At 64.1% G+C, this 57092-nt stretch carries 49 protein-coding genes and 3 pseudogenes (2 of these 52 running past the window's edge); 26 read left to right on the plus strand and 26 right to left on the minus strand.

What is annotated here, in order from left to right:
- Positions 1-567, minus strand: partial view of a fumarylacetoacetate hydrolase family protein gene (locus tag FJ414_RS09610; RefSeq protein WP_140643872.1) — the 5' portion only. 312 nt of this gene lie to the left of the window's left edge; only the first 567 of its 879 coding nucleotides appear in the window; the start codon lies at positions 565-567; its stop codon lies off the left edge, out of view.
- Positions 568-791: 224 nt separating this feature from the next.
- Here FJ414_RS09610 and FJ414_RS09615 point away from each other — a divergent pair, with 224 nt between their 5' ends.
- Positions 792-1463, plus strand: coding sequence for an FCD domain-containing protein (locus tag FJ414_RS09615; protein WP_140643873.1), 672 nt, complete (start codon positions 792-794; stop codon positions 1461-1463).
- Between the two features lie 362 nt (positions 1464-1825).
- Positions 1826-2077, plus strand: a complete 252-nt coding sequence (locus FJ414_RS09620) for a DUF768 domain-containing protein (protein WP_140643874.1) — start codon at positions 1826-1828, stop codon at positions 2075-2077.
- Positions 2078-2188: 111 nt separating this feature from the next.
- Here FJ414_RS09620 and FJ414_RS09625 read toward each other — a convergent pair.
- Both FJ414_RS09625 and xseA read right to left on the minus strand, forming a co-directional pair.
- Positions 2189-2383: pseudogene (locus FJ414_RS09625) on the minus strand (P1 family peptidase); the annotation flags it as partial.
- A 90-nt stretch (positions 2384-2473) separates the two neighbouring features.
- The gene (gene xseA / locus FJ414_RS09630; protein ID WP_140643875.1) at positions 2474-4039 is read right to left on the minus strand and encodes an exodeoxyribonuclease VII large subunit; all 1566 of its coding nucleotides are present in this window, start codon (positions 4037-4039) and stop codon (positions 2474-2476) included.
- Between the two features lie 119 nt (positions 4040-4158).
- Between xseA and FJ414_RS09635 the strand changes: the two genes are divergently transcribed.
- Positions 4159-6369 (plus strand): EAL domain-containing protein, encoded by a 2211-nt coding sequence (locus FJ414_RS09635; protein ID WP_140643876.1) that lies wholly within the window; start codon positions 4159-4161, stop codon positions 6367-6369.
- A gap of 2 nt (positions 6370-6371) precedes the next feature.
- Here FJ414_RS09635 and FJ414_RS09640 read toward each other — a convergent pair whose 3' ends face one another.
- Positions 6372-7328 carry a LysR substrate-binding domain-containing protein gene (locus FJ414_RS09640; RefSeq protein WP_140643877.1) on the minus strand — a complete coding sequence of 319 codons (957 nt, stop codon included), beginning with the start codon at positions 7326-7328 and terminating at the stop codon, positions 6372-6374.
- A 238-nt stretch (positions 7329-7566) separates the two neighbouring features.
- Here FJ414_RS09640 and FJ414_RS09645 point away from each other — a divergent pair, with 238 nt between their 5' ends.
- Positions 7567-7857, plus strand: a complete 291-nt coding sequence (locus FJ414_RS09645) for a DUF1127 domain-containing protein (RefSeq protein WP_140643878.1) — start codon at positions 7567-7569, stop codon at positions 7855-7857.
- 156 nt (positions 7858-8013) lie between these two features.
- On the opposite strand, the gene FJ414_RS09650 is transcribed toward FJ414_RS09645, so the two are convergent.
- The 4 genes from FJ414_RS09650 to FJ414_RS09665 all read right to left on the minus strand — a co-directional run bounded on the left by FJ414_RS09650 (position 8014) and on the right by FJ414_RS09665 (position 11676).
- The gene (locus FJ414_RS09650) at positions 8014-8292 is read right to left on the minus strand and encodes a hypothetical protein (RefSeq protein ID WP_140643880.1); all 279 of its coding nucleotides are present in this window, start codon (positions 8290-8292) and stop codon (positions 8014-8016) included.
- Between the two features lie 25 nt (positions 8293-8317).
- Entirely contained in the window at positions 8318-9259 is a 942-nt protein-coding gene (locus tag FJ414_RS09655) for a DUF937 domain-containing protein (protein WP_140643882.1), read from the minus strand.
- A 102-nt stretch (positions 9260-9361) separates the two neighbouring features.
- Positions 9362-10735, minus strand: coding sequence for a glutamate--cysteine ligase (locus tag FJ414_RS09660; protein ID WP_140643885.1), 1374 nt, complete (start codon positions 10733-10735; stop codon positions 9362-9364).
- Between the two features lie 206 nt (positions 10736-10941).
- On the minus strand, positions 10942-11676 hold the full coding sequence (locus FJ414_RS09665) for a 16S rRNA (uracil(1498)-N(3))-methyltransferase (RefSeq protein WP_140643888.1): 735 nt from the start codon (positions 11674-11676) through the stop codon (positions 10942-10944).
- A gap of 138 nt (positions 11677-11814) precedes the next feature.
- Between FJ414_RS09665 and FJ414_RS09670 the strand changes: the two genes are divergently transcribed.
- Positions 11815-12210, plus strand: a complete 396-nt coding sequence (locus FJ414_RS09670; protein ID WP_140643890.1) for a GFA family protein — start codon at positions 11815-11817, stop codon at positions 12208-12210.
- Positions 12211-12216: 6 nt separating this feature from the next.
- Here FJ414_RS09670 and FJ414_RS09675 read toward each other — a convergent pair whose 3' ends face one another.
- On the minus strand, positions 12217-12852 hold the full coding sequence (locus FJ414_RS09675) for a hypothetical protein (RefSeq protein WP_140643892.1): 636 nt from the start codon (positions 12850-12852) through the stop codon (positions 12217-12219).
- Positions 12853-12937: 85 nt separating this feature from the next.
- Between FJ414_RS09675 and FJ414_RS09680 the strand changes: the two genes are divergently transcribed.
- On the plus strand, positions 12938-13636 hold the full coding sequence (locus FJ414_RS09680) for a type 1 glutamine amidotransferase (RefSeq protein ID WP_140643894.1): 699 nt from the start codon (positions 12938-12940) through the stop codon (positions 13634-13636).
- A 292-nt stretch (positions 13637-13928) separates the two neighbouring features.
- A complete protein-coding gene (locus FJ414_RS31985; RefSeq protein ID WP_263481599.1) occupies positions 13929-14060 on the plus strand; it encodes a hypothetical protein in 132 nt (43 codons plus the stop codon).
- Positions 14061-14103: 43 nt separating this feature from the next.
- Here FJ414_RS31985 and FJ414_RS09690 read toward each other — a convergent pair whose 3' ends face one another.
- From FJ414_RS09690 to FJ414_RS09700, 3 genes are all read right to left on the minus strand, one after another.
- Positions 14104-14871, minus strand: coding sequence for a metallophosphoesterase (locus FJ414_RS09690; RefSeq protein WP_140643896.1), 768 nt, complete (start codon positions 14869-14871; stop codon positions 14104-14106).
- A gap of 113 nt (positions 14872-14984) precedes the next feature.
- A complete protein-coding gene (locus tag FJ414_RS09695) occupies positions 14985-16121 on the minus strand; it encodes an alpha-hydroxy acid oxidase (RefSeq protein WP_140643898.1) in 1137 nt (378 codons plus the stop codon).
- Positions 16122-16143: 22 nt separating this feature from the next.
- Entirely contained in the window at positions 16144-16947 is an 804-nt protein-coding gene (locus tag FJ414_RS09700; RefSeq protein ID WP_140643900.1) for an FCD domain-containing protein, read from the minus strand.
- A gap of 207 nt (positions 16948-17154) precedes the next feature.
- On the opposite strand from FJ414_RS09700, the gene FJ414_RS09705 reads away from it, so the two are divergent.
- The 4 genes from FJ414_RS09705 to glcF all read left to right on the plus strand — a co-directional run bounded on the left by FJ414_RS09705 (position 17155) and on the right by glcF (position 22910).
- Positions 17155-18477: a DUF3422 family protein gene (locus tag FJ414_RS09705; protein ID WP_140643902.1), complete on the plus strand. Its 1323-nt coding sequence runs from the start codon at positions 17155-17157 to the stop codon at positions 18475-18477.
- Positions 18478-18639: 162 nt separating this feature from the next.
- Positions 18640-20136 carry an FAD-linked oxidase C-terminal domain-containing protein gene (locus FJ414_RS09710; RefSeq protein ID WP_140643904.1) on the plus strand — a complete coding sequence of 499 codons (1497 nt, stop codon included), beginning with the start codon at positions 18640-18642 and terminating at the stop codon, positions 20134-20136.
- Positions 20137-20357: 221 nt separating this feature from the next.
- Positions 20358-21575, plus strand: a complete 1218-nt coding sequence (locus FJ414_RS09720; RefSeq protein ID WP_140643908.1) for an FAD-binding protein — start codon at positions 20358-20360, stop codon at positions 21573-21575.
- Between the two features lie 9 nt (positions 21576-21584).
- Entirely contained in the window at positions 21585-22910 is a 1326-nt protein-coding gene (glcF, locus tag FJ414_RS09725) for a glycolate oxidase subunit GlcF (RefSeq protein ID WP_140643911.1), read from the plus strand.
- Here glcF and FJ414_RS09730 read toward each other — a convergent pair whose 3' ends face one another.
- Positions 22911-23831 (minus strand): bifunctional 5,10-methylenetetrahydrofolate dehydrogenase/5,10-methenyltetrahydrofolate cyclohydrolase, encoded by a 921-nt coding sequence (locus tag FJ414_RS09730; protein ID WP_140643913.1) that lies wholly within the window; start codon positions 23829-23831, stop codon positions 22911-22913.
- 373 nt (positions 23832-24204) lie between these two features.
- Complete coding sequence (locus tag FJ414_RS09735) at positions 24205-24945, minus strand: L,D-transpeptidase (RefSeq protein ID WP_140643916.1); 741 nt, start codon at positions 24943-24945, stop codon at positions 24205-24207.
- A gap of 210 nt (positions 24946-25155) precedes the next feature.
- Between FJ414_RS09735 and FJ414_RS09740 the strand changes: the two genes are divergently transcribed.
- Positions 25156-25794 (plus strand): DNA-3-methyladenine glycosylase I, encoded by a 639-nt coding sequence (locus FJ414_RS09740; protein ID WP_140643918.1) that lies wholly within the window; start codon positions 25156-25158, stop codon positions 25792-25794.
- A 40-nt stretch (positions 25795-25834) separates the two neighbouring features.
- Here the strand turns inward: FJ414_RS09740 and FJ414_RS09745 are convergent, their stop codons facing one another.
- Together FJ414_RS09745 and FJ414_RS09750 are read right to left on the minus strand one after the other, a co-directional pair.
- On the minus strand, positions 25835-26218 hold the full coding sequence (locus FJ414_RS09745) for a hypothetical protein (RefSeq protein WP_140643920.1): 384 nt from the start codon (positions 26216-26218) through the stop codon (positions 25835-25837).
- Positions 26219-26245: 27 nt separating this feature from the next.
- Positions 26246-26473 carry a hypothetical protein gene (locus FJ414_RS09750; protein WP_140643922.1) on the minus strand — a complete coding sequence of 76 codons (228 nt, stop codon included), beginning with the start codon at positions 26471-26473 and terminating at the stop codon, positions 26246-26248.
- Between the two features lie 215 nt (positions 26474-26688).
- On the opposite strand from FJ414_RS09750, the gene hisS reads away from it, so the two are divergent.
- From hisS to FJ414_RS09785, 6 genes are all read left to right on the plus strand, one after another.
- Positions 26689-28203 carry a histidine--tRNA ligase gene (gene hisS, locus FJ414_RS09755; protein WP_140643924.1) on the plus strand — a complete coding sequence of 505 codons (1515 nt, stop codon included), beginning with the start codon at positions 26689-26691 and terminating at the stop codon, positions 28201-28203.
- Positions 28204-28381: 178 nt separating this feature from the next.
- Complete coding sequence (locus FJ414_RS09765) at positions 28382-29500, plus strand: ATP phosphoribosyltransferase regulatory subunit (protein ID WP_140643926.1); 1119 nt, start codon at positions 28382-28384, stop codon at positions 29498-29500.
- Positions 29497-30195 carry an ATP phosphoribosyltransferase gene (gene hisG / locus FJ414_RS09770; RefSeq protein ID WP_140643928.1) on the plus strand — a complete coding sequence of 233 codons (699 nt, stop codon included), beginning with the start codon at positions 29497-29499 and terminating at the stop codon, positions 30193-30195. The genes FJ414_RS09765 and hisG overlap by 4 nt, the downstream gene beginning before the upstream one ends.
- Positions 30196-30328: 133 nt before the next feature.
- The gene (locus tag FJ414_RS09775) at positions 30329-32095 is read left to right on the plus strand and encodes an AMP-binding protein (protein ID WP_140643930.1); all 1767 of its coding nucleotides are present in this window, start codon (positions 30329-30331) and stop codon (positions 32093-32095) included.
- A gap of 10 nt (positions 32096-32105) precedes the next feature.
- Positions 32106-32729, plus strand: a complete 624-nt coding sequence (locus tag FJ414_RS09780) for a poly-gamma-glutamate hydrolase family protein (RefSeq protein ID WP_140643932.1) — start codon at positions 32106-32108, stop codon at positions 32727-32729.
- Between the two features lie 131 nt (positions 32730-32860).
- Complete coding sequence (locus FJ414_RS09785; protein ID WP_246672355.1) at positions 32861-33928, plus strand: calcium:proton antiporter; 1068 nt, start codon at positions 32861-32863, stop codon at positions 33926-33928.
- 54 nt (positions 33929-33982) lie between these two features.
- On the opposite strand, the gene FJ414_RS09790 is transcribed toward FJ414_RS09785, so the two are convergent.
- Positions 33983-34891, minus strand: coding sequence for a hydrogen peroxide-inducible genes activator (locus FJ414_RS09790; RefSeq protein WP_140643936.1), 909 nt, complete (start codon positions 34889-34891; stop codon positions 33983-33985).
- A 174-nt stretch (positions 34892-35065) separates the two neighbouring features.
- Here FJ414_RS09790 and katG point away from each other — a divergent pair, with 174 nt between their 5' ends.
- A complete protein-coding gene (gene katG, locus FJ414_RS09795; RefSeq protein ID WP_140643938.1) occupies positions 35066-37279 on the plus strand; it encodes a catalase/peroxidase HPI in 2214 nt (737 codons plus the stop codon).
- A gap of 67 nt (positions 37280-37346) precedes the next feature.
- Here katG and FJ414_RS09800 read toward each other — a convergent pair whose 3' ends face one another.
- Complete coding sequence (locus tag FJ414_RS09800; protein ID WP_140643940.1) at positions 37347-38024, minus strand: MIP family channel protein; 678 nt, start codon at positions 38022-38024, stop codon at positions 37347-37349.
- A 331-nt stretch (positions 38025-38355) separates the two neighbouring features.
- Here FJ414_RS09800 and FJ414_RS09805 point away from each other — a divergent pair, with 331 nt between their 5' ends.
- From FJ414_RS09805 to guaA, 4 genes are all read left to right on the plus strand, one after another.
- The gene (locus tag FJ414_RS09805) at positions 38356-39645 is read left to right on the plus strand and encodes an RsmB/NOP family class I SAM-dependent RNA methyltransferase (RefSeq protein WP_140643942.1); all 1290 of its coding nucleotides are present in this window, start codon (positions 38356-38358) and stop codon (positions 39643-39645) included.
- A gap of 93 nt (positions 39646-39738) precedes the next feature.
- Positions 39739-40200 carry a PaaI family thioesterase gene (locus tag FJ414_RS09810; RefSeq protein ID WP_140643944.1) on the plus strand — a complete coding sequence of 154 codons (462 nt, stop codon included), beginning with the start codon at positions 39739-39741 and terminating at the stop codon, positions 40198-40200.
- Between the two features lie 3 nt (positions 40201-40203).
- The gene (locus FJ414_RS09815; protein WP_140643946.1) at positions 40204-40842 is read left to right on the plus strand and encodes a 5'-methylthioadenosine/S-adenosylhomocysteine nucleosidase; all 639 of its coding nucleotides are present in this window, start codon (positions 40204-40206) and stop codon (positions 40840-40842) included.
- Positions 40843-40912: 70 nt separating this feature from the next.
- Entirely contained in the window at positions 40913-42478 is a 1566-nt protein-coding gene (gene guaA / locus FJ414_RS09820) for a glutamine-hydrolyzing GMP synthase (protein ID WP_140643949.1), read from the plus strand.
- A gap of 284 nt (positions 42479-42762) precedes the next feature.
- Here guaA and FJ414_RS09825 read toward each other — a convergent pair.
- Positions 42763-43140 (minus strand): annotated as a pseudogene (locus FJ414_RS09825) (amino acid synthesis family protein); the annotation flags it as partial.
- Positions 43141-43156: 16 nt separating this feature from the next.
- On the opposite strand from FJ414_RS09825, the pseudogene glnQ reads away from it, so the two are divergent.
- Positions 43157-43384, plus strand: a pseudogene (glnQ, locus tag FJ414_RS09830) (glutamine ABC transporter ATP-binding protein GlnQ); the annotation flags it as partial.
- 169 nt (positions 43385-43553) lie between these two features.
- On the opposite strand, the gene FJ414_RS09835 reads toward glnQ, so the two are convergent.
- The 6 genes from FJ414_RS09835 to FJ414_RS09860 form a co-directional block, all read right to left on the minus strand.
- Positions 43554-45074, minus strand: a complete 1521-nt coding sequence (locus tag FJ414_RS09835) for an ABC transporter permease subunit (RefSeq protein WP_210239661.1) — start codon at positions 45072-45074, stop codon at positions 43554-43556.
- Complete coding sequence (locus FJ414_RS09840; RefSeq protein ID WP_246672356.1) at positions 45071-46171, minus strand: betaine/proline/choline family ABC transporter ATP-binding protein; 1101 nt, start codon at positions 46169-46171, stop codon at positions 45071-45073. The genes FJ414_RS09835 and FJ414_RS09840 overlap by 4 nt, the downstream gene beginning before the upstream one ends.
- Positions 46172-46211: 40 nt before the next feature.
- On the minus strand, positions 46212-47177 hold the full coding sequence (locus tag FJ414_RS09845) for a glycine betaine ABC transporter substrate-binding protein (RefSeq protein ID WP_181181580.1): 966 nt from the start codon (positions 47175-47177) through the stop codon (positions 46212-46214).
- A gap of 155 nt (positions 47178-47332) precedes the next feature.
- Positions 47333-48895 carry a trimethylamine methyltransferase family protein gene (locus tag FJ414_RS09850; protein WP_140643953.1) on the minus strand — a complete coding sequence of 521 codons (1563 nt, stop codon included), beginning with the start codon at positions 48893-48895 and terminating at the stop codon, positions 47333-47335.
- A gap of 14 nt (positions 48896-48909) precedes the next feature.
- The gene (locus FJ414_RS09855; protein WP_140643955.1) at positions 48910-51375 is read right to left on the minus strand and encodes an FAD-dependent oxidoreductase; all 2466 of its coding nucleotides are present in this window, start codon (positions 51373-51375) and stop codon (positions 48910-48912) included.
- A complete protein-coding gene (locus tag FJ414_RS09860) occupies positions 51372-53819 on the minus strand; it encodes an FAD-dependent oxidoreductase (protein WP_140643957.1) in 2448 nt (815 codons plus the stop codon). Before FJ414_RS09860 ends, FJ414_RS09855 begins: the two co-directional genes overlap by 4 nt.
- 116 nt (positions 53820-53935) lie before the next feature.
- Between FJ414_RS09860 and FJ414_RS09865 the strand changes: the two genes are divergently transcribed.
- Together FJ414_RS09865 and FJ414_RS09870 are read left to right on the plus strand one after the other, a co-directional pair.
- On the plus strand, positions 53936-54913 hold the full coding sequence (locus FJ414_RS09865) for a LysR family transcriptional regulator (protein ID WP_181167160.1): 978 nt from the start codon (positions 53936-53938) through the stop codon (positions 54911-54913).
- Positions 54914-55011: 98 nt separating this feature from the next.
- The gene (locus FJ414_RS09870; protein WP_140643961.1) at positions 55012-56343 is read left to right on the plus strand and encodes an aspartate aminotransferase family protein; all 1332 of its coding nucleotides are present in this window, start codon (positions 55012-55014) and stop codon (positions 56341-56343) included.
- Positions 56344-56517: 174 nt separating this feature from the next.
- Here the strand turns inward: FJ414_RS09870 and FJ414_RS09875 are convergent, their stop codons facing one another.
- On the minus strand, positions 56518-57092 hold the 3' portion of the coding sequence (locus tag FJ414_RS09875) for an ABC transporter permease (protein ID WP_140643963.1). Its footprint extends 346 nt past the window's final position; only the last 575 of its 921 coding nucleotides appear in the window; its start codon lies beyond the right edge, outside the window — the gene reads right to left on this strand; its stop codon occupies positions 56518-56520.

Consider the following 57092-nt stretch of genomic DNA (forward strand, 5'->3'; position numbering starts at 1 on the left):
GAACGTGTCCTGCGATTTGCCGATCAGCCACTGGCTGTATTTGCCTTGCAGGTCGCGCGCCGTGACGTCGTTGATGATCGTGTAGCCCCAGATGTGGTCGAGGGCTTCCTCTTTCGAGATGCCGCGCCCGCCCTTGCCGATGATGACGGCGAGCTCCGCCTCATAGTCGATCGCTGTCGACACGGAGGAGTCGATCAACACGCTGGCGTGGTTGGGGACGACCGATTCCGGCACTTTGGAGAAGATGATCGGGTGTTTTGGCACCGCGCCGGCGCCGGCGCTGGAATCGAAGCCGCTGCGGGCGAATTCGTGCGCATGCTCGTAATAGTTCTTGCCGACGCAGAAGATGTTGCGGCGTGGCTGTGGAATCGGAGCTTCGATCTCTACGCCCGCCAGCGGAACCGGGGAGAGGGTGCGCGGCAGGCCGGCTCCGTTGCGTTCGATCAGCGCCAGCAATCCGGTCTCGGCGCGCTCGACGGGGAAATCGAAGGGGGCGACAGTCTGGGCGGCAAGATCGACGAGGCCGACCCGCCTTTCGCCGGCGAGCGAGAAAGTCGCGACCCGCATGAATTTCCTCCCGTGAACCAATTTTGAGCCAATTTTCTGCTCTTTTGAAACACGCTAGCGCCAATTGGCTTAGGCCGCAAGCCGGATTCGGATTGGCTGCTTGAAATAATTCCAACGCTCGCGGCCGTACAAATGTGGGCCTGTTTGCAGGCCTGCATGATGGACGGGCGCACGAAAAGCTGCTATGAATGGTTCATCATTGGATCAGATAAACGCTGCCAAATATGCCCAAGCTGGTTGCCAACGACATCGCCATCGCCTTGAAGAAACGGATTTCGCTGGGCGAATGGATGGAAAACGGCCGTATGCCGCCCGAGCGTGACCTGGCGAGCGAGTTCGGTGTGGCGCGCAACACCGTGCGCCGCGCCGTCGGCCTGCTCGAGGATGACGGCACGGTCGTACGGCATGTTGGTCGCGGAACTTTTTTGACGGCAGCCAATCCCGATTCCATGGCCGCGACCGTCGCGCGGATGGAAGGGACCAGCCCGGCCGACATGATGGAGATCAGGCAGTTGCTGGAGCCGGCGGCGGCATCCTTCGCCGCGACCAACGCAAGCGCCGGCGAATTGAACGCAGTGCGCGAGGCGCACAAGATCGCCTGCGCATCCCAGGATATGCCGACGTTCGAGCACTGGGACGCGGAATTTCATCACCGCATATTCGCGTGCTCGCGCAACGACTTCCTCAAGGAGATCCACAATCTCATGCGCGTCCTGCGCAATCAGCGGCCGTGGTTCGAGATGAAGAAGCGTTCCTTCTCGGAGGAACGCCGCGCCACCTATTGCAGCGAGCACCAGCTCGTCCTGGATGCCTTGCTGACGCGCGACTCCGAAGGCGCCAGCAACGCGATGCTGACGCATCTGAGGACCGTCGAGCGCAATCTTCTGGGGAGGTAGTCGCCCCGATGAAGGACCCCGAGTCGACATCGCATGAGGATGCCACTATATAGCGCCTGCTCCAGCTAAAGCCGGGGCAACGTTGACCGGAAAGCTGTGACACAGTCTGTGCTACCCATCGTGATACAAATGCGCTGTCGAACATAGAAAAAAGCCAGCAAAAACAACAACGGCGGCCTTCTGTCGATCCCGGCCAACAATGCCATCATTCTCAACGATCTGAACGTGCACCTTCAACCCTTCCATTCCTTCGGTTTCGCGAACCACGGGCAAGATGTCTTGCCGGTCGAGGCCGACTCGGCTCGAATGGGGGGCGGACGTTCATGGCTACCAACCGGCTTAGCCGCTAGGGAAGAAGCAGTATGAGTGAACATGCGATCGAGTTCTTGCGCGGATGGATTGGCGAGAAAGTCCAATGCCAGCATTCGCCGATCAAGATCGAGCAGGCCGAGACCCTTGCCAAGGAGTGCTGCGCCAAGGCCGCCGAGGCAGGCATTCTCCTGGAGGACATCCAGGAAGAGGTCGGCGACATCCAGGAACTGATCGCGTCGCGCCTCGAGGAGGCCGCCGAAGAGGGCACCAGCGAAGCGAAGCCCGACAAGCCGGCGGAATAAACAGCCGCCTGCCACACGCCGGCTCTTAGAGCAATTCCAAGAAAAGTGTGTAACGGTTTTCCGTCCGGAATTGCGTAAAAACAAAAAGATAGAGCGTTTCCGTGAAACGCTCTATCCGAATTTTTCCTTCAGCCACGTCTTCGGCTGCGCCGGCACGAAATTGCCGTCGCGCCCCGTCATATCCTCATTGGCGACCAATGCGTTGAGGATCGCTTCCTCGACACCTTGCACGACCGCGTCGAAGAACGGGTCGATGTCGACGTCCGGGATGAACTCCGCGCGGGCGATGCGGCCGGAAGCCGCCTGGGTGGCCTCCGGAGCGCGATACTGAAGGAGCGCAGGCGCGGCTTGCCCGATGGCGTGCGAAGATGCGGGTCGTGGTTGCTCATGGAAACCTCAGAACAACGAGCCCTGATTGCCCGGCTCCCTGGCTTTCGCGGGCGATTTCGCGGCCAGCTTCGGCCGTGCGCCGCCGCTGGTGGCGATGGCTTCGGCATTGCCGTCGGCGAATTCCAGCTGCAGCGCCACGCCGGGCGCCACCTCCGCGACCCGCTTGATCACGGCGCCGTCAGCGTCCTTGACCAGCGCGAAGCCGCGCGCCAGCACGGCTTTGTGCGACAATGTCGAAAGCAGCCGGTCCGCCTGGGTGAGAGCCGCGCGCAGCCGGTCGAGCCGCCGCGCCGTCGCCTGGTCCTGCCTGCGCGACAGTCCGGCCAATGCGTCGACCTGCAGCTTCTGCCGTCGGACAATCGGCGCCGGCGACAGCCGCGTAGAATTGCGCTGAAAGCGCGCGCGGCGCTCGCGCACGATGGCGAAGAACGCGGCTCGCGCCCGGGCAATGTCGCGGCCGGTCAGCGTGCGCGCTTCGTTGAGGCGCCGCGACAGGGTCGCCGGCGTCAGCCTTTGCCGCTCCAGCGTGGCTCGCTTGCGCTCGATATTTACCGTCAACCCGCGGCCGAGCCGGCTCGTCGCATCGTCGAAACGGCGGCGCGGCAGCGCCAGCAACTGGTCGGGCGAGGGGAGTGCCCGCGCCGCCGCGCGCACCGCCTGGCGCTTGCGCTCCAGATGCCGCGAGGCGCAGGCGTTGAGCCGCGCGCCGAGACTGGCGAGCGTCGCCTCCAGCTCCGCCCTGACCGGTACGGCGATCTCGGCCGCACCCGTCGGCGTCGGCGCGCGCATGTCGGCGACGAAGTCGATCAGAGTCGTATCGGTCTCGTGCCCGACGGCCGAGATCACCGGGATGGCGGACGCCGCAACGGCCCGCGCCAGCCCTTCGTCGTTGAAGCCCCAGAGGTCTTCGAGGCTGCCGCCGCCGCGCGCCACGATCAACAGATCGGGCTGGCGGATGGGTCCCTCCCATGTCAACGCGTTGAAGCCGTTGACCGCAGCCGTGACTTCCCTGGCGGTCGTGTCGCCCTGAACCCTCACCGGCCAGACCAGCACATGGAGCGGAAACCGGTCCTTGATGCGATGGATGATGTCGCGGATCACCGAGCCGGTCGGCGAGGTGACGACGCCGATGACTTTGGGCATGAACGGCAGCCGGCGCTTGCGGCTGGCATCGAACAGGCCTTCGGCCTGCAGCCGTCGTTTGCGCTCTTCGAGCAGCGCCATCAGCGCGCCGGCGCCCGCCGGCTCAAGATTGTCGATGACGATCTGGTAGTTGGATTTGCCGGGATAGGTCGTCAGCTTGCCGCTGGCGATCACCTCCATGCCTTCCTCGGGGCGGAACTTCAGCCGCGCCATGGTGGTCTTCCAGACCACGGCATCGATCCGCGCTCGGTCGTCCTTCAACGCGAAGTAGGCGTGGCCGGACGAATGCGGGCCGCGATAGCCGGAAATCTCGCCACGCACCCGCACATTGCCGAAGGCGTCCTCGACAGTGCGCTTCAGCGCGCCGGAAATCTCGCTCACTGTGTATTCGGTGGCGTTGCTGCGTGATTCGGTTGCTGTTTCACTCATTTGGCGATTGGGGAACGCTTATCGGCCCGCGTCAAGCGCTGAGAAACCGCGCTAATATTATAACGCGATCTTAAGCCCGATTTGCTTTGACAGGCCCAGAAGAGCCGGCCGGGGACTTGATGAGCGTACGCCAAACCAGCAGCCCGTTGACCCGTCAGGTCACCCTGACCGTGCTGACGCTCGCCGCATTCGCTTTGGCCATCGTCGTAGGCTTCGGCTTCTACGCGGCCAGCCAGGCCGATGATGCCTCGCTCGTACGACAAAAGATGTTCATCGCCGATGGTTTGAAAGACCAGATTGCGTCTGTTCAGCGGGAGCAGGAAAGCGTTTCGGTCTGGGATGACGCGATCATCAATGTGAGGGCAGGTAACCAGACCTGGATCGAAGAGAATCTCAGTGTCTGGATGTACACCTATTACGGTCACAACCGGGTCTATATTCTCGACGCCGCCAATCATGCGATCCACGCCATGCGCGAGGGCAAGGTGGTCGACGCTTCCGCCTATGGCGAGGACCAGCCCACGCTTCTTCCCATCATCGAAAAACTGCGTCGCATGCTGGCTGGGCCGCCGCAGACCGATGCGTACGGCCAGCCTGCGAAGATGATGGCCGGGGATCTGGTGTCGCTCGACGGCAAGCCGGCGATCCTGAGTGTGATGCCGCTGGTGCCGAGCTCGGACAGGATCACCCAGGCGCGCGGCACCGAGTGCCTGCATGTGTCGGTCGAATTCATCAACGACGCGGTGATCGGCAAGATCGCCGGAAAGTACCTGCTTGATGGCGCGCGGCTGGTGCCTTTGTCACAGGCGGCTGGCCCAGCCGCCGTGCCGCTGGTCGATTCGCGCGGCGTCATCCTCGGCTATATCGGCTGGGAGCAGCTGCGGCCCGGCCTTGCCTTGGTGCGCGAGATCGCTCCTGCCTTGGCGGTCGCGCTGCTGTTGGCGGGCGGCGTGCTGGTCTTCCTGTTGCGCAGGTTGCGTCGCGCCTCGGCCGCGCTGCAGACAAGTCAGGACCAGGCGCAGTATCTCGCCTTCCACGACACGCTCACCGGCCTGCCCAACCGGGCGCTGTTCGAGGACCGCTTGCGGCGCACGCTGCTGTTCGCCAGCCAGGACAGAACGCGCGTGGCGCTGCTTTACCTCGACCTCGATCGCTTCAAGCATATCAACGACACGCTCGGCCATCCGGCCGGCGACGAGCTCGTGCGCCAGACGGCGGCGCGGCTCAAGCACACGATCCGCGAAGTCGATACCGTCGCGCGACTCGGCGGCGACGAATTCGCCGTCATCCTGCTTGACGTTCCCAACGCCGGAAGCGCCGAGGACATCGCCGAAAGGCTGCTCTTGAAGCTGCGCGAGCCGTTCCGGCTGATCGACGACCAGGTCTTCGTCAGCGCGAGCGTCGGCATCGCGCTGTCGTCTGGATCGGACACCGACGCGGACGACCTGTTGCGCAAGGCCGACATCGCGCTTTACGAGGCCAAGAAGAACGGTCGTGGCCGCTACGAGCTGTTTGCCGGCGACATGGACGATCTCCTGTTGCGCAAGCGCAGGGTCGAATCCGAACTCCGCAAGGCGCTCGACGGCGAAGGTGGCATCAAGCTCGCCTATCAGCCGGTTTTCGCGGCCGACGGCCGCGGCATACTGGGGGCCGAAGCGCTGATCCGCTGGGGGCATGAAGTGCATGGTGCCTTGCCGGCCGCGCAATTCATCGCGATTGCCGAAGAGCGCGGCCTCATCGGTGAGCTCGGCAAATGGGCGCTGGGCGAAGCCTGCCGCTTCGCGGTCACGACCGAATTGTCGTGGATCGCCGTCAACATCTCTCCGATGCAGCTGCGTAACATCGGCTTTGCCGAAGAGGTCGCCGAGATCCTGAGCGAAACCGGGCTCGACCCGTCCCGCCTGCAGCTAGAGACCACCGAAAGCGTGTTGCTCGAGCACGATGACGCGATCGGCACGGTGATTGCCGCGCTGCGCCAGTCCGGCGTGCGCATCGTGCTCGACGATTTCGGCACCGGCTATTCCTCGCTGAGCTATCTGCGCCGCCAGGCGATCGACAAGCTGAAGATCGACCGCTCTTTTGTGCGTCTGCTCGACGAGGACGAAAGCGCCCGCGCAATCGTCAAGACGCTGATCGAGCTGGCGCTGGCCCTCAAGGTCGAGGTGACCGCTGAAGGCGTCGAGACCGACGTGCAAAAAGTCTTGCTGGTCGGCATGGGCTGCCACCAGTTGCAGGGCTATCTGCTGTCGCCGCCGCTGGAGCCCGGCCAATTGCTTGCGCTGCCGGGTGTTTCGTCCGTCGACCGGGAATTTTCGGCAGCTCGCGCCTGACTTTACCAGCCAGGCATGATCTGGTTCGCCTTGACCCGCTTCATCTTGGCGAAGGCGAGCGCGGCGAAATCGAAGCTTCCCGCCTCCTCGCTGACCGGCACGGAAATGTTGTCGAGGCTCTCGGCGATATGGCGGGCCAAGGCGTCGACGATTTCCGGCTGCGAGGTCTGGCCGCGCATGATGCCGATGCGGCAGTCCGGCAACTGGCCGAAGCCGTCGGCCTCGCCGAGCACGCGCATGCCGGGCCGGAGCGCGCATTCCGGCAGCACCGAGACCGCCAGGCCGGAAAGCACGGCCGCGGTGATCACCGTGGCCGAGAAGCTGGAGAACAGCACGCGGTATTCGCGGCTCTGCCGGTCGAGCACGTCGACCGCGGCGCGCCGCCAGATGCAGTTCGGCCGCCCGAACGCCATCGGCAGGGTTTCCTGCTCATGCGTGGCGTGGTTGGCCGAGGTGACCCACAACAGCGGCTCGCGCCGCACCACCTCCGACTGGCCGCGCGTGTCGTTGTGCGTCACCAGCGCCAGGTCGAGATTGCCGCGCTTGATGTGCTCGACCAGCCCCGGCGTCGGCTCGCAGACGACCGTCAGCTCGACGCGCGGGTTGGAGCGCGAGAAGCGCGCCATGATCTCGGGCAGGAAGCGGTCGGCATAGTCGTCGGGTGTGCCGATGCGGATCGTGCCTTCCAGCCGCTGGTCGTCGAAGGCGGCCAAGGTCTCTCGGTTGAGGTGGATCAGCCGCCGCGCATAGGAAAGCAACCGGTCGCCTTCCTCGGTCAGCTTGTTGGTGCGGCCGTCCTTTTCGAACAGCGGCTTGCCGATCCGCTCCTCCAGCCGCCGCATCTGCATCGACACCGCCGACTGCGTGCGGTGGACCTCCTCGGCCGCGCGGGTGAAGCTTCCCGTGTCGGCGATCGAGATGAAGGTCTGCAACTGATCGAGGTCGAGCGGCGCTTTCATCGGTCCAACCTATCATTGATGTTGATGCTACAGATTAAAAACATTCGTTGGATTAATCAATCGCGCGATGGCAAATTGGCATCGTCCACATGAAAGCAGTGCATGTCGCCCAAAAGCGGCCCCCGGGTTTGGCGGCAACGACATGCATCACGTCAATGAATGGAAACCGGAACGGCGCTTCTCCCAAGGCGCCGCTTGCCTGGTTTCGTCCGCTCGACTCCTGGAAGGAGAGACTGACATGACCACGATTGAATTCGCTTCCGAGACCCCGCGCATCACCACGCGTCCGGCCGTTGCGACGCGTGCGCTCAATGCTCTCGCCAACGCCTATGTCGCCTGGAAAAATCGCCGCGCCTTCTATCGCCTGGGCGAGATGTCGGACGCCGAGCTTGCCGATATCGGCCTGACCCGCGCCGACCTCCATGTCGCCGTCGCCGTGCCCTTCGGCCGCGACCCGACGGTGAAGCTGCGCGCCATCGCCAGCGAGCGCGCCGACACCATCGAGGATCTCGCTCGTCAGGTAGCCTGAACGGCCGCGTTGCCTGGATTTCCGGTCGCGTTGAACCTTTTCACGGCTCGGCGCGACCAAGTCTCATGCAGGCTCCCACACTCCCTGCCGGTTCCCCGCCGGCCAGCCTGCACATTGCCCGGTTCCTCCTCCAGGACCGGGCATTTTTCTTTTTGGCTAGAACTGGTCGATGAATTCAGCCAGCCGTGCACCGGCGAAGATCAGAATGCCGAAACTCAGAAAGCACAGAGCTAATATCCCATAGCCGGCGCGATTGCTTTCATCGACGCTCTTCCATTGCGATGGCAATGGTTTGCCATGCTTCAAGGCGTCGCGGATATCGCTGTACCCGGGGGCATTCCGTGGATTGACGAGGTCGTAACGAAAAAGGGCAAAGGCAGCGCCTATCGTTGTCGCCGCCATTAGGCCTTCAACGATCACTTCGCCCAGGGTCATTTGGATACCCACCGCATTGGGCGACCTACCGCCGGTCCATGTCGCGCTTGAACTGGTCGAAGATCGTCCCGACGCTCTTCTCATATTCGTCGCGCTGCTGAGCGCCGGTCTCGAACATCTTGCCGAAGATGTCGTCGAACGGGTTTCGCGGCCGGCCGCTCGGATTGGTTTGCGGCTGTTGCGGCGCGCTTGGCTGCGGTTGGCGCTGCTGCGGCTGCGGCGCCGGCTGCCCACCCGGCAGGCCGAAACCGCCGCCACCCTGGCGCAGCATCTCCTCGTAGATCTTGCCGAGCGGGTTGTCGCCATAAGGGCTTTGTGTCGGCTGTGTCTGCTGCGGCTGCTGCGGCGCGCCGCCGCCGAACATGTCCTTCAGCACCTTGCCGAGCGGGTTTTCGCCATAGGGATTGGGCGCGGGCTGCGGCGCCTGGCGTTGCTGCGGCGCCGGCGCAACGCCGCTCTGCCGCATCATCTGCTCGATGATCTCGCCAAGCGGATTGTTGCCGCCACCGAAACCGCCGGCGGCCTGCATCTGCCCCCCACTCAATTGATTGTTGGTCTGCTTGAACAGCCCGCCCATCATCATCGAAGCCATGGCCGGCAGCATCTGCTGCAGCACCTGCTGGCTCAAGCCCGTCGCCTGCGCGGCTTGGCTCGCCACGGCGCGCGACAGGTCCTTCGAGCCGAACAGATGGCCGAGAATGCCGTTGCCCTCATCGATGCCTTGCGGCGAAAAGGCCCTCGTGGCGTCCTCGAAATACTTGGCGTGCTGGCCGCTAGCCATCGCCGTCATGAAGGCGCCCATCCCGTAGGGATCGGCGGTGTTGCGCTGCAGCCCTTGCGAGAAGGCCGGCAGCAGCGCCTGCACCGCGGCCTGCGTCTGCTGCATCGAAAGCCCGTATTGCTGGGCCAGCGCCTGCATGCCGGCGCCGTTCTGGGCTTGGGCGAATATGTCGAACAAGGAAGGCATTGGCATCTCCTCCGAGAACATCCTCGTGGAAGAAACCTAGTTCGTTTCCATTGCTGATTGAAGCGGCTTTCGTCGCGCTACCGTCACGCGGAACCCGGACGGTTAATAGGCATACTCCATGAACACGGGCTCGATCGAGCCGCCCCAGCGCGTGTGATAGGCCGACAGCATCTCCTCGGCGCTGGTCGTACCGCGCGCGACCACTTCGTCGAGTGTGTTGAGAAACGAGGTCTCGTCATAGCCGTCGCGATTTTTCTTGCCGCGGTTCTTGAGCCCCATGCGCGAGATGGCGAGCACGTCGCGGGCGACGTCGCGCAAGGTGGCATTGCGGAATGGCGCCGCAATGCCTTGCTCCGGCACGGCGTTGCGCATCGCCAGGGCTTCTTCGTAGGTCCAGCTCGCCGTCAGCGCCTCGGCGGCATCCAGCGCCTGCTCGTCATAGAGCAGCCCGACCCAGAAGGCGGGGAGGGCACAGATGCGCCGCCACGGGCCGCCGTCGGCGCCGCGCATTTCGAGGAAACGCTTCAGGCGCACGTCGGGAAACAGCGTCGAGAGATGGTTTGCCCAATCGCCCATCGTCGGCAGCCCGTCGGGAATCTCGTTGCGCGCGGCGCCTTCCATGAACTGGCGGAACGTGTAGCGCGTCATGTCGTGATAATGACCGTCGCGGATGACGAAATACATCGGCACGTCGAGCGCCCATTCGACGTAGTCGGCGAAGCCGAAATCGGGCGAGAAGCAGAATTCGAGCATGCCGGAGCGCTGGTTGTCGGTATCGCGCCAGATGTCGCCCCGCCAGCTCTGCAGGCCGTTCGGCCGGCTCTCGGTGAAGGGCGAGTTGGCAAACAGCGCCGTCGACAGCGGCTGCAGCTTCAGCGACACCTGCATCTTGCGGCGCATGTCGGCTTCGCTCTCGAAGTCGAGGTTCACCTGGATCGTGCAGGTGCGGTACATCATGTCGAGGCCCTTGGTGCCGACCTTCGGCATGTAGCGGGTCATGATCTCGTAGCGCGACTTCGGCATTTTCGGCGTGTCGGCAAGCGACCATTTCGGGCTGCCGCCGAGGCCGAGGAAGCGGATACCCATCGGTTCGGCGATCTCGCGCACCTGCGCCAGATGCGCATTGCCCTCGCGACAGGTCTGGTGGATCGATTCCAGCGGCGCGCCGGAAAGTTCGAACTGGCCGCCGGGCTCCAGCGAGATTGCGCCCTGGCCGGTCGGCTCGACCAGGCCGATGATGCGGCCGGCATCCATGATCGGATCCCAGCCGAGCTTCTCCTGCATGCCTTCGAGGATGGCGCGGATGCCGCGCTCGCCGCCATAGGGCACAGGCGCGTTGCCATCGACATAGAAGGGGAATTTTTCATGCTCCGTGCCGATGCGCCATTTGTCGCGCGGCTTGTTGCCGGCGGCCAGATAGCCAACCAGTTCGTCGATGCCTTCGATGGGCTGGGTATCGGTTGTGTCGCGCGCCATCTAGCCCCTCCGTGCGCATGATATCCGAAAACCGGCACCGATTTCCGCTGGACGTCCTGCGCAAGACTTCAAATGCTACAGCGCCCTCTGCTCCTCGAAAAGGAGGCGCGGTGCTGCAGGGGCCGGACGGCCGCCGGCGCTAGATGGACGAAATGCCGGCAGCCGATCAAGCAAAAAATCCTGAGCCAGGCCTCAACAGGATTTGATCACCAGTCGCCGATCGTCGCCTGGATCGCGGCAAGCGCTGCCACCGCCGCCGTGTCGGCGCGCAGGATGCGTGGTCCGAGCGGAATGGCGGTGACGAAAGGCAAGGCCCTCAGCATCTTGCGCTCGTCGTCGGAAAATCCGCCCTCGGGTCCGACCAGAAGCGCAAGTTTCTTCTCACTTACCGCTTGCAAGGCCGGCAGCGGATTGTTGGTCGAGGCATCCTCGTCGCAGAAGATCAGCCGTCGCTCCTTGTTCCAATTGGCAAGCAGCCGTTCCAGCTTCTCCGCTTCGCGCACCTCAGGCACTGCCAGGATGCCGCATTGCTCGGCCGCCTCGACGACATTGGCGCGCAGCCGTTCGATGCCGGGCTTCGCTACCTGCGTGTGCTGGGTGATGACAGGCTGCAGCATGCCGGCGCCCATCTCGACCGCTTTTTGCACAAGGTAATCGAGCCGGCCCTGCTTCAGCGGCGCAAAGCAATAGACGAGGTCCGGCAGCGGCGGCTGCGACCGCTGCAGTTCCAGCACCTTCAGCCGGACCGCCTTCTTGGACTTTGCAGCGACCGACGCCGACCATTCGCCGTCGCGGCCGTTGAAAAGCAGGACCTCGGCGCCTTCGCCGAGCCGCAGCACATGAGCGAGATAGTGGCTCTGCTGCTGTCCGGCGTCGAATTCGAGGCCGGGCCTGAGATCGTCCGGCACGAACAGGCGTTGCATCTTGTAATTGGCGCGCATGGCCGAGCAATGAGCGAGGCTCCCCCTTGCGTCAAGTCGTACGGAAAAGACGACACGCGAAGGTCGGAACACCAACGCCGGTTTGTCTTGCGATCATAGAGGCTGCGAGCCAGGAAATTGCGAGGGATCCAGGGATCAATGAGCAAGATTACACGTGGCAGTTGCCTATGCGGCGCCATTCAATACGAGTTGCGTGGCGAATTGCGTCCGATCGTTGCCTGTCACTGCAACCAATGCAGGAAGGCCAGCGGTCATTTCGCGGCCGCCACCCAGGTCGAACAGGCGTCGGCGGCTATCACGGGCGATACATTGCGTTGGTTCAAATCGTCGGAGCATGCCGAGCGGGGCTTCTGTTCCGTATGCGGCGGCAACCTGTTCTGGCGCCGATTCGGCAGTCCTTTCATATCTGTCTGGGCCGGGACCATCGACGGCAAGACAGGTCTTAAGATGGAACGCCAGCTCTATCCGGAATCGGCCGGTGACTATTACGATCTGCCGGCGGTGCCGATGGTGTCGCAATCGGATCTGAAATAACTGCGGTCAGCCCGCCCAGACGGGTCGATATCCGGCGCGGAGCACGGCGACGGTTGTCGGTGGCGTGATCATGATCGGATTGACCAGTTCCGGCGCGTCCAGCCGGATCGGCGGTTGATAGCCGCCGAAGCTCCAGGGCAGGGCTGAACCATCAAGCAGCGCGTAGCATTTGTTGCCCACGGCGATCATGGTACCGCCTGGCAGGCTGGCGAGCGATGCGGGATCGAGCCTTGCCCCCTGTCCGCCCGAGGCCAGCCGTTCCTTGTGCAGCCGCTTGTCGACCATCGGCGCGCGGGGGAGTTCAATGCCGAACGCTTCGCCGAAGCGGCTCACGAAATCGGTCGCCCGTTCGCGCCGGCAGAAGAAGCAGGGCCGATGGCCGGCGGCCAAAGCCGTCACCTCGTCGAGGAAGAAGAGCTCGGTCCAGCCGGCCTTGCCGCCAGGCCGATTGCGGCCCATCGGCTCGCGCCGCACATTGCGGAACTGGCAGACGCAGATGATCCAGGCCGGCAGGGCCCAGCGCTTCTTCAGAAGCGTCCTGGTCTCGGGGTCATGGATGATGCCGCGGTTGCCGGTGAACAGGCCACGTTCCGGCACGGCGTGGATAGCGCCGAAGGGATCGACCCGGTTCTGCAGTGGCATAGCTTTCTCTCCGCTGCGCATCTTGGCTGAAACACGGGCCGCATGATATCGCTCGCCCCAGCATTTTCATGTCAGCAGGTTTTCGATGCGGGTTTTGGTCGTCCAGAATTTCGACAATGAGGGCCTTGGCCAGATCGGCGCGGCCCTTGTGGAAGCCGGCGCCGACATCGATCTGCGCAAGCCTTACCACGGCGAAGCGCTGCCGCAGGACAGCAGCGAGCATGACGCCATGGTGATGTTGGGCGGCGCCCAGAACGCGCTCGACGACGAGATCTGCCCCTACTTCCCTGCATTGCTCGACCTGACCCGCGATTTCGCCGACAAGGATCGTTCGGTGCTCGGCATCTGCCTTGGCAGCCAGCTTGTGGCGCGCGCCTTTGGCGGCGCCAACCAGATCGGCGGCGCCACCGAGTTCGGCTGGCATAAGGTGTCGCTGACGCCGGCCGCCAAATCGGACCCGGTCCTGGCGGCGCTGCCCGAGAAATTTCCGATCTTCGAATGGCATGACGACACGTTCGGCCTGCCGGAAAACGCCGTGCGGCTGGCCGGCAGCCCGGTCGCCGAAAACCAGGCCTTCCGCCTCGGCCGCGCCGTCTATGGCTTCCAGTTCCACTTCGAGGCGGATACGCCGATGGTGCGCGACTGGAGCACGTCCTTCGCTGCAATGATCGCCGAGCGCCATCCCGACTGGAACGACCGGCTCGACGACGAGCTCGCCCGCAATGGCGCCGACGCCGACGCTGCCGGGCTGGCAATTGCCCGCGCCTGGGTGGCCACGATCTGACCCAAGCTCATCCTTGGACGAGGCGTGGCATAATTGGCACGCTTGCTGGTTTCCGCCTGGGGACAACATTCTTCTTTCTTGGTTTGTGTCCGGCCGCTCGCCTAAGAGGGCGCGCTTTGTATCGTCGGTGCAACCGCCATGAACCTTTTGTGTGATCCAGCCGACACACCGGCGATACAGAATCTGCTTAGAAGCGCGAAATCGTCGAAACATTGAGACGCATTTTATCGTTTCAACGCATTGGTAACCGCCTCGTGCCCAGATGCAGAAAGCTTAACCAGAGATGACGTCCGTGAAAGCAGCTCTCCTGTCTTTTGTCATGCTGTCTGCCATCGTGCTCTGCGGCCTGGGCATTTATGCCGCCGACGCAGCGACCAACCACCGGGCCGTCGACGGCTACGGCGTCACCGCCTCGCTGAACTAGATCCCGACAAAATCTGAGGCACGTCCGCGCCGGGGGGTAGCGCCTAAAACGCTTTTCCCTGCACGGCGATGATGCGTTTGTCGCCGCCATCGATGGCGAGCGCGCTCAGCGTTCCGGATTTCCAGGCAAGCGTGTCGACATTGACGCGGTTGGCCCTGACCTCGGCCTCGGGTACCGGCGTGTGCCCATGCACGATCACCTTGGGAAAGAGACCGGGGTGGTCATGGAAGGCATCACGGATCCAGATCAGGTCCTGCTGGCTCTGACCGTCGAGCGGCACGCCCGGCCTTATCCCTGCATGGCAGAAGAAGAAGTCGCCGAAACTCACCGAAAAAGCCAGCGATTGCAGGAAGTCGACATGGCTGCGCGGCACCGCTTTCACCAGGGCCATATGTCCCCGTGCGATCGCTTCCGCCTTGCCGAACCAATGGCCGTCGCGCAGCAGATCCACGCCATAGGACTGCGCCGTCTGCACGCCGCCGTAATTCATGAACAGGCCGTCCGGCTCGGCATCGGCAAGGAATTCGAGCATGCCGATGTCGTGGTTGCCGGCGAGCATGATGTTGCGCGGATCGTATTTCTGCGCGTCGATCAGGAAATCGATGACGCTTCTGGAATCCGGCCCGCGGTCGACATAGTCGCCGAGATGGATGATGCGCCAGTCGGGCGCGGGCGCATATTCCAGTTGGCTCTCGATGCGCCGGTGCATGGCGGCGAGCAGGTCGTGCCGCCCATGCACATCGCCGATGGCGTAAAGCCGCATGCCTTCCGGCCCGCTTGCGTCGAGGTAGTGGATGCCGGTTTCGGTCAAGGAACCTATCTTTTCGTGTTGGTCGCCGCGCGCAAGCTAGGACCAATCGATGAACAACGCCCTAGCGCCGCAGCTTATCCTTGCCATGTCCGCGATGAGGCGCTCGCCGCGCGCTAGCGCCGAAGCTGATCCTTGCCCATGTCGGTCACCAGCCGCTTGCCGCAGAGCGCCAGCGTGATGTCCATTTCCTTGCGGATGATTTCGAGCGCCTTGGTGACGCCATCCTTGCCCATCGCGCCGAGGCCGTAGAGGAAGGGCCGGCCGATATAGGTGCCCTTGGCGCCGAGGCAGAGCGCCTTGAGCACGTCCTGGCCGGAGCGGATGCCGCCGTCCATATGGACTTCGATCCTGTCGCCGACCGCATCGGCGATTTCTTCCAGCACCGAGATCGAGGAGGCGGCGCCGTCGAGCTGACGCCCGCCATGGTTGGAGACCACGATGGCATCGGCGCCGGTCTGCGCCGCCATCAAGGCGTCTTCCTTATCCAGAATGCCTTTCAGGATCAGCTTGCCGCCCCAGCGTTCCTTGATCCAGGCGACATCCTTCCACGACAGCTGCGGGTCGAACTGCTCATTCGTCCAGGACGACAGCGAAGAGACGTCCCCGACGCCCTTGGCGTGGCCGACGATGTTGCGGAAGGTGCGGCGCGGTGTGCCGGCGATCCCCAGGCACCAGCGCGGCTTCAGCGCAAGGTCGATGATGTTGGCAAGCGTCATCTTGGGCGGTGCCGAAAGCCCGTTGCGGATATCCTTGTGGCGCTGTCCCAGGATTTGCAGGTCGAGCGTCAGCACCAGCGCCGAGCATTTCGCCGCCTTGGCCCTGTCGATCAGATTGAGCACGAAATCCTTGTCGCGCAGCACGTAGAGCTGGAACCAGAACGGCTTTTTGGTCACCGAGGCGACATCCTCGATCGAGCAGATGCTCATGGTCGATAGCGTGAACGGAACGCCGAACGCTTCCGCCGCCTGCGCCGCAAGCATCTCGCCATCGGCATGCTGCATGCCGGTAAGCCCGGTCGGAGCGAGCGCCACCGGCATCGCCACCTTCTCGCCGATCATGGTCGATTCCAGCGAGCGGTTGCTCATGTCGACCAGCACGCGCTGGCGGAATTTCATCTTGCCGAAATCCTCTTCGTTGGCCCGGTAGGTGCTCTCCGTCCAGGCGCCGGAATCGGCATAGTCGAAGAACATCTTCGGTACCCTGCGGCGTGCCAGATCCTTGAGGTCGGCGATGGTGAGGATGTCGCTCATGGTGGTCCCCGCTAATCTGTGCTTAGGAGCGTTTTCGTGTGGGTTCGATGTCGCCGGCATCCGAGCGCTGTCTGAGGCGCAGCCTAGACACGCGCTGCCAGTCGCCGCTGCGCTCGGCTTCCGCCATCGAGCGTTCGACATAGGTGATGTGGTCCATCGCCGCCTTGCGCGCCGCGACTGGGTCTGCCGCCTTGATCGCGGCGTGTATAGCCCTGTGCTGCTCGAGCAGCGCCTCGCGCGCGCCGGGCACGCCGAACACCAGAAGCCTGTTCTGGAACACGCCCTCGGAGAGCAGCCGGTAACAGGAGCGCAGCGTGTGCAGCAGGATGATGTTGTGCGCGCATTCGCACACCGCATGGTGGAACTCGACGTCGATTTCCGCCTCGTCGTCGAAGTCGCCGGTCCGGTGCGCCTCGTCCATGCGCGCCATGATGCGGTCGAGCAGGGCCAGATCCTCCGGCGTCGCGCGGCGCGCCGCATACTCGGCCGCTACCGCCTCGATCTCGCGCCGGTATTCCAGATAGTCCGTCACCGCCTTGCGGTGCGTGGAGATAAGGTCCGTCACCGGCTTGGTGAAGAGCTGGCCGATGACGTCGGCCACATGCGTGCCGCCGCCCGCCTTGGTCGTCAGCAGCCCGCGGCCCTCCAGTGCCTTCAGCGCATCGCGCAGGATCGGCCGCGACACGTCGAACTGTCGCGCCAACTCGCGCTCGCCGGGCAGCCGGTCGCCGGTGCGCAGCACGCCTTCGAGGATCAGGCTCTCGATCTGCTGCACCACCTCGTCGGCGGTGCGCGAATGCTCGATCCTGGAGAAAATGTCGCTCAAAGGGACGCCTGGAGAACGGGACGGAGATGATCCAGATTAAAGCCTCTGTCACCAACTGGTCAAATTATTTATCCAATTTGTCCAGTTTGGTCGCAGAGTTCGCCGCGCGTCAGCCTCCCCGGACGCCAATATTTGCTGTTTACGCGTCCCGCCGATTGCCGCAAGACGACCGGATTGCACGATGGGTCGAAACCAGGGGGACCAGCCGTGTCGGACGAGACGTCCAAACTCGAATTCCAGCCGCGCGCCCAAGGCAGCGTGATGGGCTTCCCGGCGCATGAGGGGCGACCTGGCGCGCTGGGCGAAGTCCATGCGCGTCCGCACCCGCTGATCGAAAAACCGCGCGTGCTGATCCAGCTTTCCTTCATGACCGAGGGCGGCGCCGCTGTCGACCATGCCGTGCTTTCGGAACTGTCGCGGCGGCTGGGTATCGCCGCGCCCGAGCGCAATGCGCGCCACCATGCCATGAAATGGGGCAAGGGCACGCTGCGCTGGGAGCGGCATACGGAATTCTCGACCTATCTTTGGGAAGGGCCGCTGGCCGAAAACGGCCGGACGCAGGAGGATTCGCCCTTCGGCAACGGCTTCTCGCCGCCGGGCACCGTGATTTCCGGCATCCGCCTCGAAATCCGCAAATGGACGCAGGCGAGCGAAAGACTGGTTGCCGGCTTCGACCCGACCAGCCTGTGCTATTCGCTGGTCGAGCGGGGCGCCGCCGCCATCATCACCGATTTCCGCCAGGACGGCGACGGCCTGACGCGCATGCTGGTGCTCGATCGCGGCCTGACGCCGGCCAGCACCGGCGCCTTGTCGCAGCGGCTGATCGACATCGAGACCTATCGCACGCTGGCCATGCTTGGCCTGCCGATGGCGTTGACGCTGTCCGGCCGCGCCCGTCGCATCGAGGACCGCCTGGCGCAGACCACGCTGGAAATGAAGGCGGTCGAAACCCGCGATAGCCAGACGCTGCTCGCCGATCTTACCGAACTTGCCGCGGAGCTCGAGGCCGACGCCGCATCCAGCCTCTATCGCTTCGGCGCCAGCCGCGCCTATGACGGCATCGTCACCGAAAGGCTCAAAGCGCTGGATGAAGAGCCGGTGCAAGGCTACGACACCTGGGCGGGCTTCCTCTTGCGGCGCATGGCGCCGGCCATGCGCACCTGCCGCTCGGTCGAGGAGCGCCAGGCGAACCTGTCGCGGAAACTCACCCGCGCCACCACGCTGCTGCGCACCTGGGTCGACGTCGAAGTGGAGAAGCAGAACCGCGACCTGCTCGCCTCGATGAACAACCGCGCCCGGCTGCAATTGCGCCTGCAGCAGACGGTCGAGGGCCTCTCGGTCGCCGCCGTGTCCTACTATGTCGTCGGGCTCATCGGCTATGTCGCCAAGGGCGCCTCGATCTTCGGGCACGCTTTCGCGCCCGAAGTCGTCACTGCCGCCTCCGTGCCGGTCGCCATCCTGCTTGTATGGTGGGGCGTGCGCCGCGTACGCAAGATGCATTCGGAGCCGGCGAAGCATCCGGGCGAATAAGCGGCCAAGCTTCATCTAGCGCGACCCAGGCCGCAGCGGCAGATTGCCGCTGCGGAAGCTTGCGGTTAAGCTTGGCGTGGAGCGCGACCAAAGCAGCGTTTGCAACGGGTGCGTCAGGCTGGTAAAAGATTTTGACCAGTCAAAGCCAGATGAGGCTGCCCGATGTCCGGCCTAGCCATGCCCAAGCCAGATGCCGAAACGCTGCGCCGTCGCGCCGAGATCGTCGACGACATGCGCATCATCGTGCCGGGCGAGGGGGTTGTCGACGCAGCCAATGAAATGCGCGCCTTCGAAAGCGACGGCCTCACTGCCTATCGGCAACTGCCGCTGGTCGTGGTGCTGCCGGAGACGGTGGCGCAGGTCTCCCGCGTCCTCAAATACTGCAACGAGCGCAACATTCGCGTCGTGCCGCGCGGCTCCGGCACCTCGCTATCGGGCGGCGCGCTGCCGCTCGAAGATGCCGTGCTGCTGGTGATGAGCCGCTTCAACCGCATCCTGGCGATCGACTATCCGAATCGCGTCGTGGTCGCCCAGCCCGGCGTCACCAATCTCGGTATCACCACCGCCGTCGAGCAGGAGGGCTTTTACTATGCCCCCGATCCATCCTCCCAGATCGCCTGCTCGATCGGCGGCAACGTCGCGGAAAATTCCGGCGGCGTGCACTGCCTGAAATACGGGCTCACCGCCAACAATGTTCTGGGCATCGAGATGGTGCTGATGAATGGCGAGGTGGTGCGCCTCGGCGGCAGCCATCTCGACCAGGAAGGCTATGACTTGCTCGGCGTCATGACCGGCTCCGAAGGCCTGCTCGGCGTCGTCACCGAGGTGACGGTGCGCATCCTGAAGAAGCCGGAGACGGCGCGCGCGCTGCTGATCGGCTTTCCGACCAGTGAAGAGGGCGGCCAGTGCGTCGCCGACATCATCGGCGCCGGCATCATCCCGGGCGGCATGGAGATGATGGACCGCCCGGCGATCCACGCGGCGGAAGATTTCGTCCATGCCGGCTATCCGCTCGATGTCGAGGCGCTGCTGATCGTCGAGCTCGATGGCCCGAGTGTCGAGGTCGATCACCTGATCGGACTGGTCGAGGCGATCGCCTATCGCAATGGCTCGACCACCTGCCGCATCTCGCAGTCGGAACAGGAGCGGCTGAGCTTCTGGGCCGGCCGCAAGGCGGCCTTTCCGGCGGTCGGCCGCATCTCGCCCGACTATTACTGCATGGATGGCACCATCCCGCGCAAGGAACTGCCGAGGGTGCTTGCCGGCATGCGCGACCTTTCCGAGAAGTACGGGTTAGGCGTCGCCAACGTCTTCCACGCCGGCGACGGCAATCTGCACCCGCTGATCCTCTACGACGCCAATGTGCCGGGCGAACTCGACAAGGCCGAGAGCTTTGGCGCCGACATATTGCGGCTTTGCGTCGAGGTCGGAGGCGTGCTGACCGGCGAACACGGCGTCGGCGTCGAGAAGCGCGACCTGATGCCGGAAATGTTCAACCAGGTCGACCTCGACCAGCAGATGCGGGTGAAATGCGCTTTCGATCCCAATCATCTGCTCAACCCCGGCAAGGTTTTTCCGCAACTGCGCCGGTGTGCGGAGCTGGGAAGGATGCATGTGCACCGCGGCCAGGTGGCGTTTCCGGATATTCCGAGGTTTTGAGTGGATACGTTGGCGCTTGAACCCCCCTCTCTGTCCTGCCGGACATCTCCCCCGCAAGGGGGGAGATTGGATGTCGCGGAGGCTTTCGCCAATCAGCAACGTTGGCGGGGAGGCGCGGCGCTGAAGCTGCTAATCTCCCCCCTTGCGGGGGAGATGTCCGGCGGGACAGAGGGGGGTGTGAAGGAACTCGACATATCCTCATTTGGGGTGGCCGCGTTGGCATGACCACCTTCACCCCCACTACATCCGCCGAAATCCTCTCCACGGTCCAATGGGCAGCGGCGGAAGAGACGCCGCTGGAAATCCTCGGGCACGGCTCGAAGCGCGGCATCGGCCGTCCGCTGCAGATCGAGCATACACTCGACCTGTCGAAACTCACCGGCGTCACCCTCTACGAGCCGGCCGAACTGGTGCTGTCGGCCCGCGCCGGCACGTCGCTCGCCGAACTCGAAAAACTGCTTACCGAAAACGGCCAGCAATTTGCGTTTGAGCCGATGGACTACGGCCCGTTGCTCGGCGGCGAGCCGGGCCAAGGGGGCAAGAACGGCACCATCGGCGGCGTGCTGGCTTCGAACCTGTCCGGCCCGCGACGTCTCAAGTCGGGCGCGGGGCGCGACCATATCCTTGGCGTTGCCGCTGTTTCGGGGCGCGGCGAGGCATTCAAATCGGGCGGCCGCGTGGTCAAGAACGTCACCGGCTACGACCTCTCAAAACTGATGGCGGGAAGCTGGGGCACGCTCGCCGTGCTGACCGACCTGACTTTCAAGGTCCTGCCGGCGGCCGAAACAGAAGTGACCTTGGCCATCCGCGGTCTGCTCGACGATGCGGCCGTCGCGGCCATGGCGCTGGCGCTCGGCTCCAGCGCCGAAGTGTCGAGCGCCGCGCATCTGCCGGAGCGCATCGCCGCGAAGGTCGCAGGCGGCAAGCACGGCAGCGATGCCGCCACGCTGCTGCGGGTCGAGGGGTTTGGGCCTTCGGTCGTCTATCGCATCGAGGCGTTGAAGCAGTTGCTCGGCAAGGCGGGTCCGCTCGAAGAGATCGCGGGCGAGGCGTCGAAGACGATCTGGCGCGATATCCGCGACTGCGCACCCTTCGCCGATGGCGGCGCGCGGCCGGTCTGGCGCGTGTCGATGGCGCCGTCGCAGGCGCATCACATGGTGATGGCTCTGCGCATGCAGGCGGCGGTCGATGCCTTCTACGACTGGCAGGGTGGCCTGGTGTGGCTGTCGATGCGCGAAGACGATCCGGAGGCTGAGCTGCTGCGCGGACTGATCCGCAAGCATGGCGGCGGCCATGCGACACTGGTGCGGGCGTCCGCCCCGCATCGTGCGGCCTTACCGGTGTTCGAGCCGCAACCGCCGCATCTTGCGGCATTGTCGGCGCGACTGAAGGCCGAGTTCGATCCCAAGCAGATTCTCAACCCCGGCCGCATGGGTTAGGACCGCGACATGCAGACCAATTTCTCAGCAGCGCAGCTGGCCGACCCGCATGTCGCGGAATCGGAAAAGATCCTGCGTAAATGCGTGCATTGCGGCTTCTGCACCGCCACTTGTCCGACCTATGTGACGCTCGGCAACGAGCTGGATTCACCGCGCGGCCGCATCTACCTCATCAAGGATATGCTGGAGAACGGCCGGCCGGCGGACAAGGAGATCGTCACCCATATCGACCGTTGCCTGTCCTGTCTTGCCTGCATGACCACCTGCCCTTCTGGCGTGAACTACATGCATCTGGTCGACCATGCCCGCGCCCATATCCAGGAGACCTATAAGCGGCCGCTGCTCGACCGGCTGACGCGCGCCATGCTGGCTTTCGTGCTGCCTTGCCCGACCCGCTTCCGCGCCGCGTTGAAGCTTGCCGGGCTCGGCCGGCCGTTCATCGGCTTGTTCGAAAAGCTGCCGGCGCTGAAACCGGTCGCGGCGATGCTGAAGCTTGCACCCGCGTCGATCCCGCCGGCATCGCCGCTGGCTTCGCCCGGCACGCATGCCGGGAAAGGCGCAAGACGTGGTCGTGTAGCGATTCTCACCGGCTGCGCGCAATCCGTGCTCGATCCGGCGATCAACGATACGACCATCTCCCTGCTGACAAGATTGGGCGTTGAGGTCGTGGTGCCGGAGGGCGAGGGCTGCTGCGGCGCGCTCGTCCATCACATGGGCCGCGAGCATCAGGCCCTTGCCTCGGCCAGACAGAATGTCGACGCCTGGACGCGCGCCATCGAGCAGGGCGGGCTCGACGCCATCATCATCACCGCGTCGGGCTGCGGCACCACCATCAAGGACTATGGCTTCATGCTGCGCCTCGATCCCGCCTATGCCGAAAAGGCCGCGCGCGTCTCGGCTCTCGCAAAAGACGTCACCGAATATCTTGCCGCGCTTGACCTGCCGGAGCCGCTGCGCAAGCCGGGCACGGTCGTCGCCTATCACTCTGCCTGCTCGATGCAGCATGGACAGAAGATCACGCGCCAGCCGAAGGAGCTTCTCACCAAGGCGGGCTTCGTCGTGCGCGAGCCGCGCGAGGGGCATCTATGCTGCGGCTCGGCCGGCACCTACAACATCCTGCAGCCCGAGATTTCCGCCAAACTGCGCGACCGCAAGGTGAAAAACATCGAGGCGACGGGCGCGGAAATCGTCGCCACCGGCAATATAGGCTGCATCACGCAGATCGCCTCCGCCGCGAAGCTGCCGGTGGTGCACACGGTCAAATTGCTCGACTGGGCTTATGGCGGTCCGAAGCCGGAAGGCGTTTCCGACAGCGGTTTGATCGCCGCGGAATAACTATTCCGCCGCGAGTTGATCCGGCACGCCGTAGGTCGCGCGGTAGAGCGCGCGCTGGCGGTTGAGCGCCACCATGGTGTTGCGCAAGAGAATCGCGACCGTGAGCGGGCCGACGCCGCCCGGCACCGGCGTGATCCAGGAGGCCACTTCCTTGACGCTGTCGGTATCGACGTCGCCGACGATACGGGTTTCGCCATCAGGTCCGACCTCGGAGTTGATGCCGATGTCGATGACGGCAGCGCCCGGCTTCACCATGTCGGCCTTGATCAGCCTGGGCTTGCCGACGGCGACGAACAGCGCATCGGCGCGGCGCGCATGGGCCGCCAGCGAGCGCGTCATGTGGTGGCACACCGTCACCGTCGCGCCCTCGCTCATCAACAGAAAGGCGATCGGCTTGCCGACGATCTCGGAATGGCCGACGACGACCACTTCGAGCCCCTTGAGCTCGGGGCCGGTCTCCTTCAGCAGTTCGACCGAGGCCGCCGCGGTGCAGGGCGCCAGGTCGAGCTGGTTGTAGACGATGTTGCCGATCGAGGCCGGATGCATGCCCTCGACGTCCTTCAGTGGATGCACCGCCGCCTGCAGCGTCTTGATCGGGATATGCGCCGGCACCGGCCGCTGGATGATGATGCCGGTGACGCGCGGATCGGCGTTGAGGCCATGGATCGCGGCCTCCAGCTCGCCGGCGGTGATGTCGGCGGCGAAGCGCCGCTCCTCGAAGCCGATGCCGGCAAGGGCTGCCTTGGCGCGCTGGTTGCGCACATAGACATCGACCGCCGCGATATCGCCGACGGTGATCGAAACCAGCTTAGGCAGAAAACCTTCGGCCGTGGCGATCGCCGCGTCCTCGCGAACGGAAGCGATGATGCGCTGGGCGACCGGGCCGCCTTTCAGGTAGCGGCTGTCGTCGGTCCGGGTCATGGCTGGCACCTTTTGCCTTCTCTGAGCAATTCAGGGGACAGGCGCGGGAGCGGCTTTCTGTCTGGAATTGCGTAACAACTAAGATTTTGTGCGCTGCAATAGCAGAGGAGCGCCGGGAAATCAGCCCCGAAAGCGAAACCGCCTGCTTTCGGGGCGACTTACCGCGCCCTGCATCAGAAGAAAAACTCAAAAAATGAAAAGGGCAGCGCGATTGCCCGCGCTGCCCCTTCGCGACCGGCCGTATCCCCACACGGCCCGTCCCCCGTAAACTCTGTCATCGGTTTAAGCACATCCCGCGGGATCGTACTATGACTTGGCGGCAACAGCAGGAGACTAAAAGCGCTGCGCCGTCTAACCGGCTGATTCGCTGCGACTATATCACCTCGACCGTGGTTCCGACATTGACGCGCTCGTAAAGGTCGACGACGTCCTCGTTGCGCATGCGGATACAGCCGGAAGACACCGCGCCGCCGATCGTCCAGGGCTGGTTGGTGCCATGGATGCGGTATTCGGTGGTGCCGAGATAGAGCGCGCGCGCGCCGAGCGGGTTCTCGATGCCGCCGGCCAGGTAAGTCGGCAGGTAGCGGCCCTTGGCCGCCTCGCGCTTGATCATCTCCGCCGGCGGGCGCCAGTCCGGCCACACTTTCTTGTCGGTGATCTTGTGCGTGCCCGACCATTCGAAGCCCGGTTTGCCGGTGCCGACGCCGTAGCGCCGCGCCTTGCCGTTCTTCTCGACCAGGAAAAGGAAGTTCTGATGCGTATCGATGATGATGGTGCCCGGCTTCGCCGGCCCGTCATAGGCGACTTCCTGCGGCAGGTAGATCGGGTTGATCTGTGGCCGCATCAGCATGCGTTTGGCCGGCTGCTGCACTGCCGCCGTGCGCTGCCGGTCGGGCTGTGCCTCGAACAGGCGGCGCTGCGGCTGCTGCGTTGCCTGCCGGGCCGGGCGCACGATGCCCGGCGCACGGCCAAGCTGCAGCACCCAGGGCGCCGAAAGGTCGGGGCTCACCATGACCGGCGGCATGTCGGCATAGCGGTCATTGGCAAGGGAGGTCGTGGCGCCGGCGGCAAGAATGGCCACCGCGCCAAGCAGGGAACAAAACGCTGTCTTCATCGGAACGCACCTTGATCGTCGAACTCGTCCGGGCGGGGGGCCTCGGCTTCGCGATCCTTGGCGCGCAGCGGCAAGCAAAGCATGAATCGGAATGCGTAAAATGCCGCTTTGTCAGTAAACCTTTTGGTGTGGTTACCGGCCGGTTCAGGAATCTGGTAAAGCCGCCGTAAACTTGGCGCCGAGGCGCGTTAACGAACGGATTTGGTAGCGATGGCGACTGAACATGCCGGTATTCTCGACGGCCCCGACGGCAAGGCGCGCTGCTTCTGGCACGGCAATCTGCCGGACTATCTCCACTATCACGACCACGAATGGGGCCGGCCGGTAACGGATGATCGCCGGCTGTTCGAAAAGATCTGCCTGGAAGGCTTCCAGTCGGGCCTGTCGTGGCTGACAATCCTGCGCAAGCGCGAGAATTTCCGCGAGGCCTTCGCCGGTTTCGACTTCGACAAGGTGGCGGCGTTCACCGACACGGATGTCGAACGCCTGCTCGGTAATGCCGGCATCATCCGCCATCGCGGCAAGATCGTCTCGACCATCAACAACGCAAAACGCGCCCGCGAGATGGTGGACGAGTTCGGCTCCCTGGCCGCGTGGTTCTGGAAGTTCGAGCCGAGCTCGCAGGAGCGGCCCGAAATCGTCGACCTCGCGCATCTGCGCGCCAATCCGACGACGGCGGTGTCGGTCAGGATATCGAAGGAGTTGAAGAAGCGCGGCTGGAGCTTTGTCGGTCCCACCACCGTCTACGCCTTCATGCAGGCCATGGGCCTGGTCAATGACCATCTCGAAGGCTGCTACTGCCGGGCGGAGGTGGAGAAAGAGCGCAAGAGGCTCAAGAGGCCGAAGTAGGGCGCTTTTGCCTTTTCCCACAAGGGTAGAAGGAGAAGGCTCACTTCTCGAACCTGCCCTTATGGCCGCTGCCGTTGATGTCCCAGACAAGGCTCGAGCCGGACACCGTCAGCACCAGTCCGCTGAAGCCGCTGTCGTCGGGCGTGTGATGCGTGGAGGCGGAGCTGCGGCCGGCCGGGATGACCTCGACGGTCGAGCCCTTCCTCACCCAGCAGCCCTTGCCGTACTGGTCGTTGGCGCCATAGGCGAGCGCGAATTCGAAGCTGCCGTCTTTCTTCAAAAGCAGCTCGGAACCGACTTCCATGACGCCGTTCAGGTAATAATGGCCGGCAAGACGGGCATCGCCCGGCTGGCACGCGTTGGCGGCAACGGGTATGCCACAGAAAAGCGCGCCTGCAAGCGCGCCTGCAAATCGCAACTGCATGATGATCCCCCGATCGTTGAATGAAAGTCAGACGCTGCCGGCGCCGGCCAGGAACAGCCCGGCGATGATCGCCGCCACGGCCGCGAAGGCCGGATAGATCACCAGCAGGCCAGTCACCAGCGCGTCGCGGGCGCTCGGCTTGGCCGCCGCAGCCTCGAACGGCCCGGCCGGGTGCTGTGCCGGCTTCAGCGTGCTGCCGGCGGGCCGCAGCCTGGCCGATCTGCCGCTCTCGATCATGTCTTCAGCCGTCGTCATGGCCCCGAACCCCTTGTTTCGACGCGCTTTATGGTCGTCGATTGTGTCGGCAGCATGCCGCGCCGGTGGCGGAATTGTTTCGTTTTTGGTGGGATTTGTTTCAGTTCTCCCTTCTCCCGCAAGGGGAGAAGGGAAGGCGCTAACCCTTGCCGCTCCAAGCCGCATCGTTTAGGAAACGCGCGCTCGAAGTAAGTCACCACTGACTGGAAACCTCCATGGCCGACAAATCGGAAAAGACGAAAGCGCGGCTGCCGCGCGGTTTTGCCGACCGCAGCGCCGAAGACATCCGCGCCGTCGAGAAGATGATGGCGACCATCCGCTCGGTCTATGAGCTCTACGGCTTCGAGCCGGCCGACCAGCCGCTGATCGAATACACCGATGCTCTCGGAAAATTCCTGCCCGACCAGGACCGGCCGAATGAAGGCGTGTTCTCCTTCCAGGACGATGACGACCAGTGGCTGTCGCTGCGTTACGATCTGACCGCGCCGACGGCGCGTTTCGTCGCCGAGAATTACGACAGGTTGCCAAAACCCTATCGCAGCTACCGCTCCGGCTGGGTGTTCCGCAACGAGAAGCCTGGTCCCGGCCGCTTCCGCCAGTTCATGCAGTTCGACGCCGATACGATCGGCACGCCGGGTGTCGCCGCCGATGCCGAGATGGCGATGATGATGGCTGACGTGATGGAAGCGCTCGGCATCAAGCGCGGCGACTACGTCATTCGCGTCAACAACCGCAAGGTGTTGGACGGCGTGCTGGAAGCGATTGGCCTTGGCGGCGACGAGAACATTGGGCGCCGACTGCAAGTGCTGCGAGCCATCGACAAGCTAGACAAGTTTGGACCACAGGGGGTGAAACTCTTGCTGGGAAAGGGTCGTTGGGATGGCGGCAAGGAAGGCGAAGGTGATTTCACCAAGGGAGCCGGCCTTGACGATGTCCAAGTTGAGGCCGTCCTTTTCGCTACCGCAAAGCCTGATCGAGCCAGCGAGGGCCACCAAGATTCGGCTATTCGAGCGAGCCAATTCTTCAATGACGGTCTGGCTGAATTGTCGACTATCGAAGCTTTGGTCAGGGCCGCTGGCTATGGCGAAGACCGCATCGTGATGGATCGCTCCGTCGTGCGCGGCCTCGAATACTACACCGGCCCGGTCTTCGAGGCGGAGCTTCTGGCGGAAATCCCGAACGAGGATGGCCAGATCGTGCGCTTCGGCTCGGTCGGCGGCGGCGGCCGCTATGATGGGCTGGTCTCGCGCTTCCGCGGCGAGCCGGTGCCGGCGACGGGTTTCTCCATCGGCGTCTCCCGGCTGATGACGGCGCTGAAGAACCTCGGCAAGCTCGATACCGCCGATGTTGTCGCGCCGGTCGTGGTGCTGGTCATGGACAAGGACACCGAAAGCCTCGGCCGCTACCAGAAGATGGTCGCGGACCTCCGCGCCGCCGGCATCCGCTCCGAAATGTATCTCGGCGGCGCCGGCATGAAGGCGCAGCTGAAATACGCCGACCGCCGCGGCAGCCCGGTCGCCATCATCCAGGGCGGCGACGAGCGCGCCAAGGGCGAGCTGCAGATCAAGGACCTGATCGAAGGCGCCCGCATGTCGGCCGAGATCACCGACAATGCCGAATGGCGGGCGGCACGGCCGGCGCAGGTGACGGTGGCGGAGGGGGAGCTGGTTGGCGAGGTGAAGAAGATACTTGCGGCGCAGGCTGCTGATCGCGCGAAGGGTGGCGCTTGAACACCCCCCTCTGTCCTGCCGGACATCTCCCCCGCAAGGGGGGAGATTGGATGTCGCGTATGCTTTCGCCAATCTCCAGCGTTGGAGAATGGGAGCCGAGCCCAAAACTGCTGATCTCCCCCCTTGCGGGGGAGATGGCCGGCAGGCCAGAGGGGGGTGCCTCGCGCCCTACCTATCCATGACCACCCGTCCCGCCATCGCCGCAGACATCGTCCAACTCTTCGCCACCCGCGACACCCACGCCGTGGAAGTCGCTGTCCTGCAGCCGGCCGATCCGTTCCTCGATATGGCCGGCGAGGATTTGCGCCGCCGCATTTTCCTCACCGAAAGCGAGACCGGCAAGACGCTGTGCCTGCGGCCCGAATTCACCATTCCGGTCTGCCTCGACCACATCGCGAGCCAGGCCGGAACGCCGCGCCGCTACTCCTATCTGGGCGAAGTCTTCCGCCAGCGCCGTGAGGGCGGCAATGAATTCTTCCAGGCCGGCATCGAGGACCTCGGCGATCGCGACACGGCCGCCGCCGATGCCCGCTCGCTGGCCGATGCGCATGCGCTGCTTTCGCTGGTGCTGCCCGGCCAGACACTTGCCGTCACGCTCGGCGACCAGACTTTGTTCGAAGCGGTGCTCGCCGCGCTCGGCTTGCCGCGCGGCTGGCGCATGCGCCTTGCGCGCGCCTTCGGCTCGGCGCCGATGCTGGAAGCAGCGCTCGCCGATCTCGCCAATCCGCCGCGCAATAGCCAGCTCTCCGGTCCGGTCGCCTTGCTTGTGCTCGACGGCGATGCGGAAGGCCTCGCCGCGCATATCTCTGCCGGCATCGAGGAGGCCGGGCTGTCGGCATCGTCCGGCCGCGCGCCTGCTGATATCGCGCGGCGCCTGATCGAGAAAGCGCAACTGCGCAGCGTGCGGCTGTCCGACGAGGCGTTTTCGGCGCTGAAAGGTTTTCTCGAGATCGACGTCGCGCTCAGCGGCGCGACCGCGGCGCTTGAGAAATTCGCCGCCGATGCCGGCCTGTCGCTGGGACCGGCGCTGGAGAATTTCGCCGCCCGCGCCGAGGCGATCGAGGCGCATGGCCTGTCCTCGGCACAAATCCGCTACGACGCCGCCTTCGGCCGTCCGCTCGATTACTATACCGGCCTGGTCTTCGAGATTGCCGCCGGTGACGGCGACCGCCCGCTGGCCGGCGGCGGCCGCTACGATCGGCTGCTGACGCTGCTCGGCGCCAAGAAGCCGATCCCCGGCGTCGGCTTTTCAGTCTGGCTCGACCGTATCGAAGCCTTGCGGGAGAGCGCGAAATGATCACGCTGGCGATCCCCTCGAAGGGCCGTCTCAAGGAACAGTCGCTCGAAGTGCTGGCCAAGGCCGGCCTGGCCGTCACCTTGCCCGAGGACGACCGCAAATACCGTGCCCGCATCGACGGCCTCGACGATGTCGAGGTGGCCTTCCTGTCCGCGTCCGAGATCGCCGGCGAGATCGGCCAGGGCGCGGTCGATCTCGGCATCACCGGCGAGGACCTTTTGCGCGAGAACCTCGCCGATTGGGAAGCGCGCGCCGAGATCGTCGCCCGCCTCGGCTTCGGCCATGCCGATGTCGTGGTCGCCGTGCCCGACATCTGGCTCGACGTCGATACCATGGCCGACCTCGACGATGTCGCCGCCGATTTCCGCCAGCGCCACGGCCGGCGCTTGCGGATAGCTACAAAGTACTGGCGGCTGACGCAGCAGTTCTTTTCACTCAAGCACGGCATCCAGGTCTACCGCATCGTCGAAAGCCTCGGCGCCACCGAAGGCGCGCCGGCGGCGGGACTGGCCGACGTCATCGTCGACATCACCACCACCGGCTCGACGCTGCGCGCCAACCACCTCAAGGTGCTGGGCGACGGAACGATCCTGAAGTCGCAAGCTTGTCTGGTGGCGTCGAAAAAGTCTCGAGATGCAGCCGACGAGGCGCAGTTGCGCGACATTGCCGCAAAAATGGGCGCGCTGGTTGCCTAGAGCAATTTCAGGAAAAGTGTGAAGCGGTTTTCCGTCCGGAATTGCGTCAAAGAGCTTTAGCCACCTCTACCTTCGGCGGGTTTCCACCGCCTTTGCGGGCTGATAGGCTCGATCATCCCGGGAGGAGACGGCGATGGCGATCAAACTCGACGAGCTCATGAACGCCACCAATCTGCGCGGGCGCGGCGCCAGCGGCACCTTCATTGCCCCGCTGGGCGGCAAGGCGCATGTATCGGGCGATCGCTTGGTGCCCCTGCTCGACAAGACCATTCCCGAACTGTTTTCCGAAACGGTGAGCAAATACGCCACGCTCGACGCCGCCGTTTTCGTTGGCCAGGACAAGCGCTTCACCTGGAGCGAGCTCTCGGACGCGGTCGACGCCTTGGCCGCCGGCTTCCTGGCGCTGGGTCTGGAAAAAGGCGACCGCGTCGGCATCTGGTCGCCGAACCGTTGGGAATGGCTGGTGACGCAGTTCGCCACCGCGCGCATCGGCCTGATCCTCGTCAACATCAACCCGGCCTACCGGCTGACCGAGCTCGAATATGCCCTCAACAAGGTTGGGTGCAAGGCGCTCGTCACCGCCGCCCAATTCAAGACATCCGACTATCTCGGCATGATCGGAACGCTTGCGCCCGAGCTCGCCGCCGCCGAGCCCGGCAAGCTCAAGGCCAAGAAACTGCCGGCGCTGAAGATCGTCATCCGGATGGGCGACGACAATTCGCCCGGCATGTTCAATTTCGGCGATGTGCTGGCCATGGCCGGGCGTGACGAACATGACAGCCTCGACCGCATCTCCGAAGGCCTGAAGCCCGGCGACGCCATCAACATCCAGTTCACCAGCGGCACGACGGGTGCGCCGAAGGGCGCGGCGCTGACGCATTCCAACATCGTCAACAACGGCAATTTCGTCACTTCGGCGATCAGGCTCACCGTCGACGATCGGCTCTGCATCCCGGTGCCGCTTTACCATTGCTTCGGCATGTCGATGGGCACGATGGGCTGCGTCTCCAAGGGCGCCACCATGGTTTTCCCGGGCGAGGGCTTCGATGCCGGCGCGACGCTGAAAGCGGTCGCGCAGGAGCGCTGCACCGGGCTCTATGGCGTGCCGACCATGTTCGTCACCATGCTCGACCATGTCGATTTTTCCAGCTTCGATCTCTCCAGCCTGCGCACCGGCATCATGGCCGGTTCGCCATGCCCGATCGAGGTGATGAAGAAGGTTGTGTCGCTCATGCACATGGCGCAAGTGACCATCGCCTATGGCATGACGGAGACCAGTCCCGTCTCCTTCCAGAGCAGCGTCGACGATCCGCTGGAAAAGCGCGTCTCCACCGTCGGTCGCATCCATCCGCATGTCGAGGTCAAGGCGATCGGCGCCGACGGCGCCACCGTCGCGGTCGGCGAGCCTGGCGAGCTCTGCACGCGCGGCTATTCGGTGATGAAGGGCTATTGGGACGACGCCGACAAGACCCGCGAGGCGATCGACGCCGACGGCTGGATGCACACGGGCGACCTCGCCACGATCGACGCCGAGGGCTACTGCAACATCGTCGGCCGGGTGAAGGACATGGTCATCCGCGGCGGCGAGAACGTCTATCCGCGCGAGGTCGAGGAATTCCTCTATCGCCATCCCAAGATCAAGGAAGTTCAGGTCTTCGGCATTCCCGACGACAAATATGGCGAGGAGCTCTGCGCCTGGATCGTGCTGAAGCCCGGCCAGATCGCCACCGCCGAGGAGATCAAGGCTTTCTGCGCCGGCCAGATCGCGCATTACAAGGTGCCGCGCTACATCCGCTTCCGCACCGAGCTGCCGATGACGGTGACCGGCAAGCCACAGAAATTCCTGATGCGCGAGGCGATGGTGGAGGAATTGGGATTGGTGGTGCAGAAGACGGCGTGAAACGGCATTTATGGACAACGAGTTTCCAAATTTTGCGGCGCTGAAAGCCGCCAAAATCGAAAACATAGATTATCGCATAGTCGTCCGGCGCGGCGCGCGAACTGGCAGTGCCATCGTCATCGCCCCGCATGGCGGCAAGATCGAGCCCCGTACCTCCCTGATCGCCGAGACGATAGCGGGGGGCGATCTCGATATGTATTGCTTTGAAGGGCTCATGCCGGAAAGCAACCGGGAGCTGCACATAACATCCAGGAACTTTGACGAGGCAACCGCGCTGAAACTGTTGCGGACGAAGTCCACTGTCGTTGCTATCCACGGTCGCCAGGATCGGGATGATCTCGCGACAGTCTACATGGGCGGCAAGGACGCCGCGTTGGTTTCAGAGATAGCCTGGCGTCTGCGGGAGGCCGGCTTCCAGACAAAAAAGGATAACCATCCGTTTCCGGGTATCCAGGATTCGAACATCGTCAACCGAGGACTGACGGGCAAAGGCGCACAGCTGGAAGTGCCCTTCTCGCTGCGCCGTCGAATGGGGAACGAGTCGGAACTTCTGGAAAGATTCTGTGGGGCGGTTCGCAAGTCCATCGAGGCATTCGACGCCAGAAATGATGCCCGATCCTCAATCGTGTTTTGAACGGTGCGCTTGGCGGGCAAAGATGCCCGTGAGAGGTGCTCCCTACGCGCTTTTCCGCTAAGTTGGCGCAAACGCGTGGCGTTCGGGGGGCTTGAATGACTGGTTACGGGCGGTCGGTGACTTCCTACACGATGCCGTTGGCCGCGCTGGCGATGGCTCTCGCGGTCAAGGCCGGCGGCCTTTCGGTCGACGAAGGGTCGCTGAACGCCAGGATACTGGTTGGAGCGCTGTCGAGCGCCATCATGTTCACCACCATTTTCGTGGTGCTCGACCACGCCGAGGCGCTCGCCCGGCGCATAGGGGAGCCCTACGGAACCCTGGTGCTGACTTTTGCGGTTACGGCAATCGAAGTGTCGATCATCGTCTCGATGATGCTGCATGGAGCAAACAACCCCACGCTGGCGCGCGAATCCGTTTTCTCGACGGTGATGATCACCTCCACTGGCGTTGTCGGCATCTGTCTCACGCTTGGCGGCTGGCGCTATCGCAAGCAGGCGATCCTCCGGCAAGGTACCAACGCATACCTGTCGGTTCTGATCGCGTTGACCGTGATGACGCTTATTCTTCCGACCTACACCCAGGCTACGGATCCCGGCACGTTTTCGGCGGCTCAGCTTGGTTTCGTCAGCGTCCTTTCGGTGTTGCTCTATGCGAGCTTCGTGTTTGCCCAGACCGTCCGGCACCGGGAGGACTTCGTCCAGGGACAGGCGCACGACGTTCCGATGCGAACCGCCTCCCACGACAGCATTTTCGTCAGCGCCCTGCTGCTGCTGAGCGGGCTCATCGGCATTGTCCTGCTCGCAGAGCAGGTCGCCGCGAGCGTGGAGGATGCGCTCGCGGCCTATAAGGTGACCCAGGCCGACAGCATCGTGGGAGCAATGATCGCGGCACTGGTTTTGATGCCGGAGGCGATCTCGGCGATCCGCGCCGCCTTCAAGAATGAGCTGCAGCGCAGCCTGAACGTCGCGATGGGCTCGGCCTGCGCCACGATCGGCTTGACGATACCGGCGGTCGCGGCGGCCAGCCTGCTGACGGGCAGGGGCCTGACCTTGGGGCTCCCGGCGTCCGATGCCGTGCTTCTGGTGCTGGCGCTTTTCATATGCAGCGTAAGCTTCAGCACCGAAAGAACGACGTTCCTGACCGGCATGGTGCACGTCGTGGTGTTTTTCACCTATGTGTTCCTGATCTTTGTGCCGTGAAATGGTTGCAGCCTGCCATCAGGCGCAGGGATAGAAAGCGCCTCGAAAGGCGCCTCACATCCTCAGCACCGCCCGATCCAGCCCGCGTATGATCCGCGCCAGTTCCGCGCACTCGTCCTGGCGCACCTTGTTCTTGCGCCAGGCCATGCAGATCATGCGCTGCGGCATCGGCTCCTGGAACGGCACTATCCTCAGATCCGGCATGACTCCGGCGGCACTTGCCGCCATTTCCGGCACCAGCGTGACGCCGAGCCCATGCGCCACCATCTGCAAGAGCGTCGTCAGGCTGGTCGCGCCGTAGCTTGCCATCGCCACCGGCCGCACATTGCCGCAGACGGCCAGGGCCTGCTCGCGCAGGCAGTGGCCTTCCTCCAGAAGCATCAGCCGCTCAAGCGCCGGGCTCTCGGGCGGCACCGGCGGCGAGGCGAAGGCCGGATCGCCGGCGGGAACGGCGAGGAAGAAGCGGTCGGGAAACAGTTCTTCGGTGACGATTTTCGGCTGATCGAGCGGCAAGGCCGCGATGAAGGCGTCGAGCCGGCCGGACGTCGCGTCCTCGACCAGCGACGCGGTCACCGCTTCGCGCAGTTCGAGCTGGAGGGAAGGGTAGTGCCTTCTCAACTCTGGCAGCACATGCGGCAGGAGGTAGGGCGCGACCGTCGGGATGATGCCCAGCCGGAAGCGTCCCTCCATGGTAGGGCGGCCGCGCCGGGCAGTCGTCTCGACGTCACGTATTTCGGCCAGAATGCGCTCGATACGCGGCTGCAGGGCAAGCGCCTCGTCGGTCATGCGCACCGTCTTGCCGCCGCGCTCGAACAACAGGCAGTTCAGCCGCTCTTCCATCTCGGCGATCTGCGCGGAAAGGGCCGGCTGGCTGACGCCGGCAAGCTTCGCTGCGCGGCCGAAATGCAGCGTCTGCGCCAGCGCGTCGAAATACTGCATCTGTCGGACGGTGAGGCCAATCATAAGAAAATCCTATCAAATGAAACAGGAAAGGCAATTTGTCTTTATCGGCTGGCCGGCCTAGTCTGGAATCATTCCAGGTTGGCGCGGCCAGCGGCCGCCCCCGAGAATTTCGGGAAAAATCAACCTCGGCAAAATTCAACCTCGGCAAAAACCTCTGCAGAATCGGAGACTAAGATGGACGCCAAAACCGATGATAACAGCGCTGGCAAATGCCCAGTGACGCATGGATCCGCCGGCCGGACCAACCGTGACTGGTGGCCGAACCAGCTCGACCTTGCCGTCCTGCATCAGCAGTCGAACCTGTCGGACCCGATGGGCGAAGATTTCGACTACGCCAAGGAGTTCGCGAGCCTCGATCTCGATGCGGTGGTCAAGGACCTCACCAAGGTCATGACGGATTCGCAGGATTGGTGGCCGGCCGACTTCGGCCATTACGGGCCGCTCTTCATCCGCATGGCCTGGCACAGCGCCGGCACCTATCGCATCGGCGATGGCCGCGGCGGCGCCGGTGCCGGCCAACAGCGCTTCGCGCCGCTGAACAGCTGGCCGGACAACGCCAATCTCGACAAGGCGCGCCGGCTGCTGTGGCCGGTCAAGCAGAAATACGGCCGCAAGATTTCCTGGGCCGACCTTCTGATCCTCACCGGCAACGTCGCGCTGGAATCGATGGGCTTCAAGACCTTCGGCTTCGCCGGCGGCCGCGCCGATGTGTGGGAGCCGGAGCAGGATGTGGACTGGGGCTCCGAAACCAAGTGGCTCGGCGATGAGCGCTATTCGGGCGACCGTGAGCTTAGCGGCCATCTCGGCGCCGTGCAGATGGGCCTCATCTACGTCAACCCGGAAGGCCCGAACGGCAAGCCGGATCCGATCGCCGCGGCGCGCGACATCCGCGAGACGTTCGGCCGCATGGCGATGAACGACGAGGAGACCGTGGCGCTGATCGCCGGCGGCCATACCTTCGGCAAGACCCATGGCGCCGGTGACGCCTCGCTGGTGGGTGCCGAGCCCGAAGGCGCGGGCATCGAGGCGCAAGGCCTCGGCTGGTCGAGCAAATACGCCTCCGGCATCGCCGGCGACGCCATCACCTCGGGCCTCGAGGTCATCTGGACGACGACGCCGACCAAATGGAGCAACAACTTCTTCGACAACCTGTTCAATTACGAATGGGAGCTGACGAAGAGCCCGGCCGGCGCCCATCAATGGACGCCGAAGGCCGGCGCCGGCGCCGGTACCGTTCCGGACGCACACAACCCCTCCAAGCGTCACGCGCCGGCGATGCTCACCACCGACCTCGCGCTGCGTTTCGACCCGGCCTACGAGAAGATCTCGCGCCGCTTCCACCAGCATCCGGAACAGTTTGCCGATGCCTTCGCCCGCGCCTGGTTCAAGCTCACCCACCGCGACATGGGCCCGGTCGTGCGCTATCTGGGTCCGCTCGTGCCGAAGGAAGAGCTGATCTGGCAGGATCCGATCCCGGCGATCGACCATGAGCTGGTGAGCGAGGCCGACATCGCTTCGCTCAAGGCCAAGATCCTGGCCTCCGGCCTCTCGGTCTCGGAGCTGGTCTCGACGGCCTGGGCTTCGGCCTCGACCTTCCGCGGCTCGGACAAGCGCGGCGGCGCCAATGGCGGCCGTATCCGGCTTGAGCCCCAGAAGGACTGGGAGGTCAACCAGCCGGCCCAGCTCGCAAAGGTGCTCAGCAAGCTGGAAGCTCTCCAGAAGGAGTTCAACGCCGCGCAGGCCGGCGGCAAGAAGGTCTCGCTCGCCGACCTCATCGTGCTCGGCGGCGTCGCTGCGATCGAGAAGGCGGCGAAGGACGGTGGCACCGAGGTGACGGTGCCCTTCACGCCGGGCCGCATGGACGCTTCGCAGGAGCAGACGGATGTCGCCTCCTTCGCTGCCCTGGAGCCGAAGGTCGATGGCTTCCGCAATTATGCTCGCGGTCGGTTGCCGATGTCGGTCGAAGCGATGCTGGTCGACCGCGCCCAGCTCCTCACGCTGACGGCGCCCGAACTGACCGTACTGGTCGGCGGCCTGCGCGTGCTCGGCGCCAATGCCGGCGGCTCCAAGCATGGCGTCTTCACCGACAGGCCGGGCACGCTGACCAATGACTTCTTCGTCAATCTGCTCTCGATGGCGACCGTGTGGGATCCGGCGGCCGGCTCAGAGTCGGGCTCGGACGAGGTCTACGAAGCGCGCGACCGCAAGACCAAGCAAGTGAAGTGGACCGGCACCCGCGCCGACCTGATCTTCGGCTCGCACGCGCAGTTGCGCGCGCTCTCCGAGGTCTACGGCTCGGCCGACGCCAAGGCGAAGTTCGTCAAGGATTTCGTCAAGGCCTGGACCAAGGTGATGAACGCCGACCGCTTCGACATCGCCGCGAAGTAAGATCGCATCCTCCCAACGAAAAAGGCGCGGGTCATGCCCGCGCCTTTTTTGCATTTATCCAGAGCTATCAGTCTTTCTCGAAGATGCCGGCCTTGGCGACCACGCCGGCAATCGCTCCACCGATCAGCGGCGCGACGATGAACAGCCAGAGCTGGCTGAGCGCAGCACCGCCCGAAAACAGCGCCGGGCCGATCGAGCGCGCCGGATTGACCGAGGTGCCGGTCACCGGGATCATGGCGAAGTGGATCCCCGCCAGCGTCAGGCCGATGACCAGGCCGGCAAAGGCGGTGGTGTGCTTGGCGTTGGTGACGCCAAGGATCACCGTGACGAAGGTGAAGGTGCCGATCAGCTCCCACAGGAAGGCCGAGCTCATGCCCCATTTCGTCTCGTCCCAGCCATTGGCGCCGAAGCCGCCGGTGTGGCCGCCAGCCTGGCCCGATACGATGATCCACAGCGCCAGCGAGGCGATGATGGCGCCGATGACCTGCGCGATCCAGTAGGGGACGACATCCTTGGCCGGCATCCGCCCCGCCAGGAACACGCCCAGCGTCACCGCCGGATTGAGATGCGCGCCCGAGATCGGGCCGATCGCATAGGCCGCGGCGATCAGACCGATGCCGAACGCCAGGCCGATGCCTTCCTGTCCGAGCGGCAGCGCGCCGCCGAAACCGCCCGTGACCACGGAGGCGGTGCCGATGAACACCAACAAAAATGTGCCGAGAACTTCTGCCAGATAAGTCTTCATTGCCCTCTCCTTGTCGGACCCGCCAAACCGCGTTTCCCGCGCCGCGAATCACTGGTGGAAGAGTATTCCTGTGGACAACACTTGCAAAGCTGGGAGGTTAAGCAGGTCGGCTTTCTTGCAGGCGTCAATCAAAACATTAGAAGTCTTTCATGTTCTGATCGATTGTTCTTGTTTCCCGGCCGCACCTCTCGCCATGGAAAAACCGTTCGGCCAAATCCTCCGGTCTTGAAACGTCATTTCATCGGCAAACCGAATGGAACTGTTTCAATCCTGGCCTGAAAGGCTTTAAGAGCGGGCTGGACCCGATTTGTAAACAGCTACGGAAAACAGGATGCGACTGGGCGGAAGGCTGGCGGCGGCGATAGAGATTCTGGAAGACATCGGCCGGCGTCACCGGCCGGTGGCCGACGCCCTGCGCGACTGGGGCCTGTCGCATCGCTTCGCCGGTGGCGGCGATCGCGCGGCGATCGGCAACATCGTCTATGACGCGTTGCGCCGCAAACGCTCGGCCGGCTGGCTGTTCGGCGAGGACACGCCGCGCGCCATCGGCTTTGGCGCGCTTCTGTTGGAATGGGGCCAGACGGCGCAGTCGCTCAACGACGCGCTCGATGGCGACAAATTCGCGCCGCCGCTGCTCGACGCCGGCGAGCTGAAGGCAGCCGCCGGCCGCAGGCTGGCCGACGCGCCCGACGTGGTGCGGGCCGATATCCCGGACTGGTGCGCGCCGCTGCTCGAGCGAGCCTATGGCGAGGCCTGGGTCGAGGAAGGCGCCGCCCTGGCGCAGCGCCCGCCGCTGGATCTGAGGGTCAACACGCTTCAGGCCGATCGTGCCAAGGTGCTGGCCGAGCTCCAGGGCACGGGTGCCGCGCCGGCGGCGATCGCGCCGCACGGCATCCGCATCCCGCCGATCGACGGCGACGGCCGGCACCCCAACGTGCAGGCCGAGCCGGCCTTCCAGAAAGGCTGGTTCGAAGTGCAGGACGAGGGTTCGCAGCTTGCCGCGGCACTTGCCGGCGCCGCGCCCGGCATGCAGGTGCTCGACTATTGCGCCGGCGCCGGCGGCAAGACGCTGGCGCTGTCGGCCGAGATGGACAATCGGGGCCAGCTCTTCGCCCATGATGCGGAGAAGGTGCGGCTGGCGCCGATCTTCGAGCGCATCCGCCGTTCGCACAACCGCAACGTCCAGGTCGTCAGCAAGCCCGCGGAGCTTGCGCCGCTCGCCAACCACATGGATATCGTGCTGATCGACGCGCCCTGCACCGGCAGCGGCACCTGGCGGCGGCGTCCCGACGCCAAATGGCGGCTGACCGAGAGGCAGCTCGATGCCCGCAAGGGAGAGCAGCAGGCGATCCTCGACACCGCGCAGGCCTTCGTCAAGCCGGGCGGCTTGCTGGTCTACATCACCTGTTCGGTGTTCGATGCCGAGAACGGCGAGCAGGTCGCGGCCTTCCGCGAGCGCCATGAAGGCTTTGCGCCGGTCGATCATCGTCAGCTCTGGGATGGCCGCTTCCTTGGTCATGAAGGGGCCGCGCGTATCGGCGAAGGCGGCGGCATCTCGCTGTCACCGGCGTTGAGCGGCACCGACGGGTTCTATTTCCACGCCCTGCGCCGGGCTGCTTGAAGACAACCGGCTTTTGCTGCGCTGCAGCATAAAAGATTGCCTGTTTTGCCGGGCTCTGCAATAAACTTCGCCAGCAATATGAGGCAAAGCGCCATGGCAGCAGCCAAGATCGTACCCGCTCCCGACTTCGAGGAACGCGTCAGGGCGTCCTTTGCCCGGCAGGAGGCAATGGCCACGATCGGCGCCGAGCTGACGCTGGTGACGCCCGGCATCATCGAGATCGAGATGCCTTATTCCGCCTCACTTACCCAGCAGCATGGCTTCCTGCATGCCGGCGTCATTTCGACCGCTTTGGACTCCGCCTGCGGTTACGCGGCCTTTTCGCTGATGCCGCAGAATTCCAGCGTGCTGACCATCGAGTTCAAGGTGAATCTCCTCGCTCCGGGCAGGGGCGAGCGGTTCCTGTTCCGCGGTTCCGTAACCAAACCCGGCCGCACCATCATCGTCGCCGACGGCCAGGCCTATGCCTTCGCCGCCGACGGCGAGGCCAAGCTGATCGCCACCATGACCGGCACCATGATGACGGTGGTCGGCCGCGACGGAATAGAAGGCTGATCCATGGCGGGTGCAGTTCAGATTGCCGGCAAGGCGGTTCTCTTCGTCATGGCGGTCGAGGCCGAATACGGCCCGCACCTGAAAAACCTGTTCACGCCGCTGATGACCGGCGTCGGCCCGGTCGAGGCCGGTGTCAGGCTGGGCGCCGAGCTTGCGGCGTTGAAAGCCGAGGGAGCGCTCCCGGACCTGGTTGTTTCGCTGGGCTCGGCCGGCAGCCGCAAGCTGGAACAGGCCGAGATCTACCAGGTCGTGTCGGTGAGCTATCGCGACATGGACGCTTCGCCGCTCGGCTTCGAGAAGGGCGCGACGCCTTTCCTCAACCTGCCGGTGACGGTGCCGCTGCCTTTCGTCATCCCGGGTGTCAAGGCCGCCTCGCTATCGACCGGCGGCGCGATCATTTCCGGCGCCGCCTATGACGTCATCGATGCCGACATGGTCGACATGGAGACCTTCGCCTGCTTGCGCGCCTGCCAGCTCTTCGGCGTGCCGCTGGTCGGCCTGCGCGGCATTTCCGACGGCGCGGCCGATCTCAGGCACGTCAACGACTGGACGGAATATCTGCACGTGATCGACGAGAAGCTGGCCGCTGCCATCGACTTGCTGGAGCAGGCGGTCGTCTCCGGCGCGATCCGGCTGGGATAGGCCAAAAAGGACGGAAAGCCGCAGCGCTGAGCCCATTGCGCCGACTCGTTTCTTTCTCTAAAGGCTCGCCATGACGACGACAGCCAATCACACCGACACCGTACTGATTGTCGATTTCGGCAGCCAGTTCACCCAGCTTATCGCCCGCCGCATCCGCGAGGCCGGCGTCTTTTCCGAGATCGTGCCGTTCCAATCAGCCGAAGCGGCCTTCAAGCGCATCAAGCCGAAAGCGGTGATCCTGTCGGGCGGTCCGGCCTCGACCACCGACATCGGCAGCCCGCGCGCGCCGCAGGTCGTCTTCGACGCCGGCGTGCCGGTGCTCGGCATATGCTACGGCCAGATGGCGCTCTGCGTGCAGATGGGCGGCGTCGCCGAAAGCTCCAACCACCGCGAGTTCGGCCGCGCCTTCGTCGAGATCGAGAAGGAGAGCCCGCTGTTCGAAGGCCTGTGGGCGCCCGGCCAGCGCCACCAGGTGTGGATGAGCCATGGCGACCGCGTCATCGAACTGCCGCCGGGCTTCAAGGTGCTCGGCAAGTCGGAAAGCTCGCCCTTCGCCATCTTCGGCGATATCGAGCGCAAGATGTACGGCATCATGTTCCATCCGGAAGTGGTGCACACGCCGGACGGCGCCAGGCTGCTCCGGAACTTCGTCCACAACATCGCCGGCATCGAGGGCGACTGGACGATGCGCGCCTATCGCGAGCACGCGGTCGAAACGATCCGCAAGCAGGTCGGCAAGGGCAAGGTCATCTGCGCGCTCTCGGGCGGCGTAGACTCTTCGGTCGCCGCACTTCTGATCCACGAAGCGGTCGGCGACCAACTGACCTGCATCCTCGTCGACCATGGCTTGATGCGCAAGGACGAGGCGGCAAGCGTGGTGGAGATGTTCCGCCAGCACTACAACCTGCCGCTGATCCTGGTCGACGCCTCCGACCGCTTCATCTCGGCGCTGGAAGGCGAGGCCGATCCCGAAAAGAAGCGCAAGACCATCGGCCGCCTGTTCATCGAAGTGTTCGAGGACGAGGCGAAGAAGCTCGGCGGCGCCGATTTCCTGGCGCAGGGCACGCTTTATCCCGATGTCATCGAAAGCGTCTCCTTCTCCGGCGGCCCGTCGGTGACGATCAAGTCGCACCATAATGTCGGCGGTCTGCCCGAGCGCATGAACATGAAGCTGGTCGAGCCGCTGCGCGAACTGTTCAAGGACGAGGTGAGGGCGCTCGGCAAGGAGCTCGGCCTGCCCGAAAGCTTCATCGGCCGCCATCCGTTCCCCGGTCCCGGCCTCGCCATACGCTGCCCTGGCGGCATCACGCGCGAGAAGCTGGAGATCCTGCGCGAGGCCGACGCCATCTATCTCGACGAGATACGCAAGGCCGGACTCTACGACGCGATCTGGCAGGCCTTCGCGGTGCTGCTTCCGGTGCAGACGGTCGGGGTCATGGGCGACGCCCGCACCTACGAATTCGTCTGCGCTTTGCGTGCCGTGACCTCCGTCGACGGCATGACAGCCGACTTCTACCACTACGACATGAACTTCCTGGGTGCGGCCGCCACCCGCATCATCAACGAGGTCAAGGGTATCAACCGCGTCGTCTACGACGTGACCTCGAAGCCGCCCGGCACAATCGAGTGGGAGTGACGGATACAAACGGCGGCGATAGCCTAGTTTCGGCGGCGGTTTTCGCTGCCCTATGAATTGCCTTCATGTCTCACTCTTACTCGACTGGGGATCTCAATCTTCGAGATGGCAGGCCGATCTGGGCCCGCATCCCGTAAAGTGCTTTCGAATGGTGCGAGCGCTGTAGCGTAGAATTGCCTGCGTAAAGGCGTGTCTGCCTTGCCCTCGTCTCGGCCGTTTAAGCGGGCCTTGCTCGTTCCTGAAGCGGACTATCGACAACAACGCCAGCGTGTTGCGCACAAGCGCTATCCAGCGGCCTCCTGCTCCATCTCTTTCATGTCCTGAAAGCGGTCCGCAATCCGCGGATGGAGCCGGCCACCGTCCGCCGCGCCGATGGCCACGACGATCTCGTCCGCGGCCGGGCCGTCGGCGACCTGAAAGTTGGCGGTGATGAAATGCGAGCGCCGGCCGTTCTCGCTCTTGTGCATCATCGGCAGCGACAGCAGCGCGCCTGGCGCGTTGCGGGTGTTGCAGAACTCGAGATAGGTCGTGCCGCCGACGGCGTCGCGGAACACGTTGCCGAAGCGCAGCGTGTGGATCATGGCCGAGGCGTGCTCGATCTCGCCTGCGACCCCGACGGCCGCGGCCTTGCCATAGCTTTCGATACGTTCCGCCGGCATAAGCGCGAGCAGGCGATACGACCCCGAAATGGTCTCGGAGGTGCTGGAGACGATGACCGGACTGGCCCGCGACGGCATGACCATGGTGTGCGTGACGCATGAGATGGGCTTTGTCCGGGCAGTGGCCGACCGCGTCCTCTTCATGGATGCCGGACAGATCATCGAGGAGGGCACGCCAGGCGCATTTTTCGGCCGCCCGCGTCATGACCGGACGAAGCTGTTTCTCAGCCAGATATTGAAGCACTAATGCATGTCGCGTAAAAGTGTGCAGCGGTTTTGCGATAACGACATGCATGAAAACACAGGCTTAAAGCGCGTCGCCTGAATCCGCTTCAGCGCGACGCGCTTTAGCCTTCCTGGGAAGGCAGAAGACAGAATCCAGTCGAATAGCTACGCGGCACCGTTGATGGTGGACTTTACCTGGCTCGTCCCTGCACGATGCGGTCGATCACCATGGCACAGAGCAGAATGGCGAAGCCCGCGAGCAAACCTTGGCCGACAGCGGCGTATTGCAGGGCGTTGAGTACGTCTTCTCCGAGCCCCTTGGCGCCAATCAGCGACGCGATGACCACCATCGAAAGACACATCAGGATGGTCTGGTTGATGCCGGCCATGATCGACGGCATGGCGAGAGGAAGGTCGACCCGCGTCAGCAGGAACCATCGCGTGGCGCCATAGGCTTGTGCGGCTTCGCGGATTGCCGGCGGAACGCCTTGCAGGCCAAGCGCCGTCAACCGCACGACGGGCGGCGTGCCGAAGATCAGCGTGGCGATCACACCAGGCGGCTTGCCGATGCCGAACAGCGCGATCACCGGGATGAGATAGACGAAGGCCGGCATGGTCTGCATAAAGTCCAGCACCGGCCGCAAGGCGGTGTAGACGCGCGGCCTGCGGCCACACCAGATGCCAAGTGGGATTCCGATCACCAGGCAAAGCACCGCCGAGGTTCCAAGCAGCGCCACCGTTTCGAGACTTTTTTCCCAGAAGCCGAGCAGGGCGAGATAAGCGAGCGCAGCGGCGGTGAAGACGGTGACCCGCGACCCGGCCAACTGCCAGGCGAGGATCAGGATGACCGCCATCGTCACCGGCCATGGCATGCCGGTCAGCGCGTAGGACAGACCGTCGAGTACCAGCGATATGCCGCCGGTGACTGCGCCGAAGAAGCCTTCGCCCGCATGCGATATCTCTTCCATTAGCCCGTCCAGCCCCGACGACAGGCCAACCTGCCAATCGCGATTGGAAGGCGCCGCCATGATCCAGCCGGCCGGGCTTGCCCAGGCGAAACGGTAAATTGAGAGGCCATAGGCCAAGATGCAGAAGATAAACGCGCACAGCGCAAGCGGATAGTTGAGCCCATGCCCCAAAGCCTGGTTCGATCGCCAGCGGGCGAAGCGGCGCTCGAGCAGCCGGTTGGCAAGGAACCCGCTTATGATCCGCGCGAAAAGCAGCGTCAAAAGGCCCGTTCCGATCAGCAAGGGCGCTTTCTGCCCGGCCGCCTGTGCTTGTTCGCTTGCCTTGTCCGCGGCTCTCTGCAACGCCGCGGCCGACGATTTCAAACCCTCGGCATTGTCCGCGCCTGAAGCTTGCGCCGCCTGTGCCTGTTCGGCCCGCGCCGTAGCTTGCTTGGTCAGCCGCTCGGCGCGCGCCTGCTCGGCCGCGCCGAGATTGCCGACCGCGCCGATGCCGACCTGAACGACCGCGAGCATTTCGAGAAAGAAGACGATCCAGAACAGCACCGCGATGCCACGCGCCGCCGCCCAGACCGGACCGAGCACCGCGGCTGCGACGTTGAAGGGCCAGACAGAATTTTGCGCCCGCCGGATACGGGAAAAGGCGTCGACATAATAATGCGGGTTCTGAACGGCGAACTCTTCGACCAGGCGGCCTTCAGTCGGCGGTTCGAGCCGCCCAGTGGCGTGCGGATCATGGGCGCTCACGATTGTCCGCCCTTTCGCAATCCATCCAGGAGAAGCTGCCTGTCGACGACGCCGACAATTGTTCCCTCTGCGTCCGTCACGGCCAGCGGCGCCTCATCCTGGGCCGCGAGTTCCACCAGTTCCCCGAGCGGCTGTTGCGCAACCACCCGACGCAAAGATCTCACGTCCGACTGCGGGTTCTTTGCGCTGAAACCGCTGACGGGCTCCATGATGCGACCGGCGGTGATCACCTTCAGCCGCGAAATGTCGGCGACGAATTTAGCCACATAGTCGTGCCTGGGAGCCGTCACGATGTCTTCGGGCGTGTCGATCTGGATGATGACCCCGTCCTTCATGATGGCGATGCGGTCGCCGATACGGATCGCTTCATCCAGGTCGTGGGTGATGAACACCACTGTCTTGCCCATCGACCGCGAGAGTTCCAGGAATTCATCCTGAAGCTGACGCCGGATCAGCGGGTCGAGTGCACTGAACGGCTCGTCCATCAGAAGGATAGCCGAATCCGCCGCCAGCGCGCGGGCCAAGCCGACGCGCTGCTGCATGCCGCCCGAAAGCTCGTGGCAGTAGCGGTCGCCCCATCCCGAGAGATTGACCTTGGCGAGCGCTGCCTCGGCGACGTCGAAGCGTTTCTGCTTGCTCGCCGCCTGGATTTCCAGCGGCAGCGCGACGTTGTCGCGCACTGTGCGGTGCGGCAGCAGCCCGAAGCTCTGAAACACCATGCTGACCTTGCGCGACCTGATCGTCCTCAACTCGGCAGGCGTCTTCGTCATGATGTTCTCGCCGTCGACGAAAATCTCGCCGGCGGAGGGTTCGAGCAGTCGGTTGATATGGCGGATCAAGGTCGATTTGCCGCTGCCCGACAGACCCATCACGCAGAAGATTTCGCCGGGTGCGACCGAGATACTGACATCGGCCACGCCGACGACGCAGCCGAACCGCTTGACCACGTCCTGCTTGTCCAGCCTGTCGCGCAGGATGGATGCCATGGCCTCGGGCGCGCGCGGACCGAACACCTTCCAGACGCCGTTCATGACGATAGCGGGCGGAGCGGCCGAGCCGCTCCGCTTAGGGTTCAGGTTGGCCGACACGGCGTCCACGCCTACGCTTCCCGGCCATGGTCGCCGTGCGCCACTCCGCTCAGTGGCCGAACCACTTTGCCACGTCGCCCGGATGGGCCTTGATCCACTCCTTGGCCACTTCGTCGGCCGGCTTCTTGTCGACGATGATAGCGTATGCCCATTTCGAGATGTCGTCCGGGTTGAAGCTCATACGCTCCAGCGCCGCCGTCAGGTCCGGCTGGCGCTGCGCCAGCGTGGCAGCATAGGCAACATGCACGGTGGTGTCAGCATAGGCCGACGACACCTTCGATTTTTCGAACCATTGCGGATCGTCGTTGGGCTGCACGACGACGAATTTCGCCGGGTCGTTCTTCGGCTCGGTCAGGAAGGCGAGCTTGTAGCGGGCGAAATTCTGGTGTGGGCTGTAGCAATAGCCGACCCATGGCTTGTCGGCTTTCGCCGCGCGGTCGAGCGAGGCCGCCGCCACCGCTTCGTCGGTGACCTGCAGGTCGAAGAAATCGGCAAAACCGTAGTCACGCGCCCTGACCTTCTCGATGTTGGTCGACTGCCAGCCAGACGCGCCGATCCACATCTCGCCTTTGCCGTCGCCATTGGTGTCGAACAGCTTGGCGTTGTCCGGGTTGGCGAGATCGGAGACATCCTTGATGTGATATTTGTCGACCGTGACCTGGGTGACGCAATACCCCTGCTTGGCTTCGTAGCCGTTTTGGGCGAGCTTCACGGTGCCAGCGCCCTTGACGTACTTGTCGACAAGGCCTTGCTGGTTGGGCAACCAGACGTCCGGCCAGATATCGACCTCGCCCTTGCCGCGATTCATCGCTTCCCAGATCACCGGAACGGCGGTGGTCGTCACCGTCGAAACATCCAGCCCCAGTTCCTGCTCGGCCGCGTTCTTGATGACGTTCATGACCGCCGTCGCGGTGGCGTAATTCGGGTCTGGCATCGTCACGTCGGCAGCATAAGAAGAAGCCGCGGGCGTCAGCAGAAGGACGCCGAGTGCGGTCTTGAGCAGGTAGTCTTTCATGGTGTTCCCCAACTTGGTTGCGCTGATTTCATTCAGTCTACCCATCAGGTTAGCGGAACATGCAGGCAATCCATCCCAAATTTCATCACATAAGGAAAATCGATGGAGTGCATAAGGTCGCTGGCGTTCCGCAACGTGCTCTGAGCAAGGTCGCTCTAGAAATAGGCTTGATCGGGCTCACTGGCCTTCCGGTTGGCAATGAAGGCCTGCAGCGCCTCGTCGATCGCCGGATCGAGGCCGGGGTCGTGGTAGTCCTCGAGCAGCCCCTTCCATTGCCGGTTGGCGCGCTGCGCGGCATCCAGCCGTCCTTCCTCGTTCCACTGCTCGAAGGAATTGTTGTCGCTGATGGAGGATCGGTAGAAGGCGGAAAGGAAGTTGGCTTGCGTATGCTCGCTGCCGAGGAAATGCGAGCCCGGCCCGACTGCCTCGATGGCCTCCATCGCTTGCGCGTTGACGGAAAGATCGATGCCCTCGAACAGGCTGGCGAGCTTGCCGCAGAGGTCGGCGTCGATGACCGTCTTCTCGAAGCCGGTCACTAGCCCACCCTCGAGCCAGCCGGTGGCGTGGTTGATGACATTGGCGCCGGCAAACATCGACATCAATATACCCCAGGTCGCCTCCTGCTCGGCCTGGGCATCGGGAAGCTTGGAAGCCGACAGCGAACCGACGGTGTGGAACGGCACGCCGACGCGCCGCGCCAATTGCCCACAGGCAAGCACCATCTTGCCGGCCTCCGGCGTGCCGAAGGTCGGCGCGCCGCTCTGCATCGAGATGGTGCTGGCGAAGCTCCCCATCAGGCAGGGCGCGCCGGGATTGATCAACTGCACGAGGCTGAGGCAGGCAAGCGCTTCGGCCAGCACTTGCGCCAGCGTGCCGGCGACGGTGCAAGGACTCATCGCGCCAGCCAGTGTCCAGGGCGTGCAGGCGACCGGCTGGTTGTTGCGCGCATAGACCTTCAGCGAGCCCGACATGTTGGCGTCGAGCACCAGCGGCGCATTGGTGTTGGAGACGTTATAAAGCACGGCGTTGTTGGCGACGAATTCTTCGCCGAAGACGATCTTGGCCATGTCGACCGCGTCCTGCGCCCGCTTCGAGCCGATGAACGCGCCCATGAAGGCGCGGTCCGAATGACGGATGTGGGTATAGAGCATGTCGAGATGGCGCTTGTTGGCCGGCAGGTCGACCGGCTCGCAGACGACGCCGCCCGAATGATGCAGATGCGGGATCATCTGGTGCATCTTCACCAGATCGCGAAAATCCGCGATCGTCGCATAGCGGCGGCCGCGATCGAGGTCATGCACGAAGGGCGGTCCCCAGGATGGGCAGAGCACCGTATTGTCGCCGCCGATCATCACCGTGTTCTCGGGATTTCGCGCATGCTGCTTGAATTGCGAAGGCGCGGTGGCGCGGATGATCTTGCGGCACATGCCGGGCTCGAAGCGTACCCTCGTCCCCTGCACGTCAGCGCCGGCGTTGCGGAAGATATCGAGGATCTCGGGATCGTCATGGAATTCCATGCCGACTTCCTTGAGCAACTGGTCGGCATTGGCTTCGATCAGGCTCAGCCCCTCCTCATCGAGGATGTTGAAGGTGCCGATCCTGCGGCGGATATAGGGGCGCCGCGGCGCCTGCCGCGCGCTGCGCTGGCCGAGCCTTCCTGCGCGGCCGCCGGTTCTCGGAGCATGCGTTTCGGTGGTGATCGTCGCTTCCTTGTCCATGGTCTGCTCCGATATCAAGCGGGCGTTAAGGCAGACTGCTCGGCGGGCTGAAGTCCGCGAAGCCGCATATTGGCTGGGTCGTAAGGCGCCTCGCGAAGCTCACGCGTGGAGAACTCCCGGCCGAGGATGGAAACCGTCAATTGCTGCGGCGAGATACCGGGCCGCAGATAGGCGAGGGCAAGCGTCTTGCGGGTCCGGAAACCACGCGCGCCGGAGGTGACGATCCCGACGGGGCGGCCTGCCTGCATCACCGCGTGGGCGTAGAAAGGCAGACGTTCACCGTCATCGTCGATCTCGAGCAACGCCATTGTCCAGGAGCTGTCGCCGACGCGTGCCAGCATCGCCTCGCGGCCGACGAATGTCCGCCCCTCGGTTTTGACCAAAGCGCTCAATCCAGCCTCCAGCGGCGTCCGCTCGGTGGTCAGGTCCGCGCCCCAGCCGCGATAGCTTTTTTCCAGCCGCATCGCGTTCAGTGCATAGATGCCAAACGGACGTAGGTCGAACTGCGCGCCGGCCTTGGCGACCGCTTCGTAAAGCTTACCGAATTGCGCGAGCTGCACATGCAATTCCCACCCGAGCTCACCTGCATAGGAGACCCGAAGTGCAGCCGCCTTGATGCCCGCCACCCGGATGATCTGCGCGGAAAGCCAGGGAAATGCCGTATTCGACAGATCCGCTTCGCAGATCTTTGCCAGCAGGTCGCGGGCGCGCGGCCCCATCACCCCCAGCACCCCCCGTCTTTCCGTGACGTTGTCGATCGTCACGCCAGGAAATTCCGCGGCGCGCGAGCGCAGCAGATCCTCGTCATGCCTTTCCGCGAGGGCGGCGCTGGTGAGATAGAACCCGTCATCGCCGAAGCGCGTCACGGTAAATTCCGACGCCACGCCGCCATTCGCCGTCAGCACGTGAATGAGGCCGATGCGGCCGAGGCGTTCGGGTGGCCGGTTGGCGCCGAGCGACGCCATGAACGCGCTGGCGCCGGGCCCGCCGATCTCGAATTTGGAAAAGGCGGAGAGGTCGATGGCGCCGACGCTGTCCTGCACGGCAAGGCACTCGCCACGCACGGCGTCGAACCAGCCGGGCTTGCGGAAGGTCAGCGGCGGATCGCGGTCGGCGCCTTTGACGGCGAACCAGTTTGGCCGCTCCCAGCCATAGGCGACGCCCAGCACGGCGCCCTGGCTTTTTTGAAGGTCCAGCGCCGGCGTCGTGCGACGCGGCCGGCCGGCGTCGCGTTCTTCGTTGGGATAGTGGATCCCGAATTGCAGGCCGAACCCTTCGACCGCCTTGTCGATGCGATAGTCGCGGTCGGCATAGTTGCCGAAGCGGCGCGGATCGATGGCGAGCGCATCGCTGCGCGGCGCCCCGTCGATGATCCAGTCGGCAAGGAAACGGCCGGCGCCGCCGCCTTCCATCACGCCCATGCTGGAGCCGGTGAGCAGCCATGCATTGCCGAGGCCAAAGGCAGGGCCGATCAGCGGGTTGGCGTCGGGCGTGAAAGTGATCGGGCCGTTGACCACTGTCTTGATGCCGGCATTGGCGAGCGCTGGCACCCGGTCCATGGCCAGCGCGATGATGTGCTCGACGCGGTCGAGATCGGGCGGCAGCAATTCCATGCCGAACTCCGGCGGCACCCCGTCGATCGCCCACGGATGGGCCGACTTCTCATAAGGGCCGACGATGTAGCCGTCGCGCTCCTGGCGCAGGTACCAGCTTTCTTCCGGATCGCGGATGATCGGCAGTTCCTTGGCGCCGGCGGCGATGCGCTCGGCGATTTCCGGAACGGTGTCGGTCACGACATATTGGTGCAGCATCGGCACGACAGGCAGGTCGATGCCCATCATTGCGCCGATCTCTCGGCACCATGTGCCGGCGGCGTTGACGATATGCTCGGCAACGATGTCGCCCTGCTCCGTGCGCACCAGCCATTCGCCGGACGGCTTGCGCTCGATCCCCAGTACCGGATTATGCCGCACGATCTCGGCGCCACGCGAGCGCGCGCCAGCGGCCATGGCATTGGTGGCCAGTGTCGGATCGACATGGCCGTCATTAGGCTCGTAGATTGCGCCGATGACCTCGTCCGTGTGGCAGAGCGGATAGATATCCTTGAGCTCGGCTGGACTGAGGATGTGGAAGTCATGACCGACGAACCGGCCGAGCCCTTGCACATGGCGGAACTCATCCATGCGGGCTTTCGAGCGGGTGATGCGCAGCGCGCCGCTGGCATGAAAGCCGGTTGGCAGTCCGGTCTCGGCGGTCAGTATCTCGCGATAGAGCCGCACCGAATGGGCGCGCATCTCCATGATCGTTGCATTGTGGGCGAAATGCGTGCAGAGCCCCGCCGCATGCCAGGTTGAGCCTGCCGTCAGCTCCTGTCTCTCGACAAGCATGACATCGCTCCAGCCTCGCTTGGCAAGGTGATAGAGCAGCGACACGCCCATGGCGCCACCGCCGATAATGACCACGCGGGCATGTTGTCTCATAGCGTCTCCTCCGCATGTCCGCGCATGCGCATTCCGGTTGGGTCGTAAGGCGGTTTGTCGAGCGTACGCATTTTGTAGCGTGTGCCGGCGACCGCGATTTCGTAGTCAGACTGAAAGAGCTGCGTTTTCGGCTCGCCCGGATCGCTGGCGACGTAGCCAAGGCAAAGGCTGAGGCCCGTGCGCGCGCCGAGCCCGCCCGAGGTCGTCAATCCGGCCAGCTTGCCGTTTCGATAGATCGGCTCGTCATGCAGCAGAAGGGGGTTAGCTCCTTCAACGGCGAAATGCATCAGCCGGCGCTGTACGCCCTCGGCCTTCTGCCTAAGCAGCGCCTCGCGGCCGATGAAATCGCTCTTCTTCCAGGATACCGCAAAAGAGAGGCCCGCCTCCAATGGCGTGTCCTTCGGACCGATATCGTGTCCCCAATGGCGGTAGCCTTTTTCCAACCGGCAGCCATCGAGTGCGTAGTGCCCGCAAAGCGCCAAGCCATAGCCGCTGCCAGCCGAGATGATCGTGGCAAACACGCTTTCGGCATGCTCTACCGGCACGTAAAGTTCGAAGCCGAGCTCGCCGACAAAACTGACTCGGATGGCGCGGACGTTGGCGGTGCCGATATCTATGCGTTGTGAGGTGGAAAATGGAAATGCCGCATCGGAAAGATCGGCGTCGGTCAGGTCTTGCAGCAGGTCGCGCGAGCGCGGCCCCATGATGCCGAGAACGGCCTCAGCGGATGTGGCGTCGAAGACCGAAACATTGAGGCCAAGATCTTCGGCATGGCGGCTAATCCAAGCGAGGTCTTTCTGCCTTGTCGCTGCACCCGAGATCACACGGAAAGCATCCGCTCCGACCCGCGCGATCGTCACGTCGGCCTCGATGCCGCCGCGCGCATTGAGCATCTGTGTATACACGGCGCGGCCTTCGGGCCGGTCGACATCGGCCGTGCACAGCCTCTGAATCAGCTTGGCCGCGTCGCGTCCGCGCACGTCGATCTTGGTGAAGGGCGAAAGCTCGAACAATCCGACGCCTTGCGCCATCCGCTCGGCTTCGGCCTTGGCCGCGCCCCACCATTTCTGGGTTCCCACGGAGTAGCCGCGCGTCTCCTCTCCGCCGAACCACAGCGGACGCTCCCAGCCGGTCGGTGCGCCGAACACGGCGCCGGCTTCTGCGAAGGTCCTATGAAAGACGGAACGCCTCACATCGCGACCGGCGGTTGCCTGCTTGTAGGGCCAATGCATGCGGAAGAGATCGGCAACTGATTCTTCCATCCTGGCGCCGACAAAGGAACGCGCCGCAGCCGAGCGGTCGAAACGGGCGATATCGAGCGCCCAGAGATCAAGCCCGGGCTCGCCGTCGACGATCCACTCGGCCATCGCCTTGCCAGCACCGGCCGACGACATCATGCCGGTCGAGTTGAAGCCGGCGGCGACATAGAAGCCGCGCAGATAGGGCGACTCGCCCATCAGCGGACGTGTATCCGGCGTAAAGCTCTCCGGCCCGTTCATGAAATGCCGTATGCCGGTTTGCGAAAGCGCCGGCAGAAGCTTCAGCCCGGCAGACATGAACGGTTCGAACTGCTCCCAATCCTCCGGCAGTTCGAGGAAAGGCCTGTCACCCGCCGGTCCGCGGACGTCGAAGATCTTGGCATTCGGCTCGAACCCGCCCAGCACCAGCTTGCCGGAATCGCCCTTGATGTAGATGCCTTCGTCGAGGTCGCGCAGGATCGGGAACGGATCCTGCAGGCCGGTGATCGGCTCGGTCACCACATACATGTGCTCGACCGCCTGCAGCGGCACCGGAACGCCCGCCAGCGCGCCGATATCGCGTGCCCAGGCGCCCGCGCAGTTGACGACGATCTCGCAATCGATGGTGACGCCCGTAGCCAAAGTGACGCCGGCGACCCGGCCATTACGGGTCACTATGCCTGAACAAGACGCCCCTTCCAGGATACGAATCCCGGCGGCGCGCGCACGTTTAGCGTAGGCGGCACAGATGTCGACCGGATTGGCCTGACCGTCTTCCTCGACCCAGAGCGCGCCTTCAACCCCGTCGGCAACGATGCCGCGCACGCGTTCCGCCACGCCGGCCTGATCGACGATCCCCACCGTCAGGCCGCAGACATCGCCCATATGCGCGATGCGCTTCAACTCGTCCATGCGCTCCGGACGCCGCGCCAGCCAGAGGCCGCCGGTGCGCCTGTAGCCGGACGCCTGGCCGGTCAGCTCCTCGAGGCGTGGAAACAGCTCGGTCGCATATTGCGCCAGCCTTGTCAGGTTGAGGCTGGCGCGCAACGGACCGACGATTCCGGCTGCATGCCAGGAAGTGCCGCTGGTCAGCTGGTGGCGTTCCAGGAGGACGACATCGCTCACACCCAATTCAGCCAGGTGATAGGCTATGCCGAGGCCAATGACTCCGCCGCCAATGATCACGATGCGTGCGCTGTCATTCACCTTGTAGCTACCTTTGCTGGATCGAACCGGGCGATCTTTTCCGCCAAGCCTCTTGCGCTCAACCTAAATTTCGCAACATTAGGAAAACTTATGGAGCCTTGAGGGCGGAGTTGCGGGTGAAGAGCGGCAGTTTCGATTTCAATCTGTTCCGGTCGATCGAGGTGTTCGTCGCCATCGTAGAGACCAGGCATGTAACGCAGGCGGCGCAGATGCTGGGCATGACGCAATCGGCCGCTTCCCAGCATCTGAAGAATCTGGAAAGCGCGCTCGGCGTCAGTCTGATCGACCGCAATCTGCGACCGATCGAGCTCACCAAGGCCGGCATCGCCTTGCATCGCCGCGCGGTCGCCATACTGAGCGAGGTCGAGGGCTTGCGCACGGATGCGCGGCGCGTCAACGCGGCGCCGCTGCCGCTTTTGCGCATCGCGCTTCTGGCGTCGATCGCGACCACCCTGGCGCCGGCGCTTTCGGTGCTGGCCCGCAAGAACTTCGGCATTCCCGAGCTCAGCCTGTTCGCGGGGCTCGCTACCGACCACGTCGCCTTGCTGCGCGCTCGCCGCGCCGACCTTGCGGTTACGTCGGGAGAGTTGTTCGAGATCGAGGGGCTGACGCGCTATCCGGTGATGACCGAGAAATTCCTGCTGGTGACGCCGAAAGGCTTTGCCGGCGATGTCGGCGACATCGTCAAGCTGTCCAAGAAGCTTGCCTTCGTGCGCTTCTCGCGCGAGACGCCTGTCGGCCTGCGCGTCGATCAGCATCTCAGCCGGCTGCGCATCGAGATTGCGCGCGCCATGGAAGGCGATCGTTCCAGCGTGGTGATGGCGCCGGTGGCCGCTGGCATGGGCTTCGCCATCCTGACGCCGACCTTGCTCATCGATGGCCTAGCGGAAGGCATGGAGATCGACGTCCATCCTCTGCCCTTCACCAGCCTGTCACGCAACATTCTGCTGGTGGCGCGTGAGCGCGAACTCGGAAATATCCCCGAGGCTTTCGCCGACCGCACCGCGGAAGTGCTGACCCAGGCGATCAGCACGCGCCTGCCCGGCCTTCCGGCCGACTGCTACACGCTCGACCGCCCCTCGAGGAGCGACTAATCAGCTTCATCAGTTATCCTGATGACGAGCTTTGCCGGTGTGCGCGCCACGCATTCCGTGTTTTCAATCTCCGGAATTCGCAACACTGGAGATACGGCATGAACGCTCCGCACGTCCATTCAAGTCTGGACATCGACTGGTCGACCGAGGCGATTGTCGATCGGCGGAACCGCTTCTATTCGGCCTCACAGCGCAAATTCGTTCCCTATAAGGAACCGCTGATCCTCAAGCGCGGCAGGGGCCAATATGTCTGGGACGAGAAGGACCGCAAATACATCGACCTGCTCGGCATGAACCTGTGCATCTCGGTCGGCCACGCCCATCCGCAGGTGGTCAAGGCCGCCACCGAGCAGGTGAGCGAGCTGACGCATTGCACGACGATGTTCTACCATCCGGTTCCCGCCCAATACGCCGAGGAACTGGTGGCGACGATGCCGGCCGGTCACGATTGGGTCGTGCATTTCACCAACAGCGGCGCCGAAGCGATCGACCTTGCCTTGCTGATGGCGCGCTCGCACACCGGCAGCATCGACATGCTGGCGCTCGGCTCAAGTTATCACGGCGCCACATTCGGCGCCCAGTCGGTAACAGGCATAGCCGGTTTTCGTCATCAGGTGCCGCAACTCGGCGGGGTGACGTTCGTAGCCGAGCCCAATCAGTATCGCGGCGTCCACGGCGAAGGCGTGCAGCCATATCTGAACGAGGTGGAGCGCGCCATATCCAGCTCGACCAGCGGCCGGTTGGCCGGCATGATCATCGAGCCGGTGCAGGGTTATGGCGGCATCGTGCCGATGCCTGCCGGCTACATCGCCGGCGCTTTCGAACGCGTGCGGGCGGCGGGCGGCGTCTGCATCATCGATGAGGTGCAGTCCGGCGTCGGACGCACTGGCGATGCCTTCTGGGCGTTCGAATCGCACGGCGTCGTTCCCGACATCGTCGTCGTCGCCAAGGGTGTCGGTAACGGCATTCCGCTCGGCGCCGTCATTGCCAGGCGCGCCGTCGCGGAGTCCATGGCCGACAAGTTCCTGTTCCACACCTACGGCGCCAATCCCGTCGCCTGCGCGGCAGGCCGCGCGGTGCTCAAGGTGATGCACGACGAGCGGCTGCAGGAGAATGCCGCCAAGGTCGGCGGCGCGCTGAAGGAAAGGCTTCAGGAGCTAAAGAAAGATTTCCCGCTGATCGGCGACGTCAGGGGACAAGGCCTGATGCTCGCCATCGAGCTGGTGAAGGACCGCGCAACGAAGGAGCCGGCGCCCGAAGCAACCTTGCAGGTCTTCGAGGAAACCCGGCGTCAGGGCCTCATCGCCAGCCGCTCGGGTCCGTACCGCAACGTCATCAGAATGTGCCCGCCGCTCTGCCTGTCGATGGCCGACCTCGACAATGTGGTGGACAGCTTCGTGCGCAGCTTCCGCATGGCGACATCTTGCTGACCCGCTCTTGGCGTCAATGGCGAGATTTGGATGAAATGATTTGGGTCCCGTTGGTCAATTTTCTCGATCTTGCTGATGTGACCTGCTGAACATAGCGCGCGGCCCCCGGATATCGAAAAGGCTCACCGACGATCCGTGCGGCAATCGCTGGCAACAACGTGCGAAGGGCGGGCCTCAACCGGCCGGTCGAAACGGTTTTGCCAGCGAGGCTGGAAAATGCAGCGCCAATATCTGGCGGTTACGCGAGATCAGCACCAGCACCACGATCGTCGCCAGATAAGGCAGGGCCGACAGCAGTTCGGATGGGACCTGAAGACCTAGAGCCTGTCCTTGGAGTTGCAGGATCGTCATGCCGCCGAATAGCCAGGCGCCGAGCAGAACGCGCAGCGGCCGCCATGTCGCGAAGACCACCAGCGCCAAGGCGATCCAGCCTTTGCCCGCGGTCATGTTCTCGACCCAGAGCGGCGTGTAGGCGACCGACAGATAGGCGCCGGCGAGGCCTGCCATCAGCCCGCCGAACAGCACCGCCATGTAGCGGATCCGGATCACTGGATAGCCGATGGCGTGGGAGGTCTGCGGCGATTCCCCGATCGTGCGCAGGATGAGGCCTGCCTTGGTGCGATAAAGGAACCAACTGATCGCCACGAACATCAAGAGTGCCAGGTATACAAGCGGATCGAAGCGGAAGAGCAGCGGGCCGAGCACCGGCAGTTCGGAGAGGATGGGAATGCTGACGCCATGCAGCGCTT

The sequence above is a fragment of the Mesorhizobium sp. B3-1-6 genome (assembly GCF_006439555.1).
In the GTDB taxonomy this organism is placed as follows: Bacteria; Pseudomonadota; Alphaproteobacteria; order Rhizobiales; family Rhizobiaceae; genus Mesorhizobium.

Bases quoted from the DNA above. Each gene is read 5' to 3' on its own strand.
- FJ414_RS09615 (WP_140643873.1), top strand. From the start codon at position 792: ATGCCCAAGCTGGTTGCCAACGACATCGCCATCGCCTTGAAGAAACGG.
- FJ414_RS09620 (WP_140643874.1), top strand. From the start codon at position 1,826: ATGAGTGAACATGCGATCGAGTTCTTGCGCGGATGGATTGGCGAGAAA.
- xseA (WP_140643875.1), bottom strand. From the start codon at position 4,039: ATGAGTGAAACAGCAACCGAATCACGCAGCAACGCCACCGAATACACA.
- FJ414_RS09635 (WP_140643876.1), top strand. From the start codon at position 4,159: ATGAGCGTACGCCAAACCAGCAGCCCGTTGACCCGTCAGGTCACCCTG.
- FJ414_RS09640 (WP_140643877.1), bottom strand. From the start codon at position 7,328: ATGAAAGCGCCGCTCGACCTCGATCAGTTGCAGACCTTCATCTCGATC.
- FJ414_RS09645 (WP_140643878.1), top strand. From the start codon at position 7,567: ATGACCACGATTGAATTCGCTTCCGAGACCCCGCGCATCACCACGCGT.
- FJ414_RS09650 (WP_140643880.1), bottom strand. From the start codon at position 8,292: ATGACCCTGGGCGAAGTGATCGTTGAAGGCCTAATGGCGGCGACAACG.
- FJ414_RS09655 (WP_140643882.1), bottom strand. From the start codon at position 9,259: ATGCCTTCCTTGTTCGACATATTCGCCCAAGCCCAGAACGGCGCCGGC.
- FJ414_RS09660 (WP_140643885.1), bottom strand. From the start codon at position 10,735: ATGGCGCGCGACACAACCGATACCCAGCCCATCGAAGGCATCGACGAA.
- FJ414_RS09665 (WP_140643888.1), bottom strand. From the start codon at position 11,676: ATGCGCGCCAATTACAAGATGCAACGCCTGTTCGTGCCGGACGATCTC.
- FJ414_RS09670 (WP_140643890.1), top strand. From the start codon at position 11,815: ATGAGCAAGATTACACGTGGCAGTTGCCTATGCGGCGCCATTCAATAC.
- FJ414_RS09675 (WP_140643892.1), bottom strand. From the start codon at position 12,852: ATGCCACTGCAGAACCGGGTCGATCCCTTCGGCGCTATCCACGCCGTG.
- FJ414_RS09680 (WP_140643894.1), top strand. From the start codon at position 12,938: ATGCGGGTTTTGGTCGTCCAGAATTTCGACAATGAGGGCCTTGGCCAG.
- FJ414_RS09695 (WP_140643898.1), bottom strand. From the start codon at position 16,121: ATGAGCGACATCCTCACCATCGCCGACCTCAAGGATCTGGCACGCCGC.
- FJ414_RS09710 (WP_140643904.1), top strand. From the start codon at position 18,640: ATGTCCGGCCTAGCCATGCCCAAGCCAGATGCCGAAACGCTGCGCCGT.
- FJ414_RS09720 (WP_140643908.1), top strand. From the start codon at position 20,358: ATGACCACCTTCACCCCCACTACATCCGCCGAAATCCTCTCCACGGTC.
- glcF (WP_140643911.1), top strand. From the start codon at position 21,585: ATGCAGACCAATTTCTCAGCAGCGCAGCTGGCCGACCCGCATGTCGCG.
- FJ414_RS09730 (WP_140643913.1), bottom strand. From the start codon at position 23,831: ATGACCCGGACCGACGACAGCCGCTACCTGAAAGGCGGCCCGGTCGCC.
- FJ414_RS09735 (WP_140643916.1), bottom strand. From the start codon at position 24,945: ATGAAGACAGCGTTTTGTTCCCTGCTTGGCGCGGTGGCCATTCTTGCC.
- FJ414_RS09740 (WP_140643918.1), top strand. From the start codon at position 25,156: ATGGCGACTGAACATGCCGGTATTCTCGACGGCCCCGACGGCAAGGCG.
- FJ414_RS09745 (WP_140643920.1), bottom strand. From the start codon at position 26,218: ATGCAGTTGCGATTTGCAGGCGCGCTTGCAGGCGCGCTTTTCTGTGGC.
- FJ414_RS09750 (WP_140643922.1), bottom strand. From the start codon at position 26,473: ATGACGACGGCTGAAGACATGATCGAGAGCGGCAGATCGGCCAGGCTG.
- hisS (WP_140643924.1), top strand. From the start codon at position 26,689: ATGGCCGACAAATCGGAAAAGACGAAAGCGCGGCTGCCGCGCGGTTTT.
- FJ414_RS09765 (WP_140643926.1), top strand. From the start codon at position 28,382: ATGACCACCCGTCCCGCCATCGCCGCAGACATCGTCCAACTCTTCGCC.
- hisG (WP_140643928.1), top strand. From the start codon at position 29,497: ATGATCACGCTGGCGATCCCCTCGAAGGGCCGTCTCAAGGAACAGTCG.
- FJ414_RS09775 (WP_140643930.1), top strand. From the start codon at position 30,329: ATGGCGATCAAACTCGACGAGCTCATGAACGCCACCAATCTGCGCGGG.
- FJ414_RS09780 (WP_140643932.1), top strand. From the start codon at position 32,106: ATGGACAACGAGTTTCCAAATTTTGCGGCGCTGAAAGCCGCCAAAATC.
- FJ414_RS09785 (WP_246672355.1), top strand. From the start codon at position 32,861: ATGCCGTTGGCCGCGCTGGCGATGGCTCTCGCGGTCAAGGCCGGCGGC.
- FJ414_RS09790 (WP_140643936.1), bottom strand. From the start codon at position 34,891: ATGATTGGCCTCACCGTCCGACAGATGCAGTATTTCGACGCGCTGGCG.
- katG (WP_140643938.1), top strand. From the start codon at position 35,066: ATGGACGCCAAAACCGATGATAACAGCGCTGGCAAATGCCCAGTGACG.
- FJ414_RS09800 (WP_140643940.1), bottom strand. From the start codon at position 38,024: ATGAAGACTTATCTGGCAGAAGTTCTCGGCACATTTTTGTTGGTGTTC.
- FJ414_RS09805 (WP_140643942.1), top strand. From the start codon at position 38,356: ATGCGACTGGGCGGAAGGCTGGCGGCGGCGATAGAGATTCTGGAAGAC.
- FJ414_RS09810 (WP_140643944.1), top strand. From the start codon at position 39,739: ATGGCAGCAGCCAAGATCGTACCCGCTCCCGACTTCGAGGAACGCGTC.
- FJ414_RS09815 (WP_140643946.1), top strand. From the start codon at position 40,204: ATGGCGGGTGCAGTTCAGATTGCCGGCAAGGCGGTTCTCTTCGTCATG.
- guaA (WP_140643949.1), top strand. From the start codon at position 40,913: ATGACGACGACAGCCAATCACACCGACACCGTACTGATTGTCGATTTC.
- FJ414_RS09845 (WP_181181580.1), bottom strand. From the start codon at position 47,177: ATGAAAGACTACCTGCTCAAGACCGCACTCGGCGTCCTTCTGCTGACG.
- FJ414_RS09850 (WP_140643953.1), bottom strand. From the start codon at position 48,895: ATGGACAAGGAAGCGACGATCACCACCGAAACGCATGCTCCGAGAACC.
- FJ414_RS09855 (WP_140643955.1), bottom strand. From the start codon at position 51,375: ATGAGACAACATGCCCGCGTGGTCATTATCGGCGGTGGCGCCATGGGC.
- FJ414_RS09870 (WP_140643961.1), top strand. From the start codon at position 55,012: ATGAACGCTCCGCACGTCCATTCAAGTCTGGACATCGACTGGTCGACC.